The 54,411-nt window shown below is 61.2% G+C and carries 61 protein-coding genes, 1 tRNA gene and 1 pseudogene (1 of these 63 only partly in view); 31 read left to right on the forward strand and 32 right to left on the reverse strand.

The window, feature by feature from the left end:
• Positions 1–117 precede the first annotated feature (117 nt).
• The 3 genes from ACWTU7_RS19465 (at position 118) to ACWTU7_RS19475 (ending at position 1,483) form a co-directional block, all read left to right on the forward strand.
• Entirely contained in the window at positions 118–402 is a 285-nt protein-coding gene (locus ACWTU7_RS19465; RefSeq protein ID WP_029352425.1) for a hypothetical protein, read from the forward strand.
• Between the two features lie 521 nt (positions 403–923).
• Positions 924–1,109, forward strand: a complete 186-nt coding sequence (locus tag ACWTU7_RS19470) for a DUF3606 domain-containing protein (protein ID WP_455839833.1) — start codon at positions 924–926, stop codon at positions 1,107–1,109.
• Positions 1,106–1,483 (forward strand): hypothetical protein, encoded by a 378-nt coding sequence (locus ACWTU7_RS19475; RefSeq protein ID WP_455839832.1) that lies wholly within the window; start codon positions 1,106–1,108, stop codon positions 1,481–1,483. Before ACWTU7_RS19470 ends, ACWTU7_RS19475 begins: the two co-directional genes overlap by 4 nt.
• Before the next feature lie 905 nt (positions 1,484–2,388).
• Here the strand turns inward: ACWTU7_RS19475 and ACWTU7_RS19480 are convergent.
• A complete protein-coding gene (locus ACWTU7_RS19480; protein WP_029352431.1) occupies positions 2,389–2,568 on the reverse strand; it encodes a DUF3606 domain-containing protein in 180 nt (59 codons plus the stop codon).
• Positions 2,569–3,245: 677 nt separating this feature from the next.
• On the opposite strand from ACWTU7_RS19480, the gene ACWTU7_RS19485 reads away from it, so the two are divergent.
• Entirely contained in the window at positions 3,246–4,493 is a 1,248-nt protein-coding gene (locus ACWTU7_RS19485) for a hypothetical protein (RefSeq protein WP_455839831.1), read from the forward strand.
• On the opposite strand, the gene ACWTU7_RS19490 is transcribed toward ACWTU7_RS19485, so the two are convergent.
• The 6 genes from ACWTU7_RS19490 to ACWTU7_RS19515 form a co-directional block, all read right to left on the reverse strand.
• Positions 4,474–4,980 (reverse strand): hypothetical protein, encoded by a 507-nt coding sequence (locus ACWTU7_RS19490; protein ID WP_095520578.1) that lies wholly within the window; start codon positions 4,978–4,980, stop codon positions 4,474–4,476. The genes ACWTU7_RS19485 and ACWTU7_RS19490 overlap by 20 nt on opposite strands.
• Positions 4,981–5,009: 29 nt before the next feature.
• Positions 5,010–5,603, reverse strand: coding sequence for a hypothetical protein (locus ACWTU7_RS19495; protein WP_455839830.1), 594 nt, complete (start codon positions 5,601–5,603; stop codon positions 5,010–5,012).
• The gene (locus ACWTU7_RS19500; RefSeq protein ID WP_455839829.1) at positions 5,600–6,133 is read right to left on the reverse strand and encodes a hypothetical protein; all 534 of its coding nucleotides are present in this window, start codon (positions 6,131–6,133) and stop codon (positions 5,600–5,602) included. The genes ACWTU7_RS19495 and ACWTU7_RS19500 overlap by 4 nt, the downstream gene beginning before the upstream one ends.
• A 314-nt stretch (positions 6,134–6,447) precedes the next feature.
• Positions 6,448–6,804, reverse strand: a complete 357-nt coding sequence (locus ACWTU7_RS19505; protein WP_455839828.1) for a VOC family protein — start codon at positions 6,802–6,804, stop codon at positions 6,448–6,450.
• Between the two features lie 29 nt (positions 6,805–6,833).
• Positions 6,834–7,232 (reverse strand): SRPBCC family protein, encoded by a 399-nt coding sequence (locus tag ACWTU7_RS19510; protein WP_455839827.1) that lies wholly within the window; start codon positions 7,230–7,232, stop codon positions 6,834–6,836.
• Between the two features lie 68 nt (positions 7,233–7,300).
• Complete coding sequence (locus ACWTU7_RS19515; RefSeq protein ID WP_455839826.1) at positions 7,301–8,080, reverse strand: DUF6597 domain-containing transcriptional factor; 780 nt, start codon at positions 8,078–8,080, stop codon at positions 7,301–7,303.
• A 486-nt stretch (positions 8,081–8,566) separates the two neighbouring features.
• Here ACWTU7_RS19515 and ACWTU7_RS19520 point away from each other — a divergent pair, with 486 nt between their 5' ends.
• Entirely contained in the window at positions 8,567–9,253 is a 687-nt protein-coding gene (locus ACWTU7_RS19520) for a TerC family protein (RefSeq protein ID WP_029352456.1), read from the forward strand.
• Positions 9,254–9,438: 185 nt separating this feature from the next.
• On the forward strand, positions 9,439–10,752 hold the full coding sequence (gene rimO / locus ACWTU7_RS19525; protein ID WP_065010042.1) for a 30S ribosomal protein S12 methylthiotransferase RimO: 1,314 nt from the start codon (positions 9,439–9,441) through the stop codon (positions 10,750–10,752).
• A gap of 129 nt (positions 10,753–10,881) precedes the next feature.
• Here the strand turns inward: rimO and ACWTU7_RS19530 are convergent, their stop codons facing one another.
• Together ACWTU7_RS19530 and ACWTU7_RS19535 are read right to left on the reverse strand one after the other, a co-directional pair.
• Positions 10,882–11,613 carry a LysR substrate-binding domain-containing protein gene (locus ACWTU7_RS19530; RefSeq protein WP_455839846.1) on the reverse strand — a complete coding sequence of 244 codons (732 nt, stop codon included), beginning with the start codon at positions 11,611–11,613 and terminating at the stop codon, positions 10,882–10,884.
• Positions 11,614–11,652: 39 nt separating this feature from the next.
• Positions 11,653–11,790 (reverse strand): annotated as a pseudogene (locus ACWTU7_RS19535) (helix-turn-helix domain-containing protein); the annotation flags it as partial.
• A gap of 112 nt (positions 11,791–11,902) precedes the next feature.
• Between ACWTU7_RS19535 and ACWTU7_RS19540 the strand changes: the two are divergent.
• A complete protein-coding gene (locus ACWTU7_RS19540) occupies positions 11,903–13,207 on the forward strand; it encodes a beta-propeller fold lactonase family protein (RefSeq protein ID WP_455839825.1) in 1,305 nt (434 codons plus the stop codon).
• Between the two features lie 122 nt (positions 13,208–13,329).
• Here the strand turns inward: ACWTU7_RS19540 and ACWTU7_RS19545 are convergent, their stop codons facing one another.
• The 8 genes from ACWTU7_RS19545 to ACWTU7_RS19580 form a co-directional block, all read right to left on the reverse strand.
• Positions 13,330–14,397, reverse strand: a complete 1,068-nt coding sequence (locus ACWTU7_RS19545) for a BMP family ABC transporter substrate-binding protein (protein ID WP_127210089.1) — start codon at positions 14,395–14,397, stop codon at positions 13,330–13,332.
• A 47-nt stretch (positions 14,398–14,444) separates the two neighbouring features.
• The gene (locus ACWTU7_RS19550) at positions 14,445–15,365 is read right to left on the reverse strand and encodes an ABC transporter permease (protein ID WP_455839824.1); all 921 of its coding nucleotides are present in this window, start codon (positions 15,363–15,365) and stop codon (positions 14,445–14,447) included.
• A complete protein-coding gene (locus tag ACWTU7_RS19555; RefSeq protein WP_065010037.1) occupies positions 15,365–16,477 on the reverse strand; it encodes an ABC transporter permease in 1,113 nt (370 codons plus the stop codon). Before ACWTU7_RS19555 ends, ACWTU7_RS19550 begins: the two co-directional genes overlap by 1 nt.
• Positions 16,474–18,051: an ABC transporter ATP-binding protein gene (locus ACWTU7_RS19560; RefSeq protein WP_455839823.1), complete on the reverse strand. Its 1,578-nt coding sequence runs from the start codon at positions 18,049–18,051 to the stop codon at positions 16,474–16,476. Before ACWTU7_RS19560 ends, ACWTU7_RS19555 begins: the two co-directional genes overlap by 4 nt.
• 125 nt (positions 18,052–18,176) lie before the next feature.
• Positions 18,177–19,154, reverse strand: coding sequence for a quinone oxidoreductase family protein (locus tag ACWTU7_RS19565; protein ID WP_455839822.1), 978 nt, complete (start codon positions 19,152–19,154; stop codon positions 18,177–18,179).
• Positions 19,155–19,189: 35 nt separating this feature from the next.
• Entirely contained in the window at positions 19,190–19,957 is a 768-nt protein-coding gene (pcsA, locus tag ACWTU7_RS19570) for a phosphatidylcholine synthase (RefSeq protein ID WP_246684285.1), read from the reverse strand.
• A 35-nt stretch (positions 19,958–19,992) separates the two neighbouring features.
• Complete coding sequence (locus ACWTU7_RS19575; protein ID WP_455839821.1) at positions 19,993–20,607, reverse strand: DUF1326 domain-containing protein; 615 nt, start codon at positions 20,605–20,607, stop codon at positions 19,993–19,995.
• A 12-nt stretch (positions 20,608–20,619) separates the two neighbouring features.
• Positions 20,620–21,516 (reverse strand): DUF2182 domain-containing protein, encoded by an 897-nt coding sequence (locus ACWTU7_RS19580; protein ID WP_455839820.1) that lies wholly within the window; start codon positions 21,514–21,516, stop codon positions 20,620–20,622.
• Between the two features lie 104 nt (positions 21,517–21,620).
• Here ACWTU7_RS19580 and ACWTU7_RS19585 point away from each other — a divergent pair, with 104 nt between their 5' ends.
• Entirely contained in the window at positions 21,621–22,832 is a 1,212-nt protein-coding gene (locus tag ACWTU7_RS19585) for a UbiH/UbiF family hydroxylase (protein ID WP_455839819.1), read from the forward strand.
• Positions 22,833–23,025: 193 nt separating this feature from the next.
• Positions 23,026–23,349: a heat shock protein HspQ gene (hspQ, locus tag ACWTU7_RS19590; protein ID WP_029352484.1), complete on the forward strand. Its 324-nt coding sequence runs from the start codon at positions 23,026–23,028 to the stop codon at positions 23,347–23,349.
• A 102-nt stretch (positions 23,350–23,451) separates the two neighbouring features.
• On the opposite strand, the gene ACWTU7_RS19595 is transcribed toward hspQ, so the two are convergent.
• Positions 23,452–24,081: an invasion associated locus B family protein gene (locus ACWTU7_RS19595; RefSeq protein WP_029352485.1), complete on the reverse strand. Its 630-nt coding sequence runs from the start codon at positions 24,079–24,081 to the stop codon at positions 23,452–23,454.
• A gap of 232 nt (positions 24,082–24,313) precedes the next feature.
• On the opposite strand from ACWTU7_RS19595, the gene ACWTU7_RS19600 reads away from it, so the two are divergent.
• Together ACWTU7_RS19600 and ACWTU7_RS19605 are read left to right on the forward strand one after the other, a co-directional pair.
• A complete protein-coding gene (locus tag ACWTU7_RS19600; RefSeq protein WP_455839818.1) occupies positions 24,314–26,134 on the forward strand; it encodes an extracellular solute-binding protein in 1,821 nt (606 codons plus the stop codon).
• A gap of 23 nt (positions 26,135–26,157) precedes the next feature.
• Positions 26,158–26,838 carry a DsbA family oxidoreductase gene (locus ACWTU7_RS19605; protein WP_455839817.1) on the forward strand — a complete coding sequence of 227 codons (681 nt, stop codon included), beginning with the start codon at positions 26,158–26,160 and terminating at the stop codon, positions 26,836–26,838.
• A 200-nt stretch (positions 26,839–27,038) separates the two neighbouring features.
• Here the strand turns inward: ACWTU7_RS19605 and ACWTU7_RS19610 are convergent, their stop codons facing one another.
• Positions 27,039–27,434, reverse strand: coding sequence for a hypothetical protein (locus tag ACWTU7_RS19610; protein ID WP_455839816.1), 396 nt, complete (start codon positions 27,432–27,434; stop codon positions 27,039–27,041).
• Positions 27,435–27,497: 63 nt separating this feature from the next.
• Between ACWTU7_RS19610 and ACWTU7_RS19615 the strand changes: the two genes are divergently transcribed.
• Entirely contained in the window at positions 27,498–29,384 is a 1,887-nt protein-coding gene (locus ACWTU7_RS19615; protein WP_455839815.1) for an ABC transporter ATP-binding protein/permease, read from the forward strand.
• Between the two features lie 154 nt (positions 29,385–29,538).
• Here ACWTU7_RS19615 and gor read toward each other — a convergent pair whose 3' ends face one another.
• The 3 genes from gor to rpiA all read right to left on the reverse strand — a co-directional run bounded on the left by gor (position 29,539) and on the right by rpiA (position 32,368).
• Positions 29,539–30,927, reverse strand: a complete 1,389-nt coding sequence (gene gor, locus ACWTU7_RS19620; RefSeq protein WP_455839814.1) for a glutathione-disulfide reductase — start codon at positions 30,925–30,927, stop codon at positions 29,539–29,541.
• A 150-nt stretch (positions 30,928–31,077) separates the two neighbouring features.
• Positions 31,078–31,653 (reverse strand): DUF2059 domain-containing protein, encoded by a 576-nt coding sequence (locus ACWTU7_RS19625; protein WP_455839813.1) that lies wholly within the window; start codon positions 31,651–31,653, stop codon positions 31,078–31,080.
• Positions 31,640–32,368: a ribose-5-phosphate isomerase RpiA gene (rpiA, locus tag ACWTU7_RS19630; RefSeq protein WP_455839812.1), complete on the reverse strand. Its 729-nt coding sequence runs from the start codon at positions 32,366–32,368 to the stop codon at positions 31,640–31,642. Before rpiA ends, ACWTU7_RS19625 begins: the two co-directional genes overlap by 14 nt.
• Positions 32,369–32,518: 150 nt before the next feature.
• Here rpiA and ACWTU7_RS19635 point away from each other — a divergent pair, with 150 nt between their 5' ends.
• The 4 genes from ACWTU7_RS19635 to ACWTU7_RS19650 all read left to right on the forward strand — a co-directional run bounded on the left by ACWTU7_RS19635 (position 32,519) and on the right by ACWTU7_RS19650 (position 34,490).
• A complete protein-coding gene (locus tag ACWTU7_RS19635) occupies positions 32,519–33,202 on the forward strand; it encodes a phosphoglycolate phosphatase (RefSeq protein ID WP_029352490.1) in 684 nt (227 codons plus the stop codon).
• A gap of 124 nt (positions 33,203–33,326) precedes the next feature.
• A tRNA-Val gene (locus ACWTU7_RS19640) sits at positions 33,327–33,401 on the forward strand.
• Positions 33,402–33,551: 150 nt separating this feature from the next.
• On the forward strand, positions 33,552–33,809 hold the full coding sequence (locus tag ACWTU7_RS19645) for a PepSY domain-containing protein (RefSeq protein WP_065010026.1): 258 nt from the start codon (positions 33,552–33,554) through the stop codon (positions 33,807–33,809).
• 204 nt (positions 33,810–34,013) lie between these two features.
• A complete protein-coding gene (locus tag ACWTU7_RS19650; protein ID WP_455839811.1) occupies positions 34,014–34,490 on the forward strand; it encodes a hypothetical protein in 477 nt (158 codons plus the stop codon).
• A gap of 5 nt (positions 34,491–34,495) precedes the next feature.
• Here the strand turns inward: ACWTU7_RS19650 and ACWTU7_RS19655 are convergent, their stop codons facing one another.
• Both ACWTU7_RS19655 and ACWTU7_RS19660 read right to left on the reverse strand, forming a co-directional pair.
• A complete protein-coding gene (locus tag ACWTU7_RS19655; protein ID WP_455839810.1) occupies positions 34,496–36,376 on the reverse strand; it encodes a L,D-transpeptidase family protein in 1,881 nt (626 codons plus the stop codon).
• Positions 36,377–36,588: 212 nt separating this feature from the next.
• On the reverse strand, positions 36,589–37,335 hold the full coding sequence (locus ACWTU7_RS19660) for a 3-oxoacyl-ACP reductase family protein (RefSeq protein ID WP_455839809.1): 747 nt from the start codon (positions 37,333–37,335) through the stop codon (positions 36,589–36,591).
• 99 nt (positions 37,336–37,434) lie between these two features.
• On the opposite strand from ACWTU7_RS19660, the gene ACWTU7_RS19665 reads away from it, so the two are divergent.
• Positions 37,435–38,049, forward strand: a complete 615-nt coding sequence (locus tag ACWTU7_RS19665; protein WP_455839808.1) for a TetR/AcrR family transcriptional regulator — start codon at positions 37,435–37,437, stop codon at positions 38,047–38,049.
• Positions 38,050–38,101: 52 nt separating this feature from the next.
• Here the strand turns inward: ACWTU7_RS19665 and ACWTU7_RS19670 are convergent, their stop codons facing one another.
• Entirely contained in the window at positions 38,102–39,013 is a 912-nt protein-coding gene (locus ACWTU7_RS19670) for an alpha/beta hydrolase (RefSeq protein ID WP_095520679.1), read from the reverse strand.
• Positions 39,014–39,061: 48 nt separating this feature from the next.
• On the opposite strand from ACWTU7_RS19670, the gene ACWTU7_RS19675 reads away from it, so the two are divergent.
• Positions 39,062–39,514 (forward strand): MarR family winged helix-turn-helix transcriptional regulator, encoded by a 453-nt coding sequence (locus ACWTU7_RS19675; protein WP_029352506.1) that lies wholly within the window; start codon positions 39,062–39,064, stop codon positions 39,512–39,514.
• A 72-nt stretch (positions 39,515–39,586) separates the two neighbouring features.
• Here the strand turns inward: ACWTU7_RS19675 and ACWTU7_RS19680 are convergent, their stop codons facing one another.
• Both ACWTU7_RS19680 and ACWTU7_RS19685 read right to left on the reverse strand, forming a co-directional pair.
• Positions 39,587–40,198, reverse strand: coding sequence for a pyridoxamine 5'-phosphate oxidase family protein (locus ACWTU7_RS19680; RefSeq protein ID WP_455839807.1), 612 nt, complete (start codon positions 40,196–40,198; stop codon positions 39,587–39,589).
• Between the two features lie 70 nt (positions 40,199–40,268).
• Positions 40,269–40,622 carry a gamma-butyrobetaine hydroxylase-like domain-containing protein gene (locus tag ACWTU7_RS19685; RefSeq protein WP_095520681.1) on the reverse strand — a complete coding sequence of 118 codons (354 nt, stop codon included), beginning with the start codon at positions 40,620–40,622 and terminating at the stop codon, positions 40,269–40,271.
• Positions 40,623–40,821: 199 nt separating this feature from the next.
• Between ACWTU7_RS19685 and moaA the strand changes: the two genes are divergently transcribed.
• The 12 genes from moaA (at position 40,822) to ACWTU7_RS19745 (ending at position 49,975) form a co-directional block, all read left to right on the forward strand.
• On the forward strand, positions 40,822–41,817 hold the full coding sequence (moaA, locus tag ACWTU7_RS19690) for a GTP 3',8-cyclase MoaA (RefSeq protein WP_128340838.1): 996 nt from the start codon (positions 40,822–40,824) through the stop codon (positions 41,815–41,817).
• 118 nt (positions 41,818–41,935) lie between these two features.
• Positions 41,936–42,292, forward strand: a complete 357-nt coding sequence (locus ACWTU7_RS19695) for a hypothetical protein (RefSeq protein WP_455839806.1) — start codon at positions 41,936–41,938, stop codon at positions 42,290–42,292.
• Positions 42,293–42,416: 124 nt separating this feature from the next.
• A complete protein-coding gene (locus ACWTU7_RS19700; RefSeq protein ID WP_455839805.1) occupies positions 42,417–43,337 on the forward strand; it encodes a DMT family transporter in 921 nt (306 codons plus the stop codon).
• Between the two features lie 39 nt (positions 43,338–43,376).
• Entirely contained in the window at positions 43,377–44,009 is a 633-nt protein-coding gene (gene mobA, locus ACWTU7_RS19705; protein WP_455839804.1) for a molybdenum cofactor guanylyltransferase MobA, read from the forward strand.
• Entirely contained in the window at positions 44,006–44,515 is a 510-nt protein-coding gene (mobB, locus tag ACWTU7_RS19710) for a molybdopterin-guanine dinucleotide biosynthesis protein B (RefSeq protein ID WP_455839803.1), read from the forward strand. Before mobA ends, mobB begins: the two co-directional genes overlap by 4 nt.
• A gap of 215 nt (positions 44,516–44,730) precedes the next feature.
• Positions 44,731–45,513: an ABC transporter substrate-binding protein gene (locus tag ACWTU7_RS19715; RefSeq protein ID WP_029352520.1), complete on the forward strand. Its 783-nt coding sequence runs from the start codon at positions 44,731–44,733 to the stop codon at positions 45,511–45,513.
• Positions 45,514–45,629: 116 nt separating this feature from the next.
• Complete coding sequence (locus tag ACWTU7_RS19720; RefSeq protein WP_455839802.1) at positions 45,630–46,343, forward strand: ABC transporter permease; 714 nt, start codon at positions 45,630–45,632, stop codon at positions 46,341–46,343.
• Positions 46,340–47,173, forward strand: a complete 834-nt coding sequence (locus ACWTU7_RS19725; RefSeq protein ID WP_455839801.1) for an ABC transporter permease — start codon at positions 46,340–46,342, stop codon at positions 47,171–47,173. The genes ACWTU7_RS19720 and ACWTU7_RS19725 overlap by 4 nt, the downstream gene beginning before the upstream one ends.
• 64 nt (positions 47,174–47,237) lie before the next feature.
• Positions 47,238–48,107, forward strand: coding sequence for an NAD(P)-dependent oxidoreductase (locus tag ACWTU7_RS19730; protein ID WP_455839845.1), 870 nt, complete (start codon positions 47,238–47,240; stop codon positions 48,105–48,107).
• 8 nt (positions 48,108–48,115) lie between these two features.
• A complete protein-coding gene (locus tag ACWTU7_RS19735; protein ID WP_065010013.1) occupies positions 48,116–48,817 on the forward strand; it encodes a DNA alkylation repair protein in 702 nt (233 codons plus the stop codon).
• Entirely contained in the window at positions 48,780–49,358 is a 579-nt protein-coding gene (locus ACWTU7_RS19740; protein WP_455839800.1) for an N-acetyltransferase family protein, read from the forward strand. The genes ACWTU7_RS19735 and ACWTU7_RS19740 overlap by 38 nt, the downstream gene beginning before the upstream one ends.
• A 47-nt stretch (positions 49,359–49,405) precedes the next feature.
• Positions 49,406–49,975, forward strand: a complete 570-nt coding sequence (locus ACWTU7_RS19745) for a DUF3299 domain-containing protein (protein WP_455839844.1) — start codon at positions 49,406–49,408, stop codon at positions 49,973–49,975.
• 11 nt (positions 49,976–49,986) lie between these two features.
• Here ACWTU7_RS19745 and ACWTU7_RS19750 read toward each other — a convergent pair whose 3' ends face one another.
• From ACWTU7_RS19750 to ACWTU7_RS19765, 4 genes are all read right to left on the reverse strand, one after another.
• A complete protein-coding gene (locus tag ACWTU7_RS19750; protein ID WP_006333679.1) occupies positions 49,987–50,478 on the reverse strand; it encodes an Lrp/AsnC family transcriptional regulator in 492 nt (163 codons plus the stop codon).
• Positions 50,479–50,540: 62 nt separating this feature from the next.
• On the reverse strand, positions 50,541–51,215 hold the full coding sequence (locus ACWTU7_RS19755; protein WP_455839843.1) for a uracil-DNA glycosylase family protein: 675 nt from the start codon (positions 51,213–51,215) through the stop codon (positions 50,541–50,543).
• Positions 51,216–51,232: 17 nt separating this feature from the next.
• Positions 51,233–51,844: a glutathione S-transferase gene (locus ACWTU7_RS19760; protein ID WP_455839799.1), complete on the reverse strand. Its 612-nt coding sequence runs from the start codon at positions 51,842–51,844 to the stop codon at positions 51,233–51,235.
• Positions 51,845–51,944: 100 nt separating this feature from the next.
• Positions 51,945–52,568: a thermonuclease family protein gene (locus ACWTU7_RS19765; protein ID WP_455839798.1), complete on the reverse strand. Its 624-nt coding sequence runs from the start codon at positions 52,566–52,568 to the stop codon at positions 51,945–51,947.
• Between the two features lie 74 nt (positions 52,569–52,642).
• On the opposite strand from ACWTU7_RS19765, the gene ACWTU7_RS19770 reads away from it, so the two are divergent.
• Positions 52,643–54,163, forward strand: a complete 1,521-nt coding sequence (locus tag ACWTU7_RS19770) for a sensor histidine kinase (protein WP_455839797.1) — start codon at positions 52,643–52,645, stop codon at positions 54,161–54,163.
• Positions 54,164–54,167: 4 nt separating this feature from the next.
• Here the strand turns inward: ACWTU7_RS19770 and ACWTU7_RS19775 are convergent, their stop codons facing one another.
• A protein-coding gene (locus ACWTU7_RS19775; protein ID WP_455839796.1) for a nicotinate-nucleotide--dimethylbenzimidazole phosphoribosyltransferase crosses the window boundary here: on the reverse strand, positions 54,168–54,411 show its 3' portion. The gene runs 752 nt beyond the window's last position; the window shows 244 of its 996 coding nt (coding positions 753–996); the start codon falls outside the window, past its right edge; it ends in the stop codon at positions 54,168–54,170.

The following is a 54,411-nucleotide window of genomic DNA, read 5'->3' on the forward strand; positions in this document are numbered from 1 at the left end:
GCGACTCAAGCCGCAGGGCGGGCAATCGGTTCCGGAACATTTTAGCAAAATTGAATGTTTAGTAGCATGACGAAACTATCCGACGTGCACGATCGGCTGGAAATGGAGCCCTAGGCCATGGCGGTCAAGATCGGCGACGAAGTCACGCTCACCGTGACAATCCTGAAGGTGCTGGACAACGGCATGTCGAGCGTGAGCATACCCTCTTACAACTTTCCCTTTTCGATCGACACACCGAAGAGAACAAGGGCCGGCCAGAAGGTCGAGATCACCGGCTTTGTCACTCGGGTCGATGACGAGAACGGCAAGGTGACGGTCCGGATCGAAGGAGCCGGCCTAGTCACGGTAGATGTCGAAACAGTATCGCACGAGCCCGCGCCTAGGGTGCGTCAGTCTCGGTAATCATGGCCCCTGCCACGAAAATTGCGCGGTGCAAGGCTAATCGCAAGCCGTTGATCAACGAATTGTTTAGCGTGCTCCGCGATCCTGGTTGCCGAATGGAAGCTCTTGCTGAAATTGTCTCTTGCGGCGGACCCCAATCCGCTCGGCCGGTGTCTCTACCAGGCAATCTACCCCAACGCCCCCAAGGGACGCCGGCCACAAGCGTGTCCGTTCGGCACCTAGTGTCAACGCCGCGATTTCAACAGCCGGGCCTCACGCAACAATGAATTCCAATTGGTGCCGATCAGTTCGATCAACACCCGAGCATCAGACTCCGAGATGCCTGTTTGCCTGGCCAATTGCCGGGCCAAAGTCTCGACGGCAGACCCGCTATCCGGCCTTCGCTTACTATCATCCTCGCTCATAGGGCAGCTCCATAGAGCCGAACGCAGAGCGAGGCCGAATGTTTCTTTAAAGCACCCGAATTACGGGAACCTTCTGGCCAATTCCGCGGTTTCGCTTGGCCAACAGGAGGACGATCAATGGCCGACGACAAAACAAAGCGCGATTTCCTCGACCGCAATCGGGTTTCCGCCGACGAAGTCTACGAGGTCGATCATTTCGCCAAGTCGAACGGCATTACACCGGAGCAGGTCAGGGAATTGATCCGCCGCCACGGCAACGAACGGGCCACGCTGGAGCGTGAGGCCAAGAGAATGGAGTCATGAACGAGAGCTGTCCGACTATGACGAGGATGCCCGATCAAGACCGTGGTCAACTGTCGCCTGGGAATGATCTAGAAATTCACCGCTTCGCCAAGGAAAACGGCGTCCGGTCCGACCAAGTGCGCGAGCTGATCCGGCGGCATGGGGCCAGCCGTGCGGTGCTAACGGAGGTCATTGCGGCGCTTCGAAGACGAAGTCCGGCAGTGGCACTCTCGGATATTGACCTGCCGCCCGTAATCGGCAAGCGGCAGGGCAAATGCGAGGCGGATCATTTCAACCCCTGTCCGGTCTGTGGCCAAGTTTTCGACATGCGCGATCGGCGCCAGGCAGCGTGGCACGCGCAGCCGGAACATGAGCCACTGGATATGGACGGCTGAGATTGGTAGCTGGTGGACTAGGGGTTCTCGTCGGCGCGTCTATCCCTCGCCGCTCAAGCTCCTCCTGAAGCTCCACCGCCAACGCAAGAAGCCTCGGTGGCAAAGTCTGTTCGCCGTCCAATCTTAGCAGATCTCGAAGCTTGCGTCGGTAGTCTTCCGATCTGATCAACTCTCGGAAGGCACGGTCTTTGTCGTGAGTTGCCATAACGATCACCTTTGGTGCGCAACTCTTTGATTGCTGAAGAGTTCCGCAAAGGGACGAAATGTTTGCTGCAGCATCATTCGTGGAGGTCGAATGCTACCGCGCGTCCGAACGCCGGAGCTGCCGTCACGATAAGCTCGATCAGCGCCTGTCCGTGCATTCGAGATGAGGGCCATTTTGGCGAACCGGTGCTACAATGGCCTTGACAGAGACCGTGCCACCGTAGGCGATCTTGTGGATGGCCTGATGGACAAGGTCCACGGCTTCGCGCTCACAATTCGTCTTAGCATTCACCTGAGGCGCCCCCCGGCCATAAGCCACAAGCGCCCATTTGTTGGCACTTTGCGTGGGAGGATCAACAGGTTATTTGGGCCGCGCACAAATGGTAGCGGGGCGAGGATAACCGGCGCTCAAGCTAACGAACGGCTACTGCTCGCCCCCATCGGAAGCCACGGACAGCCTAGGGCAGTAGCTGCCTCTATAACAGCCTCATTAGCTCGTCGGTGGATGCGACCAGATCAGGCGCGGCGTGCCGAATATGATTCAACGTCGCTTTGATCGAAGCGGTGTCCCGACGGTCCGCCCGGTTAAGGATTCCCGCCACGAGCATGTCGAGTCAGCCGCGCTGGACTGGCTTGTGCGCAAGTAGGTCCCCAGTCAGGCGAGGCTACGCCTGAATCGCGCCGGCCGGAGATCGACCCGACTAGTCGTCATTCTTCAAATCTTCAGCTTCGTCCCTCAGCCGCTGCCAGTCCGCGCCGTGCTTGCGAAGCAATGCCCGCGCCTGTTTGGGCGTTACCTCTGTCACCTCCGCCAGGTGCTCAACTTCAAGTTCTGCACCCTTCTTAACTCGGCTCGTGTCGCTCGTCCTCTTGTCCGCCATCTGTTGCGTCCTCCTTGGCCCAAGGTCAGTGGCAACGAATGTTGAACGTTGTGGTTCCGCCCCTGTGGAGCTAACTGCCGGCCGTGTAGTTCTACCGCCGAAGGAGATCTCAAATGCTTCGATTCCTAATCGGTCTTGGCGCGCTGTATGCGGCATTTCAAATCGGCCGGGAGTTTGGCCGCACAGAGGCGGAGGTCATCCAGATTCCACCCGACGATCGGCGTCCGACGCCTGGAAACGGGGCAGAGTTCCGCGAGCGGACCTAGGGCCTGGTAGCGCCCTCAAGCTTGCGCTATCTACGCGACATTGGCGCGAGCAAACCAGTACTCCGCGTCCCCAAAATCCTACGAGGACGCTATCTGCCTCGGAACTAATGCCGGGGCGACGTGACTAGTAGGATGCGCTGAGGATGAGCTTGATCCGCCTAACCACGAAGAAGCGCCGGAGCCGGCAGTGCACGCCGGCTCCGCCAGTCGACCCAGGTCCGCAGATTGAACAGGTCAAATGAACAGCATCAGCCGAACACCCCAACTACGAAGGTGATCGCAGATCCGTGGAGAAGGTTGGATTTCAGGTCCTCTCCCTCCGCCAATGCAACCCCTCCTTTTGGATTTGGGGGATCGTCTGGCGAAACAATATCTTAAGTCCGGACCGGAGCACAAAAGTCACCCGACGCGATGACCACGACGATTGACGACATATACCGGCCTCTTGCAGTAACCACGCGGTTGCTTGTCCAGTGCTGGCCGCAGCTATTGCTGGTCGGCTGCCTCGGTGTGATCGCTCATGATCTGCTGCTACAGGGCGCCGTGACGATCGGCCTCCAATTCCCGCTGGGCGGAATGGTCATGCTGTCGCTGGTGATTCTCGCCAAGCTGACGGTGCTGGTCATGATGTTCGTGGTGCTCCGGCCGCATATGCCGGCGGTGGCGGCACTGAGGAAACAAGCAAAAAAGGGAGTGGACGAAACAAAACGCGAGCCGATCCTGGCGATTACCGCCGCTGCGATCCTGCCTTTCTTCGCCTATTACGCCGCCTGGGGCTTTCTTGGCGATACGGTTCGCGAATATTCGCGCATGGCGCTGGCCCAAGCCGAACTCGGCAAGAGCGTCGACATCTTCGCCATTCTTCAGTCAAGCGGCGTGGTACTGTCGATCGTCATTTGCTGGCTGGTGCGTTTTGCCGCCAAGCGACTGAATGCGCGCGCCTCTCACCCCTACTGGCGGCTGCTGATCGTGGCGACGGACGCAGCTTGGGTCTTCATCGGTCTCTACGCGCTCGGCGTATGGAAAGACCAGTTCATCCGCTGGCTTGGCGCAGGCGCGGCGCTGCAGCTCAGCCTCGATTTGTTTGCGCCGGTAACTTCGGCGGCTGCCGCCGGCCAGTTCGTCCCGGTGGAATTCCGGCCGCTTCCCTTCGGAGAGCAGCTTCAGAATCTTTTCTTTTTCGCGTTGCTGCCGATTGTCTGGCTGGTGATGGCGGCGATCATCAACGGCTATGAGCTTTCCGCGCCGGCCGCTCCCGGTCCTGCGCTATCGCGCACGACCTCATGGCAAAAGTGGCTGAAGGATTTCGCGACGCACTTCGTTGGCGGCTACCGCAGCCGCTATTCGCCGGTCTGGACTTGTCTCAAGCTGACGCTCAGTGCCGGCCTTGCGACGCTTGTCACCTTCGTCATCGCCTATCAGGCCATCTCCTGGATCGGCGCCTGGATGTGGTATGGCCTGACAAGACTGATCGGAGCGCATGATCTCGCAACTTGGCAGATCTTCGCCGACACCATCAGCCTGTTCATCGGCAGCCCAAGCGAACTCGACGGAGGAATCCTGCTCGACGCAGTCCGAGTCGCGCTGCTTGCAGCCGTGCTCGAGACTGCAGTCGTCATGGCTGGCGAAGCACGTGGCGTCAGGTCCGCGGCTCGCTGACGCTGAGATGATTCGGTAGCGCCGAGTAGAGGCCAATCGATAGCGTGAGGCTGCTCGCCGCAGGCGGAATCGAAAAGCTGGCAGCCATCCGTGCCGGCTTGCCGGGCTCGGCCGCCGCGAACGCCATGCCGCCACACAGGGACCGTTGCTGGGCCTCCGGATATTGCTTCCTGACCATCGGATCGGCAAATAGGGTTGGCTGCCATTCGCGACCGCTTCCGTCGGAAAGCCGCACCTTGCATGGAACGGCGCCGAGCGCCTTCGGGTCAGCTGCGAGAGCTTCGAATTCGGCGAGGACGACGGCGTTTCCCTCACTGCCTGCCAGTCTGGTGATGCGCGTCACGGTCCAGCTTGCGCCGGCATAGTCGATCGGTTGCCCCAAGGTCGCAGATAGCGGCTGGCGCAAAAATTGGGAGCGCCAGTCCTTGATGCTTCCCCACGTCTGCACGACTAGCGCGGCAGGCAGCGCAACCACCAGCGCCGTCATGCTCAGCCGATAACCTCGCCGCGTTGACATCACCTTTGCGGGAGAACTTTCCATGGCGGCCTTTCTTCGTTGCGGCGGATGGTAATTGCGGGCTCGATGTCTTTGCCGGAAACATCCGTGGTGATGCGGATCTCATCGTCGAGCGGCAGCAATTTTGTGCGTGCGACCACTACGGTCCCGCCGGCGACGGCTTCTTCCGGCACTTCGAACACCAGAAGGACGCGGCGTGGCAGGCCGGGCTGATAGGCATCGCCCGGCATCATTTCGATCGTCGCCGGCAGCCGGTCGGTCAGGACATAACGGATGCCGCTGCCGCTCAGCCACTCACCCGATGTGAGACGCAAGGTCTCGAATTTCGCCTCCGCCTCGCCTTCGACCACAACCCATACGCCGGAACTTGTGTAGGTCTTTGACTTCCCGAAGGTCTCGACGTTGAGGATACGCGCGACCCTGGCGCTGTCCAGCGAAAGCGCGAACGCGCTAGCCTGGACACGCTTGTTCATGCCGCCCGAAGAGACTATCGGCGATGTAATGTCGCTGTAGAGCGGACGCGAATGCTGCATGCCGTAGAGCACGGCGGCAGCGAACAGCAGCGCAAGCACCGAACGCACCATGCGCATCATAGCGCCTTTTCCACCGGCAGATCGACCGTCGCAACGGGATCTCGGTCGTACCACCCGCTTTCGCCGTAGAGATTGTCGCGCAGCTTGTAGATTTGGCCGGTAACGGTGATCGTCACCTTGTCCGGCACGGGCACATCGGCCGGCCACTCCCAGGCCATGGTCAGGCGTTCCGGCATGTTGGGATTGAAATATCCCGCCAGATACTTGTCGCGATCGAGATAAACCGTTGGCATCGGCAGCTTTTGCGCCGGCGCGCTGAGCGTCACGGTGCGATAGAGCACGTTGTTTGGAGTGGCGGAACGGTTCACCACGTCCAGATCCACCATCAGAAGCTGCACCGGCTGCGACGGAGGAACGCCTGTCGGCGGCACTGTTCCGACACGTGCCGTTCGCAAGGTTACGAACCAGCGACCGGTATCGATCTGCTGGCCTGCTTGCACGACGGGCACCTTTGGCGGATGGGCAGCTTCGTAGAGCGTCATCGAAAACGAGATTGCCGATGCGGCCAGCCCGCCCAGGCCTGCAATCAAAAAAGCATACAGCCTTTGCCGTACTGTCGTTCGTGTCGGTTCCGTCATGCTTCGTGCGGTATGCGATGGTCCTCAGGCCAGCCTTATACGATGCGAGCTACGCCATCGGACAATAATTTTGTTACAACAGCAGCGCTGGCATCTCTAAGGTGGTTCAGCACAGAGATACCAGCCGCGCAATCGAATCCTTGGTAGCTCGCCCAGTCAGTATTCAATATCCGCTCCTGGCGCCAAGAGCGGCATTAAGCCCCGACGGCCCGCCCAAAACCATTCGAAGAGGCGCCGGGCTCGGTTCGGCGCCCCCTTCCGCTATCTCACTTGCCCGACCACACGGCCAGCTCGTAGCCGTCCGGGTCGGAAAAGTGAAAGCGGCGGCCGCCGGGGAAGGAATAGGCGGGCTTGACGATCTTCCCACCGGCCTCCTCGACGTGGCGCTGGGTCTCGTCAAGGTCGTCGGCATAGAGGATCACCAGCGGCCCGCCTGCCGCCTTGCTCTGGCCACCGAGGGCGAAGCCGCCGGTCAGGCGGCCGTCGTTGAACTCGCAATAGCTCGGCCCGTAGTCCTTAAAGGACCAGCCGAAGGCCTTGCCATAGAAGTCGCGCGAGCGCGCGATGACACCGACGGAAAACTCGACATAGTCGATGCGCTTGTCGTTGCTGGATTTGGCCATGATCTTCTCCTTTCCTGATCTTGGGAAGCTCAGCGTTCGAGCATTGCCTTCAGGGTGTTGAGGTCGCGCTCTACCGCCGCGGCGTCGGCAGCGAAGATCTCCTCCGTCATGTCCGGCATCCTCAGGAGCACGAACATGACCTCCGCGCCGGTTCCGTTAGGAACCACGCGCACCGCATTGCGGGTTTCCTTGCCATCGGCAAAGACGATGTGATCGAGGACACCGAATTCATTGGGCCGGGAGAAACGGATGCGGATGGGCCGGCCGTCGGGGTCCTCCGCGGTCCATTCCTCGCCCGATCTTTCGAAGCGCCGGCCGAGGCCTGCCGCCCAGCGCTGGAAATTCTCCGGGGTGGAGGCGAAGTCGTAGACTTCGCGCCAGTCCCGGTCGATGGACACGGTGATGATGCGGGATTTGTAGATCGTCATATCTGCCTCCTTTCAACGAAGGCAGACTAGGGGGAGTTGGCGGTGGCGTATTGAACGAAACGGCCAGTTCAGGCGCCGAGCTGTCGCAGAACCGTTGCGGGCGAGAACCCCGACAGGCGCCGCACCTCGCGCGTGAGATGCGCCTGGTCCGAATAGCCCGCCTCGAACGCAAGATCGACAAGGCGCGGCTTGGCGGACTGCCGCGCCAGGTTCAAAAACCGCTGGAAGCGGAGAATGCGGTCGAGCGTCTTCGGACCATAGCCGAAAGCCTCCTGGCAGCGGCGGCGAAGGGTTCGCGGGCTGACGTCGAGTCGATCGAGGATCACCGCCATGCCCGGACCGGCGGATTCCGTTTTCAGCGAGTTGAAGGCAAATCCCATGTCCGGAGGCGGCGGCTTGACATCGGGCGCAAGCCTGGAGAGCGCCGCTTGCATCGCCCGCATCCGCTCCGCCGTGGAGGATGCATCGCCAATTCTCTGGGCGATTTCGCGCGCCGGCGCCCCCCAGAACTGGCTGAGCCCCACCCGGCCGCCGACGATCTCCGACATCGGCAGCCCGAGCCACCGGCTTGCCGCACCCGGTCGGAAGCGGGTGCCGATCACAGTAGAGCCGGGTGTCAGCGTAGAGAGGGCAACGGCCACGTCGGGGCCCGCTACGACCAGATCGCCGTCGATCCAGGTGATGTCGACGCAACCGTCGGGGACCACGGCCGATAAGCTCCCCGCGTCCGGGCGCAATGTATTGGACCAGACACACAGGAAATGCCTTTCGAGTGCGGCCGGAGGATCGAACTCGCGGTACTCCCCGATCGCCCCGGAAAGGACGGGTGTGTTGTCGTCAGACGTCACGAGCCTCTCCTGTGAGGAACACTTTCTAAGGCATCGTACTCTTCGGTCCCCGAAATCTATCGCGGTGGCGGCGTGCTTCAACCCGTGCTGTCGTTCTCGATCAAGCCCTGCATCGCATGGTTGCGACGCCAGGCGGAACTGGGCAATTGTCGAGGATTCCACCAATCGTGGAGCGGTCGTGAGCGGAGTCGCGACCTCGGTGCATGCGCCGCTCGCGCCATCCAGCCGACGTTCCGCACGATTGCCGCATGACATCATTTTTACTATCCCGATGCCTGCAGGGACTGCTTGGCATGAGCAGTTTCGACAGATTTCCTTGCAGGGGCGCCATTTGCGTTCTGGTTTCGGGGTCATCTTGATCACGGCAGATCAGGCGGTTTGCCGGCCTTGTTCTCAAGCCATCTCTTGACGCGCGGGAACCATACACGTTAGGCGTTCGGGCACCCCACGCGAACGATTGGCGACCAAGCAAGGAAATTCCAGCTGATGGAAATTTTTACCGCCTCTGGCCTCGCGGCTCTGCTCCAGGTCATCGCCATCGACCTTGTGCTTGCCGGCGACAATGCCATCGTCATCGGCCTTGCCGCGGCAGGCCTGCCGTCGGACCAGCGCAAGAAGGCGATTCTCGTCGGCATTGCGGCGGCCACCGTGCTTCGCATCTTCTTCGCACTAATCACCCAGTGGCTCCTCACAATTGGCCCCATTCTTCTCATAGCCGGCGGCCTGCTGCTGCTTTGGGTGTGCTGGAAGATGTGGCGCGAACTCCGTGTCAGCCACGAGCAGGAACATGACGCGACGGAATCGTTGTCGAATGTCGATTACGACAAGAGCGGGACGATCGGCGGCAAAGGGCCGCGCAAGACCTTTGCTCAGGCAGCCTGGCAGATCGTCATTGCCGACGTTTCGATGTCTCTCGATAACGTCCTTGCAGTCGCAGGCGCGGCAATGGACCATCCGACGGTCCTGATCATCGGCTTGGCGCTGTCGATTGCGCTGATGGGCTTCGCCGCTTCGTTTGTCGCACGCCTCCTGCATAAGTACCGCTGGATTGCTTATATCGGCCTCGTGATCATTCTCTACGTCGCCGTGAAGATGCTTCTGGATGGTGCCGTGCAGCAGTTCCCCGAACAGTTTGCGTTCCTGGCGCCGTGGTTCGGACCGGGCGGTCATTGAACATGACCCTTTAGCAGCGCAGGCCCGCCGAGCGGCGCCAAGCCATTCCCCGGTTTGCTTGATTGCGGAACTATGCTATTGCGCCGTGCAAATTGAGCTTCTGCGAAAGTTCTAAAGATCAACATGTATCGAGACTTCCGGGCCGGGCCTTAGGGTTTCCGGCCCGCGTCCATTGGAAACCGCACATGTCTGCCCCTCGCGTCAGTTTCGTAAGCCTTGGATGCCCGAAAGCCCTCGTGGACTCGGAGCGCATCATCACGCGCCTGCGCGCCGAAGGCTACGAGATTGCGCGCAAACATGACGGCGCCGATCTGGTCGTCGTCAACACCTGCGGCTTTCTCGATTCGGCTCGTGATGAATCGCTCAATGCCATCGGCTCCGCCCTTTCGGAGAACGGCAGGGTCATCGTCACCGGCTGTCTAGGCGCCGAACCTGACGTAATCCGCGAGAAACACCCCAACGTTCTCGCCATCACCGGTCCGCAGGCCTATGAGAGCGTGATGGCTGCGGTGCATGAGGCAGCACCCCCGAGCCACGATCCCTACATCGACCTTTTGCCGCCGCAAGGCGTCAAGCTCACGCCGCGCCACTATGCCTATCTCAAGATTTCGGAAGGCTGCAACAATCGCTGCACCTTCTGCATCATTCCGGCGCTGCGCGGCGACCTCGTCTCGCGACCGGCGGCCGACGTTCTGCGCGAAGCCGAGAAACTGGCCAAGGCCGGCGTTAAGGAGATACTGGTCATTTCGCAGGACACCAGTGCCTATGGCATCGACATCAAATACCAGACGAGCATGTTCGGCGATCGCGAAGTGCGGGCGAAATTCCTCGATCTGTCGGAGGAACTCGGCAAGCTCGGCGTTTGGGTACGCATGCACTATGTCTACCCCTACCCGCATGTCGCCGATGTCATCCCGCTGATGGCCGAAGGAAAGATCCTTCCCTACCTGGACATTCCGTTCCAGCACGCCTCGCCGCAGGTGCTGAAGAACATGCGCCGGCCTGCCCATGGCGAAAAGACTCTCGACCGCATTCGCGGCTGGCGCGAAATCTGTCCGGATCTGGCGATCCGCTCCACCTTCATCGTCGGCTTCCCCGGCGAGACCGACGACGATTTCGAAATGCTGCTCGACTGGCTGGACGAAGCGAAAATCGATCGCGCCGGCTGTTTCAAATACGAGCCTGTCAGGGGCGCCCGCTCCAATGATCTCGGCCTCGAACAGATACCGCGGGAGATCAAGGAAGCGCGTTGGCACCGCTTCATGCAGCGCCAGCAGAAGATCTCGGCGACGCAGCTCGCCAGGAAAGTCGGCAAACGCCTGCCTGTCCTGATCGACGAGGCGCATGGCACCTCGGCGAAGGGCCGCACCAAATACGACGCGCCCGAAATCGACGGCTCGGTGCATATCCAGTCGCGCCGCCCGTTGCGCGCCGGCGACATCGTCACCGTCAAGATCGACCGCGCCGACGCCTACGATCTCTACGGTTCGGCGGTCTGATCGCCGGCGGGGCGAAGACCCTTTCTGCTAGAGCATTTTGCAGCCAAACGTCTTCGTTTGGCGTCCGACAAAATGCTTTAAAATAGAGAGTTAGAGCGCGGTTTTGGTTCGACCAAAACGCAAAGCGCTCTAGGACGTGACTGTTTCGCTTGCACGGATAAGCATCCGCCTGAGCCAGGCGTGACCGGAGTCGCTGTCGTTCCTCCGATGCCATAGCAGAGTTTCCTGATAACCGAAGTAGTCGAAGGGCAGCGGAAAAGAGCGCACGCGCGGCCAATTCGTCAGCCGGATCACGTTTGCCGACAAGGTGCAGATCATGTCCGTCTGGGCGATGATCGCCGGCACGGCGAGCGCATAAGGCAGGCTCATTGCGACGGTCCGTTTCAGACCGCGGTCGTCCAGAAGGCGATCAATGTAGCCCTTCAGATCGCCGACATGAGTGACCAGCAAGTGCGGATACTTCAGAAAGAGTTCGAGCGTCATCGCGTCGCGGATCTCAGGATGCTCTGCCGAGACGATCGATAGCCAGTTCACGTGGAAGAGTGATGCACGTTTGATCGTTGTCGGCGCATCGGGCAGGATAGTGATCGCAAGGTCTATCGAGCCCTTCTCGAGACAATCGACGATTTCCTGTCGGTGTAGGCTGCGCAGGACGATCGAAATTCTCGGCGCCGCTGAACGGAGCACCGGCATCAGTCTGGGCATTAAAGTCGCCGCGATGTGATCGGTGGTCGCGATCCTGAAGATGCGACCCGATCGCTCCGGCGAGAACTGGCCGAACCCTCCCAGCGCATCCTGGATCTGCCGTAGCGCGGCCCGGATCGGATCGGCGAGGTCGAGCGCCTTTTCGGTCGGCCGCACGCCATCGGCATGACGGACGAAGAGATCATCGGCGAAGAGCCGACGCAGATGGGCGAGGCGCTTGCTCATCGCTGGCTGGCTGAGCCCGATACGGGCTGCTGCCGCGCTCACGCTGCCTTCACTGAGCAGAGCGTCGAAGGCGACAAGCAGGTTCAGATCGATCGAAGCCAGATTCATGCTGGACCTCCGAACTCTTATTACTGAGAGGAATATTGAGATGTCAAATATCGATTGACGACTGAAAGCGAACCCCGAAAATAGGCGCCTTCAATCGATATGGAGACAATCCATGCGACGCTGTTCTCTCGCTGCTATTCTTCTATTCCTGATGCCGAACCTCTCAAGCGCTCAGCCGGCCGAAAGTCGCGGAGGGATCGTCTTTGCGTTGTCGGATGTCGATATGGTGCCGACCGTCTACGAGACGGGCGAGCTCGGGCCTCCAGATCCTCACAATCGGGATACGCTGTCCATCATCACCTCGCCGACAGAGCGGTCTCGCCCTGTTGCGATGACGGAGGTTTCGAATTCGACCTATGGGCCGCCCGGAGCACTAGACGTCTCCCTGGATGGCCAGTTCGTTTTCGTCGCCGAAACCTTCCGTCAACGCTCCGAACGGGCGACCCGCCTCGACGAGTTGCAGCAAGGCGACACGATCCGATCGCTCCAGTTCGATGGCGGCCACTCGGCGGTGGTCGACAGCGTGAGGATCGGAATCCAGCCGCAGGCGATCCATCTCAATCCTGCTGGCGATCTCATCGCCGCAATTACTGCCGACGCCGAACACGAACTCACTTTCGTTCCGGTCAGAGAGGGTCGGTTCGGCCAAGCATCCAGCTTCGGTCTCGGTCTTGAGCCCTCAACGGGTTTCATTCCATTGAAAGCGACCTGGGTGCAGTGGCATCCAAGCGGCCGGTATGTCGGGGTCAATCTCGTCGACCGTGGTCAGGTTGCCTTCTACGAGGTGCTGCGCGGAGAGGACGGAGCAGTTTCTGCTATTCGTCCCTGGGGCAATCGCATCCAGACGAACAAGTTCCCGTTTGTCGGCAGCTTTTCGCCGGACGGCCGCTACTACATCACCTCCGATGTTCAATGGGGAATCGATACGGCTGGTTTCTATGGCGTTCAGGAGGGCATCCTCACCACAGTCCGGCTTGCCGATGTCGGGACGACGGGCGACGCAGCAAGGCACACCGTGCCTCACATCGCGCTTGGTGGCTGGGGCGCCGAGACGATCGCCTTCAGCCCCGACGGCCGCTTTCTTGTCACGTCCAATCTTCGCGGCACCGGTAAGCCAGATGGCTCGCGCGACTGGACGGAGCACGCGTCGCTCAGCCTCTATCAGCTGGACCCTGAAACAGGACGGCTATCGCCGCACGGCGAATGGCCGCTCGCAGGCGTGCTGCCGCAAGGACTCGCTTTTGATCGCACGGGACAAAAGCTCTTCGTTGGCGTGAACCGTTACCGCAATGAGGAAGCGCCGCTTGGCGGCGCCGTCGAGATATGGCAGATCACTACGGATGGGCGCCCGGCGCTCGCTCCCACATCGGATCGTATCAGGCTGCCTACGGGCGTTCACACGATAGTCGCCCGCTGAACTTTCGTGAGTGGGATTCGCAAGCCGGGCAGGTAAACCTTCGAAGCTCTGCAGATGAAAAGAGGGCGCCCAAAGGCGCCCTCTCCTGTTCCGGCGAAAGCCGGCCGAGCCAAGGCTTGCGCTTACTGCGGCAGCTTGTCGTCGACGCCCTTGACATAGAAGTTCATGCCGAGCAGCGTGGCGTCGTCGGCGACTTCGCCGTCCTTCAGCCACGGCGTTCCGTCCTGCTTGGCAATCGGCCCGGTGAAAGGATTCCATCCGTCGATAATCTTCTTCTCGGTGGCTTCCGCCATCGCCTTCACGTCGTCGGGCATGTTGGTGTAAGGGGCCATCTTAACGGCGCCGTCCTTGATGCCCAGCCAGACATTGCCGGGCTTCCAGGTGCCGTCGAGTGCAGCCTTCACCCGGCCGATATAATACGGCCCCCAATCGTCGACGATCGAGGTCAACTGTGCCTTGGGAGCGAACTTGATCATGTCCGAAGACTGGCCGAAGCCCTGTAGGCCGCGCTCTTCGGCGACTTGCAGGGGAGCGGTCGAGTCGGTGTGCTGGACGATGATGTCGGCGCCCTGGTCGAACAGAGCCTTGGCGGCATCGGCTTCCTTGCCCGGATCGAACCATGAATTTACCCAGACGATTTTCGCCTTGAAATCTGGCTTGATTGACTGGGCACCGAGCATGAAGGAATTAATGCCCATCACCACCTCAGGAATCGGGAACGAAACGATGTAGCCCGCGACGCCCGACTTCGATTGCTTGGCGGCGATCTGGCCGAGGATGTAGCGGCCTTCGTAGAAACGTGCGTTGTAGATGCCGAGGTTTTCGGCCGTCTTGTAGCCGGTCGCGTGTTCGAACATCACGTCGGGGAACTTCTTGGCGACCTTTACTTCGGGGTCCATGAAGCCGAAGGACGTGCCGAAAATGATCTTGCATCCTTCGCGCGCCAGGCGCTCGAAGGCACGATCGGCATCGGGACCCTCGGAGACGTTCTCCAGATATGCGGTCTCGACCTTGTCGCCGAGTGCCTTCTCTACGTCCAGGCGGCCCTGGTCATGCTGGTAGGAATAGCCGAAATCGCCGATCGGGCCGGTATAGACCCAACAGGCTTTCAGTTTTTCCTGCGCTTCGGCGGTCGCTGCCAGCGACAATGCTGCCGCCGCGGCCATCAGCGCAATAAGCAGTTTTTTCATCGTGTTACCTCTCTGAGTTAAGCCTTGGAGCTTCCCGTTTGTTATTGTCAACGATCTGGAACGAATGGCTGCCCCAAGGAAGCCGGTGTGTTCATCATCGTCAAACGCTTGTTGCGCGAGATTAGAACGAGAACCACGATGGTTGCCAGATAGGGCAACGAAGAAAGCAGTTGCGAGGGAACCGGAATGCCAAAAGCCTGTGCATGAAGCTGGCCGATCCATACCGCGCCGAAGATATAGGCGCCAGCCAGCACCCGCCATGGCCGCCATGATGCGAACACGACCAGCGCCAGTGCGATCCAGCCGCGCCCGGCGCTCATGTTCTCCACCCATTGCGGCGTATAGACCAGCGACAGGTGGCCCCCGGCAAGGCCTGCACAGGCGCCGCCGAAGATCACCGCCAGATAGCGGTAGCGGATGACCTGGATGCCAAGGGCATGGGCCGATGTGTGGCTGTCGCCGATCGAGCGCAGCGTGAGCCCGGTGCGGGTCTTGAACAGGAACCACATGACGGCGGCGGTCAATGCAATCGAGATGTAGAAGATCGGGTCCTGGCCGAACAACAACCTGCCGATGACGGGGATCGCTGTCAGGCCGGGAATGTCGAGGTTTGGCAGCCTCGCGCCGGGCTGGCCGACAAAGCTGGTGCCCATCATGCCGGAAAGCCCGAGGCCGAGCAATGTCAGCGACAGGCCGGTCGCCACCTGGTTTGTGGCCAGCGACAACGTCATGACAGCGAACAGCAGCGAAAACACCGCACCCAAGGCGATCGCCGCCAACAACCCGATCCACGGCGATCCGGTGAGATAGCCGGCGCCGAAACCGCCGACCGCCCCCATGATCATCATGCCTTCGACACCGAGATTGAGCACGCCGGAACGTTCGACCACCAGCTCGCCGATCGCCGCGATCAGCAACGGCGTCGCCGCGGTTGCGATGGTCAAAAGAATGTTGACGGTGATGTCCATCAGCGGGCCTCCTCCAGCTTCGGCGCGGATTCAAGCTTCGGCGCGGCAAAACCGATCAAGCGAATGCGGTAGTGAATGAGCGTGTCGCAGCCGAGCACGAAGAACAGGAGCATGCCCTGGAACACGCGCGCCACCTTGTCGGAGATGCCGAGCGCGCTTTGCACCGCCTCGCCGCCGAGATAGGTCAGTGCCAGCACCAGGCCAGCAGCGACGATGCCGAGCGGATTGAGCCGGCCGAGGAACGCCACGATGATGGCGGCAAAACCGTAGCCGGGCGAGATCACCGGCTGCAGCTGGCCGATGGCTCCGGAGACTTCCGAGATGCCGGCAAGCCCGGCCAGTGCACCCGACAGCATGAAGGCGAAGAACACCATCCGGTTGATACCGAAGCCGGCGAAGCGCCCTGCCCTGGGGCTTGAGCCGAGCACGCGAACCTCAAAGCCTTTCAGCATGCGGCTCATCAGGATCCAGACCAGCACCGCCGCGACCAGCGCGAACACGAAACCCCAATTGGCACGGCCGGAGGCCGGCATCAGTTCCGGCAATATGGCCGAGTCGTTGAACTGTATCGTCTGCGGGAAATTGAAACCCTTCGGATCACGCCACGGCCCACGCACCAGCCAGTCGAGGAACAGCTGCGCGACATAGACCAGCATCAGGCTGGTCAGGATCTCGTTGGTGTTGAAGCGCGTCTTGAGCAAGGCGGGAATGGCGGCGTAGGCGGCACCGCCAACCATGCCGAACAGCAGCATCAGCGGCAGCACCAGCGGGCCTTCAAACTGGGGAAACAGCACCGGAATGCTCGAGCCGACGATGCCGCCCAGGATGAATTGGCCTTCCGCGCCGATGTTCCAGATGTTGGCCCTGTAGCAAACCGACAGGCCGACCCCGATCAGGATGAGCGGTGCCGCCTTGATCGCCAGCTCATGCAGCTGCCAGACCTGACTGACCGGCTCGAGGAAGTAAATTTGGAACGCCTTCAAAGGATTGACGCCAAGCAGTGCGAACAGGATGGCGCCGGCGATGATTGTCAACACGAATGCAATGAAGGGCGACAGCGCCGAGAACAGCATCGAGCGCTGCGGCCGTTTGACGAGTTCGAGGCGCATCATGACGTCTCCAGAGTGTGTTCGGCGTGGCCTGGCTCGGCCCCGCCCATCAGCAGTCCGATCTTTTCGAACGTGGCCTCAGCGATCGGCAAAGGCTTCGACAATTCGCCATTGTGCATCACCGCGATCGCGTCGGATATCTCGAACAGTTCGTCGAGGTCCTGACTGATGACCAGCACTGCCGAGCCGCTGCGCGCCAATTCGATCAGCGTCTGGCGAATGTGGGCGGCGGCACCGGCGTCGACGCCCCATGTCGGCTGATTGACGACCATGACGCTTGGGCTGCGGTCGAGTTCGCGGCCGACGATGAATTTCTGCAGATTGCCGCCTGAAAGCGCTGCCGCCTCCGGATCCAGGGCGCTCTTGCGCACATCCATCGCCTTGATGATGCGCTGGGCAGCGGCATAGATCGCATCGCTTTTGACCATTCCGCCGGCGCCGACAAACACCTTGCCGTCGGTGGCATGGCGCGACAAAAGCAGGTTTTCCGAAAGCTTCATGCGGGGGGCTGTACCGTGGCCGAGCCGCTCTTCCGGCACGAAGGCAGCGCCCATCAGCCGCCTGCCGGTGATGCTGAGGCCGCCGGCATCCTTGCCGCGGATGCGCACCGAGGCGGCATCCTGCTGTGGCACCTCGCCGGAAACGGATTCGAAGAACTCGCCCTGGCCGTTGCCGGCAACGCCTGCAATGCCAATCACTTCGCCGGCGCGTACCGTCAGGTTGATGTTCCTGAGCGGGATCGAGAACGGCGTTGCCGGCCGGCGGCTGAGCGCACGAATTTCAAGCAGCGGCCGCGCCGTCTCGATACCCTGAACCGGCGCGCGCACCACGGCCTGCACGTCGTTGCCGACCATCATGCGGGCCAGCGATGCCGCGGTTTCCTTGCGCGGGTTGCAATGGCCAACCACCTTGCCGTGGCGCAGCACGGTGGCGCGGTCGCAGATGCGCTTGACCTCTTCAAGGCGGTGCGAAATGTAGAGGATGGACTTTCCTTCCGAGCGCAACCGTTCGAGCGTCTCGAACAGCTTGTCGGCTTCCTGCGGCGTCAGCACCGAAGTCGGCTCGTCGAGAATGATGAGCTGCGGCGTCTGCAGAAGGCAGCGGATAATCTCTATACGCTGGCGCTCACCGACCGACAGGTCGCCGACCAGCGATTGCGGGTCGAGCGGCAAGCCGTAGCTGTAGGAAAGCGCCCTCGCCTTCGCGGCAATCGTGCTGATCGGCGAACCGTCGTCCAGCGACAGCGCGATGTTCTCGGCCGCCGTCAGTGCCTCGAACAGCGAAAAATGCTGGAACACCATGCCGATGCCGAGCTTCTTCGCAAAGCCGGGATTGGTGATCGCGACCGCCTGACCGTTCCAGAAAATCTCGCCCGAATTGGGCTCCAGTGTTCCGAACAGCATTTTGACGAGCGTCGACTTGCCGGCGCCGTTCTCGCCGAGCAACGCGTGGATTTCGCCTTTTGCGACGTTGAGATCGATATGGTCACACGCGGTCAGCGTGCCGAACGTTTTGGTAAGGCCACGAACCTCAAGCAGGTCTGCGCCGTCCTGATTTGCACTCACAGTGCCTCCCATCTGGTTTGCCAGATATGTTCTGTGTTCCCGCAGGCATCGTATGCGCGGCCTGCTGTCATCGCAAAGCGGCACCCGTCTTGAAAGAGCTTCAAGAATTTCAGCGGAAACTCAAGGGATAGCAAGACTCAGGGGATAAGAATGGTTGTCCCGGTCGTCCTGCGGCCTTCAAGGTCGGAATGCGCCTTGCCGGCATCCTTGAGCGCGTAGCGCTGGTTGATCTTGATCTTGACCGCCCCGCTGAGCACGATTTCGAACAACGCGGCGGCGGACGCCTCCAGATCTTCGCGCTTGGCGTTGTAGACGAACAGCGTCGGACGGGTTGCGAACAGCGAACCTTTCTGCGCCAGCAACGACATGCTGAACGGCGGGACCGGCCCCGACGATTGACCGAAGCTGGCAAACATGCCGAGCGGCTTCAGGCAGTCGAGCGAGGCCGGAAAGGTGTCGTTGCCTACCGAATCATAGACGACGTCGCACTTCTTGCCGCCGGTGATGGCGAGAACGCCGGCGACGAAGTCCTGCTCGCGGTAGTTGATGACGTGGTCGAAGCCATGCGCCTTGGCGAGCTCCATCTTGTCGGCGGAGCTGGCGGTGCCGATCACGGTCGCGCCAAGATGCTTGGCCCATTGGCCGAGGATCAGCCCGACGCCGCCGGCCGCGGCGTGAAACAGAATCGTGTCGCCCGCCTTCACCTTGAAGGTACGGCGCAGCAGATATTCCGCCGTCATCCCTTTCAGCATCATGGCGGCCGCCTGTTCGTCGCTGATGCCGTCCGGCACCTTGACCACGCGGTCGGCGGCGATCACGCGCTGCTCGGCATAGGCGCCAGTCGTCACGGCATAGGCGATGCGATCGCCCGGCTTCAGCCAGTCGAGATCCGCGCCCAATTCCACCACCACCCCGGCCGCCTCGCTGCCGGGTATCAGCGGGAAACCGCCTGGCGGTGGATAAAGGCCGGAGCGATGATAGACGTCGATGAAATTGAGGCCGATCGCCGTGTGTCTGACCAGGATTTGTCCCGAGCCGGGTTGGCCCGGATCGGCGTCCTCATAGGTCAGAACCTCCGGACCGCCATTGGCGTGGATGCGTATTGCTTTGGACATTGATGAGGCTCTCTTGGGACCAAACTCTCTTGGGATCAGGTTTTCTTGGCGCCGAGCGTTGGAAAGAGCTGCATGATACCGCCGATGCATGCGAGGTAAAGTCCGGTGACCGTGATGCCGATCTTGGTGAAGACACTCACCTGCTCGCCCAAGACGCCGATCTGGTCGTAGAAGGCGGCAAGAGCTGCCTGCGCCAGCGCCAGCGCTCCAAAAGCGCACCATAGCAGCGTCATGCCAAGGTTGATTGGACGCAGCCGTACCACCCGCACCGGGTGGATGAAATTGATTGGCACAAAGGTCAGAATGCCGGCCACCACGACGACGGCGAAGGAAACCCATTGTCCCGGATCGATGACGAAAAGGGTGAACACCACCATGTTCCAGACTACCGGAAACCCCTTGAAAAAATTCTCCTTGGTCTTCATTCCGGTGTCGGCATAGTAGATCGCGCTCGACACGACGATGATCGCCGCCGACAGGAACGACAGGCCCTCACCCATGAAGCCGCGCTGGTAAAGCGCGAAGGCTGGTATCAGCACGTAAGTGACGTAGTCGATGATGTTGTCGAGGAGTTCGCCCGACCATGTCGGCAGGATTTCCTTGACCTCGAGTTTCCTGGCGATCGGCCCGTCGATGCCGTCGACGAACAGCGCCAGCCCCAGCCACCAGAACATCGCCGTCCAGCGCTGCTCGCTCGCTGCCACCAGTGACAGGAACGCCAGGAACGAGCCCGACGCGGTCAGCAGGTGGACCGAAAACGCGCGCGCCTGCGGCCACGTGACTTTCTTCTTTGGCCTCGGAATCCTGTCCGTGATTTTCCTGGCCGTTGTTTTTTTGCTCACGGGCCCCGCCAGTCCAGCTTGCAGATTTCGGCCGAGCGGCCGGCAAAATTCCAGTTGCGGCCGAAGGCCCGCATCTTGCTCTTGTCGGACCGGGCGACGATGATTTCCGGTGCGATCCAGTATTCCGAATTGCTGATCACCGTATCCCTGTCGCGGTCCTTGCCTGGGATCGGCGTCACCGCTCCGTCGATGATCTTCGGTATCTGGAAGATCCGCGTCCTGTCGCGCGTCTCATAGGTGATCGGCGCTTGCTCGACGCCGAGGAACTTTCCGACCAGGATGGAGAGCAGCGAGGTGGTTCCGCCAGCCTTGCCGGTGAAAATCCTGGTCAGCGCCTTTACCGCATGGACTGAGGCGCGCTTGTCGATGAACAGTCCGGCGGTCCAGTTGCCGCGGCTCATATAGCCGGGGATTTCCATGACCAGCCCAAGGTTGAGGCCGGACAGTTCGACCTCGCCGAAATGGCCGGCATCGATGCGGAACCCCGCCCAGGTCTGACAATAGCCCTCGGTCGGCGGATGACTGCCGAGAGACAGCACGCAAGGACAAAAAACTGTGCAATTGCAGGAGAGTACCAGCTCTCCTTTCATTGCCCAGCCTTGATCTGCCATCGAATTCACTCCCTATGCCGAGACTACTAGCAGGGCGGCTGCCCAGACAAGCAGTATCGCACCGGCGATCCGGGTTGGCAGCCTGCCCGCTGTCTGTTTTTCGATCAAGGTGAACAGGCCGATCAGCGCCATCCAAAACAAGTTCATCACGCCGACGGCGAACATCACCAGCATCAGCGCCCAGCAGCAGCCGAGACACCAGACGCCCTGCTCCATGCCGAGCCGGAAAATCCGGCCGGACCTCGCGCTCCAGTTCGAAAACAGGATCGAGAACGGGTTTTTGCACTTCGTCAGGCAGGCTTGCTTCAGACCGCTGAACTGGTAAAGACCGGCACCCAAAAGTGCAGCCGCTCCTGTCGCTCCGACCACCGGATCGAGCATCTGCACAGATGATGCGAAGGCGTGAACGATGAGCGTCAGCGCCGCAAACGCTGCCGACGCAGCCAACCACACGCTGAGGTAACCGGCGACCAGGACCAGCGGATGGACGACCGCTTCGCCCTTGATCCGCGCGGTATCGGCGATCTCGCAATAGGTGCGGATCATCGGCGCCGCCGAAGGCAGCATGGTGGCGACCGCCATCAGGAACCACATGACGACGAGCGCTCCGGCCTGCGCGCCGACGCCCCCATCGAGCGGCGCAGGTGCAAGACAAAGGGTGAAGAAGCGCTCAAGAAAATCCGGCAGCGGCAGCTGCGGAAGATATCTGATCAATGTGTCGCCGGGTGCATCGATGCCCGGAACCCGGCTTTCGGCGCCGCGAATCGCCATGGCGCCGAGAAGCAGCCAGGCCAGAAGGACGCTTGCGCCCAGAACGATGCTCACCGCCAGTCGAGGATTGCGCGAGATGCTCGCCGTGGCACGGCCGGCACGGTCGAGATGACTGAAATCATGGTCTTGGCCGATCATGGCAATCGAATGGGCCGAATCGCCGCGTTGATCAAGCCGTATGATCTGACCTATATGCTTATCAGGCCGGACCGACCGCCTCGCATCACAATCCGGAAGCGAACTTGGACCATCAGCAGACAGCACGGATACTGGTTGGCGGCAGTGGCCCGGCAGGGCTGATCGCAGCGCTTGGTTTTGCGGATGCCGGCTTTCCCGTGACGCTCGTCGGACCTGAGGCAAATGGCCAAGACGGCCGAACGACGGCCTTGATGAACCCAGCCCTGAATGTCCTCGAACGGTTGGGCGTCCTCGATGAGGTGAGGTCCAAAGCCGCACCGCTGAAGGTTATGCGCATCGTCGATGCAACCAGCCGGCTGATCCGCAGCCCGGTGGTCATTTTTCGTGCCAGCGAAATCGGCGAGGAGCAGTTCGGGCTGAACTTACCCAACAGCGCTCTCAATCCCGCGCTTGCCGGGGCTGTAGTCGCGCATTCCGGCATCGAATGGCGAAAATCGATGGTGGAGACCTGGCGCCTCGACGCCGATCATGCCCATGCGATCCTGTCTGACGGCAGCGAGGTTGCAGCATCGCTGGCGGTCGCTGCTGATGGCCGTCTGTCGCGGGCCCGCGAGGCTGCCGGCATCTCGACATCCGCGCGGTCCTATCCGCAGGCCGCACTGGTTCTCAATTTCGCTCATCGCAGCGACCACGCTTTCACCTCGACCGAATTCCACACCGAGACCGGTCCGTTCACCCAGGTTCCCCTGCCCGGCAACCGGTCCAGCCTCGTCTGGGTAGTAGAACCGGCAACGGCGAAAGAACTCGCCGCACTGGACGATGCTACGCTTTCGATGCGGATCGAACAGCGGATGCAATCGATGCTGGGCCGGGTTTCTGTCGAACCCGGCCGGCAGATCTACCCGCTTTCCGGCGTAACGCCCCGGTGCTTCGCGCATAACCGGGTGGCACTTGTCGGCGAAGCCGCCCATGTGTTTCCGCCGATCGGCGCGCAAGGTCTCAACCTTGGTATCAGGGATATCGATGATCTGATTGGAATTACTTGCGAAAACAGGGTTGACCCCGGCGCCGTCGAGGCACTCGCAGCCTATGATTTCAAGCGCCGGCCCGACATCCTGGCGCGCAGCAGTGCGGTCAACCTGCTCAACAAGTCGCTGCTCTCGGACATGCTGCCAGCACAGATGGCGCGCAGCGCTGGTCTCGGCGTGCTCGGCGGCTTCGCGCCGCTTCGCGCCTTTTTCATGCGCGAGGGGCTGCGGCCCGGCAGTGGTTTTGCGGCACTCGCCGGCGGCTTAAGGAAACAAGTCAGGCGGTAGCACGCCCTCGGGCTAGCCCGTAGTGACGGGGCGTCAAGCGCTGCGGCATTGAACGTCTGCGTCAAGTAGGGCCAGGTATCAGTCCTAAGTGGGGCTCGATTTTTTGAAGCGTAATGCGTAAATTCAAAGTCTTAGAGAGTCTTTGCGCATTCCAAGGACGCGGCGCTCCTAGGACTTAGTGGTGAGTACGATGATGAAGACAGCCAAATTCTCGATCGGGCAGGTGGTTCGGCACCGGCTGTTTCCGTTCCGCGGCATCATTTTCGATGTCGACCCGCAATTCGCCAACACCGACGAATGGTACGAGGCGATCCCAGCGGATGTGCGGCCGCGCAAGGACCAGCCCTTCTACCATTTGCTCGCCGAGAATTCGGAAACGGAATACATCGCCTATGTGTCTGAGCAGAACCTGCTCGAGGATCAGTCTGGCGAACCGGTGCGGCATCCGGAGATCGGTGAGATGTTCGACAAGAGGCCGGACGGGCGCTACGAGCCGAGACGCCAGTCAAGACATTGACGTGACGGGATTGCGGGCCGGGATCACGAAATGGCTGGCCGAAACGAAAAAAAAGCGGGGCATGATCCCGCTTTTTCCTTAGAAATTGCGCCTGAGGGGCGATCAGTTGGCGGTCTTCGCCTTGTCCTGCTCTTCCTTGAGCTTCTTGGCGAAGTCCTGATTGTTCTTGGCAACGAAATCCTGAAGCTTCTTCTGCCGATCCTCGATGTCCGACTGCTGCAGCGGCGGTCCGTCGAAGGCGCCGCTGAAGCCGGTCAGCGCGACCTTGATCGGGTTCGGCTGGTTCTGGAAATTGACCGAGGTGAGCGTCAGGTTCGAACCCTTCTTGAAGGAGGCGACGAGCTGGTCGGTCAGCGGCACTTCCGCCACGCACCGGTCAGGGAAGCAGATCACATAATCGAGCTTCTGCGCCTTCCCGGCATCGATCTGGAGGCCAATGCCGGGAGGAACCAGTCGGCCGGTCGGAACCGTCACCTGGAACACCTTGCGGTTCACCTTGCCCTTCAATTCGATCAGGCTGACGCCGGTGACGAGCTGGCCGTTGCCGGCAGTGGTGATGTTCTGGACATTGCAGATGTCGACGTCTTCCTGCTTGGTGCAGGCTTTGAACCAGCCCTGCGGAATCTGCTGTTGCTGCTGCGCAAGAGCAGTGGGAAGTTGTGCGCCCAGAAAGCCGACCACGCCAGCGGCCATGACCGACAGGCGGTACGCGTTGCTGTTCAGGCTCGTCATATCGTGCACTTCCTCTCAAATGATCCCAGGACCGGCTTCTTCGCGCCGTGTGGTCCAGCTACCTGTTGCCGAAATGAGGCAACAGAATGACTTCGGACGGCGTGTTACACTGCAAGCGGTGCCGAATCCAGCCCGATAGTCGCAATTCTTGAGCTCGCGATTGGCCGGGAGGCGGCCGGCTCATGTTAGGGTGCGCTCCGAATCATCAAGCCGACCCAGTAAGGAGACGGTCATGGGCCGCGTTCTTGTTTGGCTGATCGCCGCGATCTCGTCTGTCACCCTTTCGCTTCAGCCAGCTCTGTCGGAGCCGAAACACGCGATCGCCATGCAGGGCGAGCCGGCGCTGCCCGCCGATTATACGCATTTCAACTACGTCAATCCCGATGCGCCGAAGGGCGGCAGCATCACCTATTGCGTCGTTGGCAGCTTCGACAATCTCAACCCGTTCATCCTGAAAAGCCTGCGCACGACCGCACGCGGCATGATCGATAAGATCTTCGGCAATCTGGTCTTCGAGCCGTTGATGCAGCGCAATGACGATGAAGCCTTCAGTCTTTACGGCCTGCTTGCCGACACTGCCGATATGGATCCAGAGCGCAAGAGCATCGAATTCCACCTCGATCCGAGGGCCAGGTGGTCTGATGGCCAACCGGTGACTGCGGAAGACGTGCTGTTCACTTACGACGTCTTTACCGAGAAAGGCCGACCACCCTACAGCGCCCGTATGAGCATGGTCGCCAAACTCGAAAAAATCGGCGACCACAGCGTGCGCTTTATATTCAATGACAAGGCTAACCGCGAGACTCCGTTGGTTATCGCGATGACGCCAATCGTACCGAAGCACGCTTTCGACAAGGAGACCTTCGACAGGACCACGCTGAAACCGGTGATCGGCAGCGGCCCGTACACCGTGGCGCACGTCGCGCCTGGCCAGCGCATCGTATTCAAGCGCAACCCAAATTACTGGGGCAAGGACATCCCCGCCAAGCGCGGTTTCGACAATTACGACCAGATCACCATCGAATATTTCCTCAATGCCAACGCCAAGCTGGAAGCTTTCAAGAAAGGCATCTGCGCCATCGACGACGACAGCGATCCGGTCAAGCGAGAGCGCGATCTCGACTTCCCGGCCTTCCACAAGGGCGACGTGATCGCCGAAACGTTCGACACCGGCATCCCGCCAGTGGTGACCGGGTTCCTGTTCAACACAAGACTGGAGAAGTTTTCCAATCCGGTGGTTCGACGCGCGCTCGGCATGCTCTACGACTTCGAATGGGCCAACAAGAACTTGTTTGGCGGCAAGTACATGCGCACCATGAGCTATTGGCAGAATTCCGAGCTTTCCGCGCTCGGCCATCCGGCCGACGACAGGGAAAAGGCGCTTCTGGCACCTTACCCCGGCCGTGTGCCAGCCGATGTCATGGACGGCACCTGGCGGCCACCCGTCACCGACGGCTCGGGCCAGGACCGCAAGGTGCTCAAAGCTGCCTTCGACATATTGAGGGGCGCGGGCTATGCCTTGCAGGATGGAGTGATGCTCGATCCCGAGGGGAAACCCTTCGGCTTCGAGATCCTGACCGCCTCGCAGAACGAGGAGCGCCTTGCCGCCATCTACCAGCGCACGCTGGCGAAGATCGGCATCGCTGTCACCATCCGCAGCCTTGACGGCGACCAGATCCAGTCGCGCAAGCAACGTTTCGATTTCGATGTGCTGATCGGCACCAGCGGCTTCGAGAACTCGCTGTCGCCGGGTATCGAGCAGCTCGGGCGCTGGGGATCAGCTGCCGCCAATGCCGAAGGGTCATTCAACCTTGCCGGCGTCGCCGATCCGGCGATAGATGCCGCACTAGAGGCGATGCTCGACGCCCGCAGCCGCGAAGATTATGTTGCCGCCGTCCGCGTCCTCGACAGGTTGTTGATCTCCGGCAACTACATGGTTCCGATGCAGCACAACACGCAGCAATGGCTCGCCTACTGGAGCTATCTGGAACATCCGCAAAAGACGCCCATATCAGGTTATCGGCTGCCGACATGGTGGCGCAAGCCGAAGTGACCTCTTCGGAACAGGAGATCAAGATGAGCGACGAGAAGTCGATTACCGTCGATGTGGTCTCCGACGTCGTCTGCCCCTGGTGCTTCATCGGCCAGAAGCGGCTCGACAAGGCGATCGCCGCGGCAACCGATGTCGAGGTGCACATTCGCTGGCGGCCGTTCCAGCTCGACCCGACCATCCCGCCCGAAGGCAAAGATCGCCGCGAATACCTGGTGGCCAAATTCGGCAGTGACGAACGCATCCGCCAGATCCACGCCCGCATCGAGCCACTGGGAGAGGCCGAAGGGATCAACTTCGCCTTCGCCGCCATCAAGGTCGCGCCCAACACGCTTGACGCGCACCGCGTCATCCGCTGGGCTGGTGCCGCCGGCGAGGTCGTGCAGAACCGGCTGGTGCGACGTCTGTTCCAGTTGAATTTCGAGGAAGGCGCCAATCTCGGCGATCATGTGGTGCTGATCAACGCTGCCCGCGAGGCCGGCATGGATGCATCCGTGGTCGAGACGCTTTTGCCGACGGACGCCGATGTCGAGGCGGTGCGCACAGAAATCGCCACTGCTTCGCGCATGGGGATCACGGGCGTGCCGTGCTTCCTGCTTGAGGGCAGGTATGCGGTGATGGGCGCACAAGACGCCGACACGCTCACCGACGCCATTCGCCAGGTTGCGGCGGCCAAGGCGCGGGGCGAGTTGGAGAAAGCGAACTGAATAGGCGCTACTCCACCGTTACCTTGGCGCGGCTGACGAAAAATCAGTGCCCGTTGCTGCTGGTGCGGGTCAATCCCTGGTTGACGACTTCCCCTTGCTTGGCGGCTTGCGGCTTGCAAGAAAGCGACCCCTTGCTGCAGCTGTTCCATAGGCAAGCTTGGCGGCATCGATGCATTGCGCTGCAGCCAACGCGATTCCGGTTACATTCCGGGCGCCGCCAGGTCCGACATGGCCAACAAAGACCTGTCGAAGACGGCACTTTCTTGCGCGCATCCGTCTTCGCAGCATAAAGTCGGCTGATCGACCACGCTCTTGCCTTCACAAAACTGTGGAAAGAGCTTCCCTAAGGGAAGATGCCGGCCTTCACATGCGTGGATCAGCAACCCATTGAATTTACGCGAACAATATTCCTTTGGGAACGACAGGGCATGACATTGCAGTCCTGAATTCTGTTGCTTGATGGCAACGGCGAGCGGATCAATTCTCCGCAGGCAGAGAAAAGATAATGGAAAATGATCAATTGGTGTTACTCTCTGTAACAAAACTAAAAGAGGTTTGGGCGGATAGTGATTCGGGTCGGTAGACCAGAGCGACATTCAATATCGGAAAAATGGCTCCGCGGTGCCGCAAGGCCGCCGCTCCTGACACCGGTTTCCTCGATGCGCAGCTTCTGGGGACTGATGCGGGCCTACTGGTTTTCAGAACGCTGGGTGGAAGCCTGGACGCTGACCCTGGTGATTGCCCTGGTCACCGCGCTGTCCAGCAAAGCCGACGTCTGGTTTACAGTGGCTGCAGCAGAGCTGGCGACGTCGATCGCCTTTTTCCACAATGCCGCGAATACCACGCCAATCAAGACAGTGCTGACCAACGCCGGTTTGCTCGTGTTGCTGGTCGTGCTCAAGGACTTGGTTATTGCCGGCGTTCGCAACCTTGTTTCTAAAACATTGCATCGCAAATGGCGTGGCTGGTTGGACGGCCGCTTCAATGAGTCCCTGCTCGACACCAATCATACGCATTTCCATGCCCAGCATGGGTCTTCCGGGAATGCAGCTCCCGATAACATTGACCAGCGCGTGCAGGAATCCATCAAGGCCATGACCGGCGGAGCCATCGGGCTTGCTATGGGTGTGCTCGGCGTCTTCACTTCGCTCTACTTTGTCGGCGGAGAATTGCTGAGAAACTCCGTGGAGGTGAAAGGGCTGGAGTTTCTGGGTAACTACGGCAGCGCCGTCCTTGCTCTCTTGGCAATCGCTATCTACGTGCCGTTCAACACCTGGATCGCGGTGAAACTCGGCCGAATGCTGGAGTGGCTCAACGTCAGAATGCAGCAGGCTGAAGGCAACTACCGCGGCGAGTTGATCACGTTCCTGCGCCGCAGTTTTCACGTGGCCGCATCGCAAGGGGAGAATGTACAGAAGACTGTGCACAGCCAGCGCTATGCCGACATTGACCGTACCTGGGCAAGATTGAACGTCGTCAACACCGGCTACGCTTCGTTCGAGCTGATCTACAATTTCATCGGCGCCAAGATTGTCGCTTACGGCCCTGGACTAGTGCCCTTCATTTACAACGGCATCGACCTCAAGGGTTATTTAACAGCTTCCGAACAGGTCAATGCGCTGATTAGCAAGTGTTCATGGTTCATTCATGTGATGCCGGAGATCGCCACCTTGCGCGCCAACAGCCAGCGCGTCATCGAACTTGCGCAGGCAATCGAAAACGTCCAGCACCCGCAAGAATTCTACAGCCTGACCGGCCGCTCCGAGTTCCGCTACGACCGCCAGAACCCGGTGTTCGGCCTGACGATCCAGAAGTTGGAACTGGCGCATGGAGGCGAGGACGCAACGCCATTCCTGAGTGCTGCGAATTTGCGCTTCCGACGTGGCGAGTGGACGTTCCTGAAGGGCGAATCGGGCTGCGGCAAGACCTCGCTGATCAAGGCGATTAACGGTCTGTGGCCCTATGGCCGCGGTACCATCGTCTTCCCGGAAGGGGTTGAAAGTTTCTATGCCGCCCAGGAGGTCAAGCTGCAGCAGGTCTCGCTGAAGCAACTGGTCTGCCTGCCCGCCTCAGAGCACGACCACACCGACACGCAAGTTGCATCGGCTCTGCACAGAGCGGGCCTTGGCGATTTCATCGGACACATGGCCGATGAAAGCCGCGAGGGAATGAGCTGGGACCAGGTGCTTTCGGGCGGCCAGAAACAGAAGCTGGTTGTCGCTCGCATCGTGCTGCAGCAGCCGGGGCTGCTGTTTCTCGATGAAGCGACCGGCGCGCTCGACCCCGAAGGGAAGATCGCCTTCCATCAAGCGATCAAGGACAATTGTCCAGACGTCACGGTGATCTCGATCATGCACGAGGCCGTGCCGCCAAGGTCGCTTTCAGGCGCCGAATTCTATCACAGCATCGTTGCCATCGCCGATGGCGTCGCGACCAAAAAGCCGCTGGCGCCGAGCCTGCCGGTCGAGCTCACCACCATCCTCGAGCACCCAAGGCCGGTCGAGGAAAGATGGCTGCGCTTCCCTCGCCGCATGAGGCAGAAATAGCGGCGAAACAACATCGCTGCCCAGTGTCGCTGGTGATCCTGCCCTGCCCGCTGAAGCCGGCAGTGTCGGGGCGATCACCGGCTCGCCCCTGGTTAGCAGTGTTTCGAGGAGCTTAAGGACATCGGCGGCTGTTCCGTCCGGGCGAAATCAAACGTCAGACGCGCTCGCCGTCCTTCACCCGGTAGGTCGGCTTGTACATGGTGACGAGTTCTTCCGCCGCGGTCGGATGCACGGCCATCGTGCGATCGAAATCATCCTTGGTCAGCCCCGCCTTCAGCGGAATGCCGAGAAGCTGCGCCATCTCGCCGGCATCCGGCCCGAGGATATGGACACCGAGCACTTTTTTCGAGGTGCCGTCGACCACCAGCTTAATCAGCATCTTTTCGTCGCGGCCGGACATTGTGTGCCGCATCGGCCGGAAGGTGGCGCGGTAGATCTCAACGTCGGAAAAACGCTTTATCGCCTCATCTTCCGACAGGCCGACTGTGCCGATCTCGGGCTGCGAAAACACTGCGGTGGCGATCGTATCATGGTCGGGCGCGGTCGGGTTGCCCTTGAAGGCGGTCTCGACGAAACACATCGCCTCGTGGATCGCCACCGGCGTCAATTGCACGCGGTTGGTCACGTCGCCGATCGCCCAGATGTTGTCGATGTTGGTGCGCGAATATTGGTCGACATTGATAGCGCCGGTCTTGGTCATCTCGATGCCGACGCCCTCAAGAACCATGTTTTCGGTATTGGGGAGACGCCCGATGGCGAGCATGACCTGATCGACAGTCAGTATCTTGCCGCCAGTGATGACGGCGTCGAGGCGCCCGTCTGGGCGCTTCCTGATCCATTCGGATACGGCATGGCAGAGGATTTTTATCCCCTTCTTTTCCATCGTTTCGTGCAGCATATGCCGGAGATCCATGTCGAAGCGCGAGAGAATCTCCTTGCCGCGATAGACCAGCGTTGTGTCGGCGCCGAGGCCGTGAAAGATGTTGGCGAATTCGACGGCAATATAGCCGCCGCCCTCGATCATGATCGCCTTCGGTAATTCCTTGAGGTCGAAGGCCTCGTTGGAAAAGATGCAGTGTTCGTGGCCGGGCAAAGCCGGGTGCGGCGCTGGGCGGCCGCCGGTGGCGATGAGAATCTGGTCGGCAGTGACGGTGCGGTCGTTGCCGAGAAGATGCACCACATGCGGATCGACCAGCATGGCGCGCGACTGGAACGTCTCGCCGCCGGCGCCTTGGACGTTCTTCCTGTAGATGGCTTCCAGCCGGCTGATCTCGCGATCCTTGTTGGCAACCAATGTCTGCCAGTCGAAGCTCGCCTGCGGCACGGTCCAGCCATAACCTGCGGCGTCGGCAAAATGTTCGGGAAATTGCGACGCATAGACATAGAGCTTCTTCGGCACGCAGCCGCGAATGACGCAGGTGCCGCCATAGCGGTATTCCTCGGCAATGCCGACGCGCTTGCCGAGTGTCGCCGCCATGCGCGCCGCCCTCACCCCGCCGGAGCCGCCGCCGATGACGAAAAGATCGTAGTCATAGACGGCCATGGTGCGGCTCCTTGCCCTTCAAATGTCTGAGACAGGTAGGCTGCAAACCGCCAAAAGAAAAGCCCGGACCATCACGCCGCGCACGCTGTCGGACGCGCAATGGAGGCCGGGCTTTCCGGTCCGCAGCGATAACGCCGCCGGACAATATTCTCAGTTCTTCGGTGCTTCCGGTTCCGTACCAGCCGCAGGAGCCGCGGCATTCGCCGGTGCCGCCGGCGCTGTAGCCTTCGCTGCCGCGGCCAGCGTTTCGCCGACCTGTTGTGCGAGATCGCGAGCGACGCCGTTCTGCCAGATGTCGGCGGCCTTGAGCAGGTCACGCGTCACGGCCGGGCCGCTGTCGAGCAGCTTCTTGCCGGAATCGGAATTGTAGAAAGCGGCGATTTCGGTAAGCTCTTTTTCGGAAAATACCTTGGCATAGGCTAAGGCCGCTTCCTTCTCGAGATCGGCGCGGCGCGAGGCCAGCGCCAGAGCCTTTTCGCTAACCGTTCTGCCGATCAGCTCCTGCATGTCCGGGTTCTTTTGGATAAGCTGCTGCTGAAGCGCGGCGGCGGCCTGCGGCAGGATGTTGTCGAACGGGTCCGTTGCATGGATCGCCGCGACCGCGGCGCGGGCCGCCTTCATATGCCCGTCGGTGACGTCCTGCGAGAACGCCGGCGATGAAAACGCAAAGACGGCTGCAGCTGCCAGAACGGCAGAAAAACGGCGAACCCGGTTATGCAACGTCATGATCGGTAGAACTCCCTGGTTTTCGGGCGGCATGGACGGTTTGGACGCCGTCGCCGGCTATGATGGCCGCTGATGCCAGCCCGATGAAAAGACCATGCTCGACCACGCCCGGAATGGCATGGAGAGCATTCGAAAGCGCTCTTGTATCCGGAATGCGGCCAAAAGATGCATCGAGGATAAAATGGCCGCCGTCTGTAACAAAAGGCTGGCCCCCCGTCATCCTCAATGTGACGGGACCGGAAAGACCGAGCCTTCCGGCCGCCGCGGCGACGGCGATTTCCGTGGCACGCAGACCGAACGGGTTGACCTCGATGGGCAGTGGAAAACGGCCGAGCGTCTCGACCATCTTCGAACGGTCGGCAATGACGATCATGCGGGCGGAAGCCGCCGCCACGATCTTTTCGCGCAGCAGCGCGCCGCCGCCGCCCTTGATCAATGTCAGCGCCGGATCGATCTCGTCGGCGCCGTCGACGGTAAGGTCGAGTTCCGGCGTTTCCTCCAGCGTCGACAGCGGCACGCCAAGCTCGCCGCAAAGGATGGCGGTGCGCTCCGAGGTCGGCACGCCGATAATGGTGAGGCCGTTGGCGACCTTCTCGGCAAGCAGCCGAACGAACTCCTCGGCCGTCGAGCCGGTGCCGATGCCGAGCCGCATGCTATCAGTCACATGGGCAAGTGCCGCCCGTGCGGCTTCGACCTTCAGTTGCCTCGCATCCATGCCTGCCCCGGATTTCGCTTGTTTCGGCGCTCCTAGCATCTTTGCCCGTCCGGTCAAAGGCTTTGCCCTGTGGATTGACCAAGCACCGCTTGCCTGGATGGGCTGCAGCGGCTATCGCCTGCCGGCAGCGTAATCGTCACAGGACAGGCCATGACCCGACCGATCATCGTGTTCGACCTCGACGGGACGCTGATCGATACAGCGCCGGACCTGCTCGACAGCCTCAACCACAGCCTTGCCGCCAGCGAACTCGCAGCCGTCGATGAGGCCGGCTTCAAGCGCTTCGTCGGCCATGGTGGACGGGTGATGATCGAGCGCGCGCATGCCGCGCAGCAGAGATCGCTGGAAAGCCAGGAGCATGATCGCTTGCTGAAACTGTTTCTCGATCATTACACCGACAACATCCCGGGTAAATCGCGCCCCTACCCCGGCGTCGTCGAGACGATCGCCCGATTCGAAGCAGCCGGTTATCTCCTGGCCGTCTGCACGAACAAATACGCAGCCAACTCGGTGGCGCTGATCGAGGCGCTCGGCCTGGCGAAGCATTTCGCGGCGATTTGCGGCCAGGACACGTTTGCGTTCCGCAAGCCCGATCCGCGCCATCTGACCCAAACCATCGTGCTGGCCGGCGGCGATCCGCACCGCGCGCTGATGGTCGGTGATTCGCAGACCGACATCGATACGGCGAAAGCCGCCGGCATTCCCGTGGTCGCGGTCGATTTCGGTTACACCGACCGCCATGTGCGCGAATTCGAACCGTCGGCGGTGATCTCGCATTTCGACGCACTGACGCTTGGTCTGGCCGAACGCCTGATCGCCGCTGCGGGGCGCTGAGCGAGGCGACCGGGTCGCTCCCGGCGGGATTGCATTCGGTCTTCGTCGGAACGCCAGGGCATCGCCTTGACTTCCCCGGCCGGCCTCCCTTATATCGCGGCGCGCTTGGCCTTCGGGCAAGAGCGGGCGATTAGCTCAGCGGGAGAGCACACCCTTCACACGGGTGGGGTCGCAGGTTCAATCCCTGCATCGCCCACCAACCCCACAGCTTTCGAGGCTGCATCCGATTCCGTTCAGGGGACAACAATGCGGCGCGTCGGCACGGCGCTAGATTGTCACGCCCCTTGCCCAATCCGGAACAAACCTGCATGGCCGCGAGTTTCTACTCCTCGAAGAGTGAGGGAAAGCCATGTCCAGACTTGTTTTGGCGACAGGTGTCGCAGTCCTCCTTCTCGGCGGACCGGCCTTTGCCGCAGACGGCAGCCCGTTGCCGCCGCAGAATGCCAGGAAACTGTCGGAAATAATCGCCAAGGTCGAGCAGCGCGACGACTTTCGCTACGTCGACGAGGTCGGCTGGGACAGCGGCGCCTACACCGTCACCTATTACACGACCGATAAGGCGAAGGTCGAAATCACCTACGATCCGGTGACAGCCGAGCCGAAATAGATCGCGGCCACCCTTCCTCCAGGCGATACGTGCGGCCGGAACAATTCCGGCAACCAGGTTACAGCGCGGCCTGGCGACGACCCCTCGGAAGCGGGCGGCGTGGCTTCACCAACAGCGGGGCCTGCACCTTTTCGGCATCCCCTTGCGCCGATGCGGCTTTGATGGCTGACTGCGGCGTGATCATTGAGCCGCACGGGGGTGGGCATGGCGATGGCAAAGCATGTGGCGAAACGCGTTCTGATGATGCTCGCCGGCTATTTCGTTGCGGTGCTGGTTGGACTGATTGCAGTAGTAACGATCTATGGTGCATTGAGTTCGCTACCTGATGCACCGGCGTATTTCGATTTCATGGGGCTCTCCCCCATCGCGGCGCTGGTCGTGCCACGGCTCGGCATGTTCATCTATTTCCTGACTATCGTACTAACCGGCCTGCAGACGCTGATCTTCGCGCTGATCGCCGAATTGTTTTCGCTGCGCAGTTTTTGGCTGCATATGGCCTTCGGCGCCGCAGCAGCGGCTGCCGGCTTCGTCCTGATCTGGCCGAGCGCGCCGGAAGACCTGAGCCCGGAGCGCTGGGCCGATATCGGCATCATCGCCGCCGCCGGCCTTGCCGCCGGTCTGGTCTACTGGCTGATCGCCGGGCGCGAAGCCGGGTTCCGGCGCCCGCTCTCCCTGCATTAGCGTCCTCAGCTCGCCGGCGAGCGCACCGCTTCCGTGCTGTCGAGTGCCTGCTGCAGCCGCGTGTCGCGGTCGTAGACGTCGCTGAAATATTCGACTTTGCCGGACATGTCCGGCCAGGCGGTGAAATAAGCGACATAGACCTGGATCGTGCGCGTGACCTTTTCGGTCGAATGGCCGTGCTTCAGCTTCTCCGCGACATAGTCGACCGAGGTGCCGAGCACGGCCGCCGCCATGCCGCGCGGATCCTGCAGACGAACGCAGCCATGGCTGAGCGCGCGCATGTCACGCTGGAAAAACGACTTTTGCGGCGTATCGTGCATGTAGATTGCGTGCTTGTTGGGGAACAGGATCTTCAGTTCGCCCAGCGCATTGGCCTCGCTCGGCAGCTGGCGCACGCCATAAGGTATTTTCGCGCCATAGGCGCCCCAGTTGACCGAGGAGGAGGGAATGCGTTTGCCGCGCGCGTTGACCACTTCGTAGCCGGCGCGGTCGAGATAGCCGGGATCCCTGCGCAGCCGGGGCAGCATCTCGTTGACGAGGATCGACTGCGGCACACCCCAATAGGGATGGAAGTCGACCTGCTCAACCTGGTCGTAGAAGAAGGAAGTCTGGTTCGTGGTCTTGCCGATGACGGCGCGGGTCTTCAGCTTCTCCTCGCCATTTTCGATATAGCTCGCCGTAAAGGCCGGCTGGTTGATGAAGACGCGCGGACTGCCGAGATCGGATGGCAACCAGCGCAACTCTTCCAGCGCGACCTGCACCTTTTGAATCTTGTCGGCCTTGGAAATCCCGACCAGCGCTGCGACGGTGCGCGGACCGATGACGCCGTCGCCCTTCATGCCAGCCTTTTTCTGCACCGCCTTGATAACCGGCACCAGTTCCGGATCATAGACCTCGCTGGTGGCGAGCCTGGCCAATGTCTCGCCATAGGCGCCGCCAATCTCGTCGTCGAGATTGCGCGCGATCTTCGCCAGAAGCTTCGGCAGTTCGGGGCTGGTCTGCCCCGGTTTCAGCAACAGCTTGGGGTCAACGACGATCTCGTCTTCGGCGCTGGCCTGAAGTGATTCCAGTTCGACGCGGAGCGCCTGATATTCGGCGTTCTGCGGATGCCGTGATTCGAGATAGGTGCGCACTTGCTGAGTGCGCGCCAGCGTTTTCAGCACGCCTTCCATGTCGAGCGGCTTGGCCGGGAAATCATAGTAGCCGGTGATGCGATTGGGATCGACGCGGCCGCTTTGCGCGTCGTGGACATAGCGCAAGACGCGCGCCGACAGTGCCATCTCAAAGCGGACGAACCCCTTCAGCCGCGCATCGGCGCCGCCGGTCGATGCGCCGGCGGCAGGCACTTCAACCGAATAGTCGGCCGGCGTGAGGCCATAGCTCGTCGCCTCGCCAAGCACCCGCACCGCATCCTGCGCGCGACCGTTTGGGCCGGTCCCGGTCACCCAGATGAAATCCGGATTGGCCGAGTAATAAGCGATCAACGCCTTGGCAATGTCAGGTTCGGCATAGATCTCGTAGTCGCCGAGCCCGGCAATCGCTTCGCGGAAGGCGTCGCTGGTGAGCGACGGTACAAAGGCAGCGTCCTGTGGTGCCACCGGCTGTGGTGCTGCCATCAGTGTCGCAAAATCGACACGCACCAGCCGGTCGGCCTTATAAGTGTAGTAGGACGGGCTGTTGATCCTGGTGCCACCACCAGCGAATTCTTTCGGCTTCGGTCTGTGCTTCGGCGGCGGGGGGAAATCACCTTGGGGCGCGCGCCTGATACCACCGCCGAAAAGCCTCTCGAAAAGCCCTTGCGCGTCCGCCTGCGGCACGCCGAAGGTCAGCATTACCGTTACAACCGCAAGCGGCATCACGGTTGCTTTGTTTCCGAGGAATTTCATGGATCACCCGCTCCGGCTGCAACCGGCTCCCGTTCCGCATCGCTTGACGGTCTCGCCCACCGCACGGCGGGATGTAAGACGCGACCACATCGATTCATACCGATTTCGTTAAGCTTCCATAAATTTCGGCTCTCCTGTTGCAGAACAGTTTCACAACCGTGACAACTAAAGCGAATTGGGTCCGCTCCGGTTCCAGGGAAATAGTGCACGGGTCAGGCGTTGGCGCCGCCGTCGATAGTCAGTGCGGCGCCTGTCACGAAGCGCCCTTCGGGACCTGCCAGCCAGGCGACCATGCCGGCGATTTCTTCAGCCTTGCCGAAGCGGGGCGTCGCCATCTTCTGTCGCTGGTGCTCGGCGTGCGGGCCACTGGCGGGGTTCATATCGGTATCGGTCGAGCCAGGATGAACGACGTTGGCGGTGATGCCGCGCGAACCGAGGTCGCGCGCCAATGCCTTGGTCAAGCCGACCAACGCCGCCTTGCTGGCCGAGTAGGCGCTGAGGCTGGTGTCGGTGACACGCTCCGCCAGATTGCTGCCGATCGAGATGATCCTGCCACCCTCGCCCATGTGCACGGCTGCCGCCTTCGAGGCCACGAACGGGGCTCTGACATTGACCTCCATAGTTTCATCAAAGTCGGCGAGCGCCAATGTGTCGATCGGCGCGACGCGCCAGATACCGGCGCTGTTGACGAGGATGTCGAGCCGCCCGAAAACTCTCACTGCCTCGCTGACCGCCTCTTGGATTGCGGCGGCGTCGCGATTGTCGGCCTTGAGGGCAATGGCGCGACCGCCGGCTGCCTGAATATCCTCGACGACAGCACGGGCCTGCTCCTGACCGGTCACGTAAGTGAGTGCGACGCTGGCGCCGTCGGCCGCGAGCCTTCGCGCAATCGCTGCGCCGATGCCGCGGCTGCCACCGGTGACGAGCGCGACCTTGCCGTTCAACTGTTGCGATGACATTTGTTTCTCCTTTTTTGTAATGGTCGATACATAAATGTCTGCCAGCCTTGCCCGAGCGCGTCAACAGATTTATGTATCAATCAACACAGAAAGGATGCCATGCCCGAACGAGGCCGCCCCCGCACCTTCGATCGAACCGCTGCCTTGCGGCGTGCAATGGAGGTGTTTTGGGCAAAGGGTTACGAGGGCGCATCGATGAGCGAGCTGACCGCTGCGATGGGCATCAACTCGCCCAGCCTCTACGCCGCCTTCGGCAGCAAGGAAGCGCTCTTCCTCGAAGCGGTCGAGCTCTACACGCAGGTCGAAGGCACCGATATCTGGTCCGCACTGGAAAAAGCGCCGACAGCGCGCGAGGCGGTCGAGCGCTTCCTGCGCCAGACGGCCAAGGCCTATTCGCAGACCGATCGTCCGCAAGGCTGCCTGATCGCACTCGGCGCGCTGCACCAGGATTCAAGCCGCGGCGCCATTTGCCATGACCTGCGCCGCCGTCGCGCTGAAAGCCGCGCAGCTTTGCTGAGACGGCTGGAACGTGGCGTGGCGGAAGGCGAATTGCCGGAAAATTTCGACTGCCCCACTGCCGCGACCTTCTATGCGACGGTGCAGCACGGCATGTCGATCCAGGCGCGCGACGGCGCATCGCGCGCCGCCCTTCTTGCGACGGTGACCGGGGCCATGGCGGCGTGGAAGGTCCTGGCTGGCACCGACACGGTGTGACAAATGATGGCGGCCGAACTCGCGTCGGACAGGAAGAAACAAGATATTCAGGTCAATGCAGCAGCGACGGTTCCCGGTGTTCGGCAACGAAACCGATCGCACGCTCGACCACGCCCCTATCGGCGAGAATGCGCCGATGGCCGAGCCCATCGGCCCAGTAAAGCCGCACATGGTCGCCGGCGCCAGCATAGAGCCTTGCATGGTCGGCGGACACTTCGCGGTCGTCCGGCGCATGGATGACCAGCGTTGGCACCGGCGTGCTGGCAAGCTGGCGGTCGCCGACGAATTCGTGCAGCGGCCGGCCAGCGATACGTTCGACCCGGTCGGCCATGGCGGCCTGCGAGCGTCGGCCGACACTGAGCATGCGGCTGAAATCATCGAAGATCGCCGGCAGGGAACTCGGCGCCGCGATCAACACCAGCCGCTCGGCCGCCAGCGGCGGAATGTTCTTGACCGAACCGACGACGGCATTGGCGGCGACGGCACCCCCGAAGGAATGGCCGACGACCGCCACGAACGGGCCGAACCATTCGCCGGTGAGGCGTGCAGCTTCGACAGCGCTGACCAATGTGAGCCGGCGGCCCTGCGATTGGCCATGGCCCGGCAAGTCGAGCGAGACAACCTTGTAACCGGCGTCGCGATACCCTTCGATCAGCGTGCGCATATATTCGGTGCGCGAACGCCAGCCATGGATGACGAGCACCGTGCCGGCGGCCCGCCTGCCCGGCTCGGGCCTGAATTCATGCACCATGACGCACCCGTTTTTGGCCTTCAGCCGATGATGGCGCGCCTCGGCCATGAAGCCGGCGGCACGGTCGACGGCGCGCCGCTCGCCGTCGCTGAGAACCTTGGCGTTCGGCGTGCGGCAGAACAGTTCGAATGCCGCGCGCCCGGTGAGGCGGGGAGCCACGTGTTCGGCAGCGGCAAACACGCCCCGGATGACCTTCAAGCCAAATGATGCCATAGTGGCGATCCATTCCATTCGTTCAAGCATGAACATAATAGTTCAAACATGAACATTAAACAAGAGCTGCCCTGGGACAACCCGCGTTTTCGCAACTGGGTCGCGGTGGCGCGCGCTTGCCATGTGCTGGAGCGCACGCTGGCGGCGAAGCTCGCGCCGCTGGACCTGAAGCCGGCGCAGCTCGACGTGCTGATGAACCTTTACCGCCATCCCGGCATGTCGCAGCACGATCTCGCCCGCCGGCTGCTGGTCGGCCGCTCCAACATCACCATGCTGCTGCCGCAACTCGAGACACGCGGCCTGCTGCGCCGCGAAGGCGATCAGAAAGACAAGCGGGTGCTGCGGCTGACCTTGACCGAAGCCGGCACGGAATTGCTGATGCAGGCGCTGAAGGTCCATATGGCGCTGATCGAGAAAGCGATGAGCCAGTCGACGCCGGAGCAATGCGACATGATCGGCGAGCAGATGCGCAAGATTGCCGACGTCCTCAAGGAAGCGTGACTGGAGCATCGGGCCCAAAAGTGGAAAAATACGATGCTCAAACAAAAGGACGGAGCTCGCGGAACGATCCGCTCACCACATAGACTTTTTCGCGCGCTCCGGCCATTCCTTGTCGTAAGCCTCGCCGTCGATGCCTTTCCGGCTGGTGATTTCCAGGATCTTTCCGGGTGTCGGCAGTGATTTTGGGTCGACATGCCTCGCCGGGTTCCACAGTTCCGACCGAACAATGGCGCGAGCGCACTGGAAATAGACCGAATCGACCTTGATGACCATGACCGAGCGCGCCGGCTTGCCGTCGACGCTGAACGAGGCACAGAGCGCGGCATCCGTGGTGATGTGGGCGCGGCCGTTGACGCGCAGCGTCGTGCCGGAGCCTGGGACCAGGAACAACAGGCCGACGCGCGGATCGCGAATGATGTTTTTTAGCGAATCGGCACGGTTGTTGCCGCGCCGGTCCGGCATCATCAGGGTTTTCGGATCATGGATGCGAACGAAGCCGGCGAGATCGCCGCGCGGCGAGCAATCCAGCCCTTCCGGCCCGCTGGTCGCGAGCGCGGCAAAAGGCGAGGCCTCGATGAAGGCGGCGTACTCGGGAATCACATGGTCGAGTTCCTTGACCAGCGAGGTCTCGCCGGGCAGGCCATAGAGCGCTTCGAGCTGTTCGACCGTGGTTATGATGGACATTCTTGCCTCCGGATAGTCCAGCCGCCGTTACTCCCGATCCATGATGTTCTGACGACAGGATGGCCGCCAGCTAACGATCGCGGCTGAGGCCCTTTTCCGCCAGCTCGGCTAAGTAGGCATTCCAGCGGGCCTCCTGCTCATGACCCAGCGTATGCAGGTAATTCCAGGTGAAGATGCCGGTATCGTGGAAATCGTCGAAGGTGATGCGGACGGCATAGTTGCCGACTGGTTCGATCTTCAGGATCGCAACGTTGCGCTTGCCGGGAACGGTCACACGCTGTTCGGGCGAATGGCCCTGCACTTCGGCCGATGGCGAGGCAACGCGCAGAAACTCCGCCGGCAACTCAAACGGCTGATGGTCAGGGAACGTCACGGTAAGCAGCCTGCGGTCCTTCGAGACCCTCAGTTCCTTCGGCGCCGTCATGGTGATAGGTCCCGCATCATCTGTCCTTTCCCTACGCCGCTTCGCGCAGCGGGAAAAGGCCGCTTCGAAACTTCCGACACAATCTGTCGGTGGCGCGATGTGACCTAGGATCGAAACTTCTTATCTTGAATGGCAGGTTGGATCGTATCACATAGCCATATATAACGATGCCGTTCGCAGCCACGGGAAACGCACTAGCATGGACATGATCGATCCTTTTGGTCGCACGATCAGCTATCTCAGGGTGTCGGTCACCGACCGCTGCGACTTCCGCTGCACCTATTGCATGGCCGAGGACATGGCGTTCCTTCCAAAGAAGGATCTGCTGTCGCTGGAAGAGCTCGACCGGCTGTGCACGGTTTTCATCGAAAAGGGTGTCAGGAAACTGCGTCTTACCGGCGGCGAGCCGCTGGTGCGCAAGAACATCATGCATCTGGTGCGTCAGATTTCGCGTCATCTCGAAAGCGGCGCTCTGGAAGAACTGACGCTGACCACCAACGGCTCGCAGCTTTCGCGCTTTGCCGCTGAACTCGCCGATTGCGGGGTCAAGCGGATCAACGTCTCACTGGACACGCTGGACCCGGAAAAATTCCGCCAGATTACCCGCTGGGGCAATCTCGACAAGGTCATGGAGGGCATCGACGCTGCGCAGGCAGCGGGGCTGAAGGTAAAGCTCAATGCGGTGGCGCTGAAGGATTTCAACGACGCCGAGCTGCCGGAGATGCTGCGCTGGGCGCATGGCCGCGGCATGGAGTTGACGGTCATCGAAACCATGCCAATGGGCGAGATCGACGCCGACCGTACCGACCAGTATCTGCCGCTGTCGCTGCTGCGTGCAGCGCTGGAGCGGCAGTTCACGCTGTCCGACATCCCCTACAAGACCGGTGGTCCGGCCCGCTACGTCCATGTCGCCGAGACCGGTGGCAGGCTCGGCTTCATCACGCCGATGACGCATAATTTCTGCGAAAGCTGCAACCGCGTCCGGCTGACCTGCACCGGCACGCTCTATATGTGCCTCGGCCAGGAGGACGCCGCCGATCTGCGTGCACCTTTGCGTGCATCCGAAGGCAATGAACTGGTCGCCGACGCCATCGATGAAGCTATTGGCCGCAAGCCGAAGGGCCATGATTTCATCATCGACCGCCGGACCAACCGCCCGTCGGTGTCGCGGCACATGAGCGTCACCGGCGGCTGATCTTCTCGATCACACCCAGAAAAAGTCTGGTCCGCAACCGGTTGCCGATTTACTGGCGAAACGTTCCAGCCTAGCCTCCTGCTCGGGAGCGGATCCTCGCTCGGTGGGGGAGTACAACATGCGCAAATTCAGTCTTTTTCTTGCATTGCTTGGGCTCGCGGCCGTGCCCGCGGCCGCCCAGTCGATCGGCGGCACCTATACCGTCGCCGGCACCAATTTTGACGGATCGTCCTATGGCGGCGAGGCAACCATCACGCTGACCAGCGAGACGACCTGCGAAATCCACTGGGAGACAGGCGGCTCGTCCTCGGACGGCATCTGCATGCGAAACGACGATGCCTTCTCGGCAGGCTATGTCATGGGCAAGGCGGTCGGCCTTGTCGTCTATAAGGTACAGGAGGACGGCTCGCTGCATGGCCTGTGGACGATTGCCGGCAAGGAAGGCAATGGCACCGAAATGCTGACGCCAAACTAAGTTCTGCTGTCCTGGAACATCAGACATCGCTGGCCACGCGAAAGGCTGTGGCCCAGCCTTTTGACGTTGCTGTCTTATGACCGGCTGCTAAAGGCTTGATGCAAAAGCGCAACCGGTAAAGCCTTTGCTTCTTTCCCCAAATCTTCGCGGCGCGCTGTTCATGGTGGTGGCCATGATCGGTTTCACCCTCAACGACGCGATCACCAAAGTCTCGTCGGAATCCATGAACATGGCGCAGGTCATGCTGATCCGCGGCGCCTTCGCTTCGCTTTTCGTAGGCCTGCTTGCCTGGCAACGCGGTGCGCTTGCCCTGCCCGGCTCGATGCTGCAGCCGATGGTTGCGGTGCGCGTCGCCGGCGAAGCCGGCGCTACTGTGTCGTTCCTGGTTGCTTTGGCGCATCTGCCGATCGCCAACGTCTCGGCCGTGCTGCAGGCGCTGCCGCTGGCGGTGACGATGGGCGCAGCACTTGTGTTCAACGAAGGCGTCGGCTGGCGGCGCTGGCTGGCCATCGCCATCGGCTTTGCCGGGGTGCTGATTATCGTGCGGCCCGGCTTCGAGGGATTCAGTGTCTATTCGCTGCTGGCGCTGGCCTGTGTCGCCTGTTGTGCGGTGCGTGACCTCGCCACCAAGCGGATACCGCAAGCCATTCCGACATTGCTGGTGTCGACCGCCACGGCACTTGCCATGACAGTGCTCGGCGCGGCGCTGCTTTCGCCAATGGGTGGGTGGACACCGATGACGGGAGAAAGCACGGCGTTGCTGGCATTGGCGGCAGTGCTCGTGGTCATCGGTTACCAGTTCATCATCATGGCGATGCGGGAGGGCGACATCTCGTTCATCGCGCCATTCCGCTACACAGCCCTGCTCTGGTCGATCCTGCTTGGCCTGTTCATCTTCGGCGACGTCCCCGACCTGCCGATGATCTTCGGCGCCGGCGTCATTGTCGGTTCCGGCCTCTACGCTCTCTACCGCGAACGGATCGTCGGCCGGCGAAAGACAGCCGCCGAAAGCGCTGGACCCGACATGGCGCCTGACGGCATATAGCTTGCCGATCGCGGCGAGTGACCGCATGGACGAAAGACGATGACTAAAGACATTGCCGGCGTCATTCTGGCCGGTGGTCAGTCGCGGCGGATGGGCGGCGGCGACAAGGGCCTGCTTGCGCTCGGCGGCGGCAGCCTGCTGGACCATGTCGTTGCGCGCTTTGCTGCGCAGGTCGGTCCGCTGGGGCTCAGCGCCAATGGCGACCCGGCACGGTTTGCCGGGGTTGCGCTTCCGGTGGTTGCCGATACGGTGAAAGGGTTCGCCGGACCGCTCGCCGGGATCCTGACCGGCCTCGAATGGGCTGCCGCGAACACGGCCTGTGAGGCAGTTGTCACGGCTGCGGGCGATACACCGTTCCTGCCCGAAAATCTGGTCGAGCGGCTGGCCGCGGCAGTCGACGAACGTCCCGGCGCGATCGCCGTCGCCTGTTCCGGCGGCAAACGGCATCCGACATTCGTGCTCTGGCCGCTGGCGCTCCACGACGCCTTGAGGCGTTTTCCGGTCGATGAAGATGTCAGGCGGGTTTCCGCTTCCATCGACCGGCATGACTTTGTCGATGTGGAATTCCCGATGCTGATCTCGGGAGGCCATCTGCACGACCCTTTCTTCAACATCAACACGTCAGACGACCTTGCCCGGGCCGAACGTCTGTTGCAGAGCATGAAGCCATGATGAGACGCGTCTTCGGTATCACCGGCTGGAAGAATTCCGGCAAGACGACACTGACCGAAAAGCTGGTCGCCGAACTCGTTCGGCGTGGCTGGAAAGTCTCGACGGTGAAACACGCCCATCATGATTTCGACATCGATAGACCGGGGGCGGACAGTTTTCGCCACCGGCAGGCCGGAGCCACTGAAGTCGCCATCGTGTCTGACAGGCGCTGGGCGCTGATGCACGAATTGCGCGGCGAGGACGAGCCGACGCTTGAGGCGATCCTGTCGCGGCTCGGCACCTCCGACATCGTTCTGGTCGAAGGCTACAAGCGCGAGGCGCACAGCAAGATCGAAACGCGGCGGCTGGAGACTAAGGACCGGGCACCGCTTTCGGCACATGATCCGCATATCATCGCCATCGCAGCCGACTTCGCCATAGCGCACGAAAGCGTGCCTGTCTTCGATCTCGACGACACGAAATCGATAGCCGACTTCATCGAGCGCGCGACAGGTTTGACGCGCTGAGGGTCTGCCGAAGGAGCATTCGGCCGCCCCCTATTTCCTCGTTGGTATGCCTGCCCCAACGTCAGCATTGTCTGGGAATGCGAAACCCCGCAAGCAACGGTTTTACAGTTGCTTTTTCTTGGGAAAGAATGGGAGTATCGCGTCAGCGGGCGGTCAAAAGAACCGCCCACAGAGCCGTTTGGAACGACGGCCGGGAACATACAGAGAGGACCATCATGCGTACTGCACTGCGAATAGCGCTCGCCGCATCGGCCGCGCTGCTGACATTGGGCGTTGCCCAGGCTCAGGAGAAAACTTTGAGGATCGGCACCGAGGGCGCCTATCCGCCGTTCAACAACCTGACCGCTGATGGCCAGCTCGTGGGCTTCGATATCGATATCGCCAAGGCACTTTGCGACGAGATGAAGGTGAAGTGCACTTTCGTCGCGCAGGACTGGGACGGCATCATCCCGGCGCTTCAGGCCGGCAAGTTCGACGCCATCGTCGCCTCGATGTCGATCACGCCGGAGCGTGCCGAGAAGGTCGACTTCACCAACAAATACTACAACACGCCGCCGGCGATCGCCGCGCCCAAGGACAGCGACATCAAGGGCGTGACTAAGGAGGACCTGGCCGGCAAGACGATCGGCGTGCAGGCGTCCACCACCCACTTCAATTATTCAACCAAGGTTTATACCGATAGTACAATCAAGCCGTACCCGACCGCGCAGGAATACCAGCTCGATCTCGCTAATGGCCGCGTTGATGCGGTCAACGACGATATCACTGTTCTCGAAGGCTGGCTTGCCACGCCGGACGGCGCCTGCTGCAAGCTGATCGGTGCGATCACGCCCGATATCGAGATCCATGGTCCGGGCGCCGGCATCGCGGTACGCAAGGGCGATACCGAGTTGGTCAATCAGTTCAATAAGGCGATCGACGCCATCCGCGCCAACGGAAAGTACAAGGAAATCAACGACAAGTACTTCAAGTACGATGTCTACGGCGGCGAGTCCTAATCCTTCCGGATTGACAGCGAACGGCGGGACATTCCCGCCGTTCGCACAAGGAGCGGCGCAGGAGGAGTGACGCCGCGCTGCTCTCAAAGAACCGATAGAGGAGAACAGGCAGGCGGATGCAAAGCGTTTGGACGCTGCTCAGTTGGGGACCCGAGGGCTGGCTCGACGATATTGCCTACGGCATTTTCATCACCGTTTCGCTTGCTGCCGCGACCCTGCCTGTCGGTCTGATGATCGGCTTTCTGGTCGCACTGGCCAAGCAATCCAATGAGCCGTCGCTGCGGCTGGCCGGCAATATCTACACCACGATCTTTCGTGGATTGCCCGAGCTGCTGACCTTGTTCATGATCTTTTACGGCGCGCAAATCGGCATCCAGCAGTTGATGCGCCTGTATAACCCGACCGCTGCGGTCGAAGTGAACGCATTTGTTTCCGGCATGATCGCGCTCGGCGTCGTCTTCTCGTCCTACGCCAGCGAGGTCTTCCTCTCCGCGTTCCGCGCCATCCCGAAGGGACAGTATGAGGGCGGCTATTCGGTTGGCCTGTCGGGCTGGCAGACGATGCGACTGGTGGTGCTGCCGCAGCTTATTCGTATTGCCCTGCCGGGCCTTGCCAATCTGTGGCTCATCCTGCTCAAGGATACAGCGCTGGTTTCCGCCATCGGTCTTGCCGACATATTGCGGCAAGCCGGCGTCGCCGCCCGCGTCACCAAGCACGCATTCCTCTTTTTTGGGGTCGCTGCTCTTATCTATCTGCTCCTCGCCATCATCTCGTCCTTCGGCATCAATGCCATTGAACGCAGGGTTGGTCGACAACAGGTGCAGCGATGAGCGCGGCAGCAACCGACGTGGCGACCAAGGTCGAAAAACCGCCAGCAATACCGCGCGGCTGGTCCCGGCAACGTGTATTGGGATATGCGTTGGTCGGTCTCTGGATCGTGCTCGGCATCGGCATGATTGTATACTTGGTCGAGGCTTGGAATTCCGAACTCTTCCAAAAATACGCCCCGGGCTACATCTCTGGCCTGGGCGTGACTCTCACGCTTGTCGCTGTGTCGATCGTGTTGGGAGCCGTCCTTTCAGTTCCTGTCGCCTACGCGCGGATGTCCAGGAACCGGATCCTGTCCAGCTTTGCCTACGCTTATGTCTACTTCTTCCGCGGCACTCCGCTTTTGACCCAAGTTTTTCTTATCTACTATGGAGTGGGTTCGTTTCGACCGGCACTTGAAGCTGTAGGCTTGTGGGGCTTCTTTCGCGAAGCCTGGTACTGCGCCATTTTCTCGTTCACCCTCAATACGGCAGCCTATCAGGCTGAGATCCTGCGCGGCGCAATCGAGAGCGTCCCCAGGGGTCAGTGGGAAGGCGCTGCCTCGCTTGGCCTGCACAAACTGCAAACACTGCGCAAGATCATCCTGCCACAGGCGCTGATCGTGGCGCTGCGTCCCTATGGCAATGAGATCATCCTGATGATCAAAGGCTCCGCCATCGTGGCCCTCATCACCGTCTATGATCTGATGGGCATTACGAAGCTCACCTATTCGCGCACTTTCGACTTCCAGTCCTATCTCTGGGCGGCGATCATCTATCTGATCATTGTCGAGATACTCCGCCACGCGGTCGAGTGGGTAGAACGGCGTATTACCATACATCTGCACCGCTGACTCCCATAGCTTTGCCTGATCCGCTAAGAAGGCCGGAAAACACGGCTTGAAGGGATTCGAAAATATGGCATCGGTGGCATTTCTCGGGCTTGGCGTCATGGGCTATCCAATGGCCGGACATCTCAGGAACAAGGGCGGCCACGACGTCACCGTCTACAACCGCACCAAGGCAAAGGCCGAGCAATGGGTTGCCAAGCATGGCGGGAGTGCCGCCAACACGCCGGCAGAAGCGGCCGACGGCAAGGACTTTGTCTTTTCCTGTGTTGGCAATGACGACGATCTGCGCGCTGTGACGATTGGAGCCGAGGGTGCATTCCAGACGATGGAGAAGGGAGCCATCTTCATCGACAACACCACGGCCTCCGCTGAAGTCGCGCGCGAACTGGCCGAGAAGGCGGTATTGGGCGGTTTCTCGTTCCTCGACGCACCAGTCTCCGGCGGTCAGGCCGGCGCCGAAAATGGCGTGCTGACGGTCATGGTGGGCGGCGAACAGAAAGCTTTCGAACAGGCGAAGCTTGTCATCGATGCCTATGCCCGTATGGTCGGGCTGATGGGCCCGGCCGGCTCGGGCCAGCTCACCAAGATGATCAACCAAATCTGCATCGCCGGTCTTGTCCAAGGGCTGGCCGAAGGCATCCATTTCGGCAAGAAGGCCGGGCTCGACATCGAGAAAGTCATCGAGGTGATCTCGAAGGGAGCGGCCGGCTCATGGCAGATGGAGAACCGCCACAAGACGATGAATGCCGGCAAATATGATTTCGGCTTCGCTGTCGACTGGATGCGCAAGGACCTCGGCATCTGCCTGGCGGAGGCCGACCGCAATGGCGCCAAGCTGCCGGTGACGGCACTTGTCGACCAATTCTACAAGGATGTGCAGGGGATGGGCGGCAAACGCTGGGACACGTCCTCTTTGCTGGCGCGATTGGAAAAGTAGGTATTGTCGTGGCCGAGCTGTCGCCTCAAGCCAGCGCCGAGGAAATTGTCGACCACCTGCGCTCGGTCGGCTCGGAGGAGAACCGCCTTGGCATGCTGCGCTACGGCATCAAGATCGAACGTGCGCTCGGTATCTCGCATGGCGTGCAGCGGCAGATTGCCAAGAAAATCAAGCGCAACCATGAGCGTGCCTTCGAGCTATGGCAGACAGGCATCGTGGAAGCGCAGTTCATCGCTTCCGTCACGGCCGATCCGAAGCGGTTCACTGCCGCGGATGCAAGACGATGGGCGGCGACTTTCGACTCATGGGATATCGTCGACGGCGTCTCCGATCTCTTTGTCGATACTGATTGCTGGAGGGAACTGATCGCCGAATTCGCAGTCGACGAACGGGAATTCGTTCGACGCACGGCTTTTGCCATGATGGCCTGGTCGGTGGTCCACCGGAAGAATGAACCAGAGGCGACCTTTCTCGACTTCCTGTCGATCATCGAAGTGCACGCCACCGACGGCCGCAATTTTGTGAAGAAGGCGGTGAACTGGGCGCTTCGTTCGATCGGCAAGCGATCGATGAATTTGCACGGCGCTGCCCTTGCCCTGGCACAAAAGCTGGCTGTTTCGACCGACAAGACGGCGCGCTGGATCGGCAAGGATGCTGCAAGGGAACTTTCCGATGCCAAAACGCTCGAGCGGCTCGCCAGGAAAGGCTGATTGGGGCGAAATCCACTTTACTGAGGTGACGCGATCGACGCGCGCCGATTTCGAAAATCTGTTCGAACAGGCGGGCGGCCCGAAATATTGCTGGTGCATGGCCTGGCGCAATCTCGATAACCGTGAGCACCTGGGCAACGATGAGAGGAAACGCGCCATGATGGCGCTCATCGCGGCCGGCACACCGGTCGGCATTGTCGCTCATGCGGAAGGCAAGACAATAGGCTGGTGCTCGGTGGCGCCGCGCGAGACCTACCGCAAGGTGTCGCCGCAACAGGACGACAGCGAGGCGGGCGTCTGGTCGATCGTCTGCTTCTATGTGCCGAGGGCATTGCGCAGCCGCGGGCTGGCAACCGCACTGCTCGACGCGGCCATCGATCACGCCTTCGCCAAAGGCGCCAGGACGATCGAGGCCTATCCGGTCGACCAGGCATCGCCGAGTTACCGTTTCATGGGCTTCCGAAACATGTTCGTGGCCCGCGGATTCCACGAGATCGGCATGGCCGGCTCGCGCCGGCATGTGATGCGGCTCGAACGTTGACGCTGTCGGCGACGGCAGCTTTACTCCTGTCAAATGGAGAGCACACGATGAGCAATCGTCTCAAATCGACAGCGGCGCTGGCGGCCGTGCTGATTTCCATCGCGGCGGGCAGCGCTTCCGCCGAAACCGCGCGGATATTCTGGAAGGATCTGCGTCCGGCGACCCAGCCCGCTGCCGAAAGTGTCGGTTTGCCGATGATCGCGGCAAAAATGCCTGATCATGGCGAGACGCTGTCTCTCAATCTGCGGGACAAGACCGTCCAACTGGCGGGGTACGCGCTGCCGGTCGATCGCGAGGGCGATCTCGTCTACCAGTTCCTGCTGGTACCGTGGACGGGTGCGTGCAGCCACATGCCGACGCCGCCGCCCAATCAGATCGTCCTCGTCACGCCTGCGCATCCCTACAGGATGTCGGAGGCTTACCAGCCGGTTTCCGTGACCGGTGCCCTGAAGCCGGGCATGGAGAAAAGTCAGCTCTTCATTCTCGACGGCGCGAGCGTCATCCAGTCGGGCTACGCGCTGCGCAAGGCGGAAGTGGTGGATATCGATGTGGTGCCGGACACCATCACGCAGCCGGCAAACTCGCCGTGGCATTTTCTCAACAAAAAGAAGAACTAAGCAAAAAATCCTCAGGCAGCGTTGGCGCCCGATTCCTTGTCCAGCACCATGTAGTCCAGCGGCATTTCGGTCGTGTACTTGATCTGCTCCATGGCAAACGACGACGAGACATCACGGATCTCGATCTTGGCGATCAGCCGCTTGTAGAAGGCGTCGTAAGCAGCGATGTCGGGCACCACCACGCGCAAGAGATAGTCGACGTCGCCGCTCATGCGGTAGAACTCGACCACTTCCGGAAATTCCTGGATGACCTCCGAAAAGCGCCGCAGCCATTCATGGCTGTGCGAATTGGTGCGGATCGACACGAATACGGTGACGCGCACATTGACCTTTTCATGATCGAGGATGGCGACGCGCCGCTTGATGACGCCCTCCTCCTCGAGCTTCTGGATGCGACGCCAGCACGGCGTGGTCGACAGGCCGACTTTCTTGGCGACATCGGCGACCGCGAGCGTCGCGTCCTCCTGCAAGAGACGGAGGATTTTTCTATCAAGGCGGTCCATTTGGTGCTCCCACGGGGATAGACTAGGAATAGATTGGCTATAGTCCTTCTTATTATGGCCATTCACAAGAAAGAATTTCTGCCAAATGGCACAAAAGCAAGTGATTTCTTGCTCACACCTCGGCCGAGGCGATAGCGGATTTCCGATCTCAGAAACGGCAGCAAATCCATTTCAAACCACGGATTGCGCTTCAACCAGCCGGTGTTGCGCCACGACGGATGCGGCAGCGGCAGCACTTTCGGGTTGCTGGGCGCACTCCAGATGGTGCGCCAATCCATCACCGTCTCCGTCAGCGAGGGCCGGCGCGCGGCGCCCATGTGCCAGGATTGCGCATAGCTGCCAATCGTCAGCACCAGGTCGATGCGCGGCATCAGTGCCATCAGCGGCGTACGCCAGGCCGGTGCACATTCGCGGCGCGGCGGCAGGTCGCCGCCCTTGGCATCCTGACCGGGAAAGCAAAAGCCCATCGGCACGATGGCGAATTTTGTCGTGTCGTAGAATTCTTCGTTGCTGACGCCCAGCCAGTTCCGCAACCGATCGCCGGAGGCGTCGGTGAACGGCATGCCTGACACATGCACCTTGGTGCCCGGTGCCTGGCTGGCAATCAGGATACGGGCGCTCGACGACGGCCGGAGCACCGGGCGCGGCTCGTGCTGCAACGGCCGGCCGATCGGATTTTCGACGCAGATGCGGCAGGCGCGAACCCTCGCCGTGAAGCACTCCAGATCATCGCGCATCAAATCCACGACCGATTCTAGGCCGCCGCGCTCGGCCGGCTTGAGATCGCCTGATGCCATCTCAGCACGTTGCCGCAGTCTTCCGGCACCTTGATGCGCGCCGGCTTCATGAAGTCGATGGCGATCAGCCCGGTGATGTCGGCAATGGAGTAGGCATCGCCGGCGACGAATTCCCGTTGCGCCAGTTCGCCGTCGAGCAGCCTCAGGAACTCGACAGCCTTAGGTTTGTTGGCCTCGCCCCATTCGGGAATTTGCGGAACCTCCCATTCCCTCATTGCTGGATGGATGTGCCGGAACGCCGCGGCGACGCAACTGAGCAGGTTGAGCTCCATGCGTCTTTGCCACATCTCGACTAGCGCCTTGCCGAGCGCGCCGCGGCCGAACAACGCCGGTTCCGGGTGCAGCTCCTCGAAATAGCGGCAGATGGCGACGGATTCGGTGATGACGGTGCCGTCGTCGAGTTCGAGCACCGGCAGGCGCTGCAGCGGGTTGCGGGAACTGACCGGCTGCTTTCTGTGCTCCAGCGCGCCCATATCGACGGGCACCAGAGGAACCTCAAGCCCCTTTTCGGCAAGGAAGACGCGAACCCGCCGTGGATTGGGCGCCCGGCCGCCGTCGAAGAGTTTCATTCCATTTCTCCTATCGGATCGGCCCAAAAACGGGATCGATTTCCGGAAAGCACGATGCGAATCTGATCAGGTCTGATGCGACAAACTATAGGGTTGACCATCACCGGAAGCGAAAAATTTCTCGCAAGGCATCGCCAATCGAAGCCAAACGACCGTGCTTTCTTTCGACCACTTCGTGATCGCGGCTCTCGCGCCAATCGTGCGGCTCGTCGAAAGTACCGGCCCAGATGCCGGCCTTGCCGGAGCGGGCAGCGGCTTCCTCAGTTTCGAAATCCCCATAGGCAACCGCCCAGCCGGCCTCGACCTGGGCGCGGTTGAGATCCTTGCCGCCGGCGTTGCAGTCGCCGAGCAGCCGGCCGTAGCGGTCGCGCTGCCAGCCGGTGCAGGAGACGGATTTGTCTGATATCAGGTGTACCAGCGACTGCCGCGCCAGCTTGCCACAGGGATAGTCGGCGCCGTCCTTGCGGCAGATTTGCGAATATTCGGGCGCATCAATGCCGCGCATGCGGATGCGCTCGGTGCCGAGCGTGATCGTATCGCCGTCATTGACGACGGCGGCCCCCTCGGTCTTGCGGGTCTCGATCCGATCAAGCCGCGCCGCCAGCAGGATCAGCAGACCGAGGACAAGCACGGCCAGTGCGTAGTCCGCCAGCCGGCGCCAAAGGCTTCGCGGCCGCGGCGGGACGTATCGCTGTCCCGGCCGCCGCGACCACGAACGGCTCATATGGCAAACCGTTGGTTAATCATTCGAACGTAGCTTAACAATTGAAACCGCTGCCCGCATAAATTGAAGTCTCCATGCCCTTGCAACGCTCGACCACAGCGGACAAGTTTATTGTGGACCGCCGGAAACCCCATCGCAACAGCGATGTGGCGCGTGCGGTGCGCAAGACGCGCGACCGTCTTTCGCAGCAGGTCGGAAATCCTGATTTCGACCGCGAGCTTTTGAAACTCCACGCCCGTTCGATGTTAGGCGGCGCGATCATCGTTCCGCTTCTCGTCCTGGCGGCCGCCGCGACGGGTCTGTTTGCTGGAGTGGGTAAGGAAATTGGCGTCTGGGCCCTTTTTACACTCATCTGCTACACGATCGTCGTGTTCATGGCGAGGCGCGTCGACCGAACGGAAGCTGCCGAACTCAACCCGCTGCAAACGCACGGTGATTTCCTGATAGGCCATTTCCTTTGCGGCCTGGGCTGGGCCTGGTTCGCCTGGCTCGGTTGCGATGCTTGCCAGGTCGAGCAGTTTCAGCTGATCAAGGCGGTGGTGCTGCTGCTGGCCATGGCGGCGACCGCGATCACGGCGTCATCGCTGCGCGGTGCGTTGCTGGCGACCTTCGCCGTTCCGGTGGCAGCCTATGCCTATGCCGGCGCTAGCCAGTGGATGCCGGCAGAACTGATCATGGCCGGGTTGCTGATCGTCTCGCTGCCCTTCTTCGCCTATGTGGCGCGCCAGCTCAATCGCTCGTCCTTGATGTTGCTCTCGTTCCGCTCCGAAAAGGATGCGCTGATCGCCGAATTGGACACCGCGAAATCGATGTCGGACGAAGCGCGGCGACGGGCGGAGGACGCCAATCTGGCAAAGTCGCGGTTTTTGGCCTCGATGAGCCACGAGTTGCGGACGCCGCTCAACGCCATTCTCGGGTTCTCCGAGGTGATGGCGAACGAGGTGCTCGGCCCGATGAGCAACCCGACCTATCGCGACTATGCTCGCGACGTCCACGACTCTGGCCAGCATCTGCTCGACCTGATCAACGAAATCCTCGACCTGTCGCGCATCGAAGCCGGCCGCTATCAGCTCAATGAAGAGCCGATGATGCTGCTTTCCGTCGTGGAGGATTGCTGTCACATGATGGAGCTGAAGGCGCGCAACAAGGACATCCGTATCGTCCAGGATTTCGAAAGCGCCTTGCCGCGCCTGTTCGCCGACGAACGCGCGGTGCGACAAATCGCGCTCAATCTTCTGTCGAACGCCATCAAGTTCACCGGGACTGGCGGCGAGATCCGCGTGCGCGTCGGCTGGACGGCGGGCGGCGGCCAATACCTTTCCGTCAAAGACAATGGGCCTGGCATACCGGAAGACGAGATTCCGGTCGTGCTGTCCGCCTTCGGTCAGGGCTCCATCGCTATCAAGAGCGCCGAACAAGGCACCGGGCTTGGCCTGCCGATCGTCCAAAGCCTGCTCGCCATGCATGGCGGCGAGTTCGAACTCCATTCCAAACTGCGCGAAGGCACCGAGGCGATCGCCATCTTCCCGTTGAGCCGGGTTATGGAGGAATTGCCGGCGCTGCCGACCAAAGCCGTTGCTGCGCGCCGGCGATAGACGCTTAGCGAACCGCCGCCGCCATGCCCGAACTGGTGAGCGCAGCGGCTTTGACCAGGCCCGCAGCAAGTGCCGCCCCTGCCCCCTCGCCGTGGCTCACGCCGAGATCAAGCAGCGGGCGCAAGCCGAGTCGCTCGGCGGCCCGAGCATGCGCAGGCTCTGGCGACAGGCTGGCAAGAAGGCAATGGTCGAGCGCCGCGGGGTTGGCAGCATGCAGCGTCGCGGCGGCGGCGGTCGCCACCAATCCA

This window comes from Mesorhizobium sp. BHscii, from assembly GCF_053848065.1.

Coding starts and splice junctions, on each gene's coding strand:
- ACWTU7_RS19495 (WP_455839830.1), bottom strand. CDS start 5,603: ATGATGCGCATGGTGCGTTCGGTGCTTGCGCTGCTGTTCGCTGCCGCC.
- ACWTU7_RS19770 (WP_455839797.1), top strand. CDS start 52,643: ATGCCCTTGCAACGCTCGACCACAGCGGACAAGTTTATTGTGGACCGC.
- gor (WP_455839814.1), bottom strand. CDS start 30,927: ATGGCCGTCTATGACTACGATCTTTTCGTCATCGGCGGCGGCTCCGGC.
- ACWTU7_RS19560 (WP_455839823.1), bottom strand. CDS start 18,051: ATGGGAGGCACTGTGAGTGCAAATCAGGACGGCGCAGACCTGCTTGAG.
- ACWTU7_RS19505 (WP_455839828.1), bottom strand. CDS start 6,804: ATGGCCAAATCCAGCAACGACAAGCGCATCGACTATGTCGAGTTTTCC.
- ACWTU7_RS19545 (WP_127210089.1), bottom strand. CDS start 14,397: ATGAAAAAACTGCTTATTGCGCTGATGGCCGCGGCGGCAGCATTGTCG.
- ACWTU7_RS19580 (WP_455839820.1), bottom strand. CDS start 21,516: ATGATCGGCCAAGACCATGATTTCAGTCATCTCGACCGTGCCGGCCGT.
- ACWTU7_RS19550 (WP_455839824.1), bottom strand. CDS start 15,365: ATGGACATCACCGTCAACATTCTTTTGACCATCGCAACCGCGGCGACG.
- ACWTU7_RS19575 (WP_455839821.1), bottom strand. CDS start 20,607: ATGGCAGATCAAGGCTGGGCAATGAAAGGAGAGCTGGTACTCTCCTGC.
- ACWTU7_RS19680 (WP_455839807.1), bottom strand. CDS start 40,198: ATGTCCATCATAACCACGGTCGAACAGCTCGAAGCGCTCTATGGCCTG.
- ACWTU7_RS19655 (WP_455839810.1), bottom strand. CDS start 36,376: ATGAAATTCCTCGGAAACAAAGCAACCGTGATGCCGCTTGCGGTTGTA.
- ACWTU7_RS19675 (WP_029352506.1), top strand. CDS start 39,062: ATGAACATTAAACAAGAGCTGCCCTGGGACAACCCGCGTTTTCGCAAC.
- ACWTU7_RS19470 (WP_455839833.1), top strand. CDS start 924: ATGGCCGACGACAAAACAAAGCGCGATTTCCTCGACCGCAATCGGGTT.
- moaA (WP_128340838.1), top strand. CDS start 40,822: ATGGACATGATCGATCCTTTTGGTCGCACGATCAGCTATCTCAGGGTG.
- hspQ (WP_029352484.1), top strand. CDS start 23,026: ATGAAGACAGCCAAATTCTCGATCGGGCAGGTGGTTCGGCACCGGCTG.
- ACWTU7_RS19695 (WP_455839806.1), top strand. CDS start 41,936: ATGCGCAAATTCAGTCTTTTTCTTGCATTGCTTGGGCTCGCGGCCGTG.
- ACWTU7_RS19650 (WP_455839811.1), top strand. CDS start 34,014: ATGGCGATGGCAAAGCATGTGGCGAAACGCGTTCTGATGATGCTCGCC.
- ACWTU7_RS19685 (WP_095520681.1), bottom strand. CDS start 40,622: ATGACGGCGCCGAAGGAACTGAGGGTCTCGAAGGACCGCAGGCTGCTT.
- ACWTU7_RS19595 (WP_029352485.1), bottom strand. CDS start 24,081: ATGACGAGCCTGAACAGCAACGCGTACCGCCTGTCGGTCATGGCCGCT.
- ACWTU7_RS19520 (WP_029352456.1), top strand. CDS start 8,567: ATGGAAATTTTTACCGCCTCTGGCCTCGCGGCTCTGCTCCAGGTCATC.
- ACWTU7_RS19645 (WP_065010026.1), top strand. CDS start 33,552: ATGTCCAGACTTGTTTTGGCGACAGGTGTCGCAGTCCTCCTTCTCGGC.
- ACWTU7_RS19750 (WP_006333679.1), bottom strand. CDS start 50,478: ATGGACCGCCTTGATAGAAAAATCCTCCGTCTCTTGCAGGAGGACGCG.
- ACWTU7_RS19475 (WP_455839832.1), top strand. CDS start 1,106: ATGAACGAGAGCTGTCCGACTATGACGAGGATGCCCGATCAAGACCGT.
- ACWTU7_RS19755 (WP_455839843.1), bottom strand. CDS start 51,215: ATGCGCGATGATCTGGAGTGCTTCACGGCGAGGGTTCGCGCCTGCCGC.
- ACWTU7_RS19740 (WP_455839800.1), top strand. CDS start 48,780: ATGCCAAAACGCTCGAGCGGCTCGCCAGGAAAGGCTGATTGGGGCGAA.
- mobB (WP_455839803.1), top strand. CDS start 44,006: ATGATGAGACGCGTCTTCGGTATCACCGGCTGGAAGAATTCCGGCAAG.
- ACWTU7_RS19490 (WP_095520578.1), bottom strand. CDS start 4,980: ATGACGGCGCTGGTGGTTGCGCTGCCTGCCGCGCTAGTCGTGCAGACG.
- ACWTU7_RS19665 (WP_455839808.1), top strand. CDS start 37,435: ATGCCCGAACGAGGCCGCCCCCGCACCTTCGATCGAACCGCTGCCTTG.
- ACWTU7_RS19540 (WP_455839825.1), top strand. CDS start 11,903: ATGCGACGCTGTTCTCTCGCTGCTATTCTTCTATTCCTGATGCCGAAC.
- ACWTU7_RS19615 (WP_455839815.1), top strand. CDS start 27,498: ATGCGCAGCTTCTGGGGACTGATGCGGGCCTACTGGTTTTCAGAACGC.
- rpiA (WP_455839812.1), bottom strand. CDS start 32,368: ATGGATGCGAGGCAACTGAAGGTCGAAGCCGCACGGGCGGCACTTGCC.
- ACWTU7_RS19480 (WP_029352431.1), bottom strand. CDS start 2,568: ATGGCGGACAAGAGGACGAGCGACACGAGCCGAGTTAAGAAGGGTGCA.
- mobA (WP_455839804.1), top strand. CDS start 43,377: ATGACTAAAGACATTGCCGGCGTCATTCTGGCCGGTGGTCAGTCGCGG.
- ACWTU7_RS19670 (WP_095520679.1), bottom strand. CDS start 39,013: ATGGCATCATTTGGCTTGAAGGTCATCCGGGGCGTGTTTGCCGCTGCC.
- ACWTU7_RS19610 (WP_455839816.1), bottom strand. CDS start 27,434: ATGTCGCTCTGGTCTACCGACCCGAATCACTATCCGCCCAAACCTCTT.
- ACWTU7_RS19760 (WP_455839799.1), bottom strand. CDS start 51,844: ATGAAACTCTTCGACGGCGGCCGGGCGCCCAATCCACGGCGGGTTCGC.
- ACWTU7_RS19660 (WP_455839809.1), bottom strand. CDS start 37,335: ATGTCATCGCAACAGTTGAACGGCAAGGTCGCGCTCGTCACCGGTGGC.
- ACWTU7_RS19725 (WP_455839801.1), top strand. CDS start 46,340: ATGAGCGCGGCAGCAACCGACGTGGCGACCAAGGTCGAAAAACCGCCA.
- ACWTU7_RS19720 (WP_455839802.1), top strand. CDS start 45,630: ATGCAAAGCGTTTGGACGCTGCTCAGTTGGGGACCCGAGGGCTGGCTC.
- ACWTU7_RS19625 (WP_455839813.1), bottom strand. CDS start 31,653: ATGACGTTGCATAACCGGGTTCGCCGTTTTTCTGCCGTTCTGGCAGCT.
- ACWTU7_RS19465 (WP_029352425.1), top strand. CDS start 118: ATGGCGGTCAAGATCGGCGACGAAGTCACGCTCACCGTGACAATCCTG.
- ACWTU7_RS19635 (WP_029352490.1), top strand. CDS start 32,519: ATGACCCGACCGATCATCGTGTTCGACCTCGACGGGACGCTGATCGAT.
- ACWTU7_RS19765 (WP_455839798.1), bottom strand. CDS start 52,568: ATGAGCCGTTCGTGGTCGCGGCGGCCGGGACAGCGATACGTCCCGCCG.
- rimO (WP_065010042.1), top strand. CDS start 9,439: ATGTCTGCCCCTCGCGTCAGTTTCGTAAGCCTTGGATGCCCGAAAGCC.
- ACWTU7_RS19605 (WP_455839817.1), top strand. CDS start 26,158: ATGAGCGACGAGAAGTCGATTACCGTCGATGTGGTCTCCGACGTCGTC.
- ACWTU7_RS19715 (WP_029352520.1), top strand. CDS start 44,731: ATGCGTACTGCACTGCGAATAGCGCTCGCCGCATCGGCCGCGCTGCTG.
- ACWTU7_RS19485 (WP_455839831.1), top strand. CDS start 3,246: ATGACCACGACGATTGACGACATATACCGGCCTCTTGCAGTAACCACG.
- ACWTU7_RS19730 (WP_455839845.1), top strand. CDS start 47,238: ATGGCATCGGTGGCATTTCTCGGGCTTGGCGTCATGGGCTATCCAATG.
- ACWTU7_RS19510 (WP_455839827.1), bottom strand. CDS start 7,232: ATGACGATCTACAAATCCCGCATCATCACCGTGTCCATCGACCGGGAC.
- ACWTU7_RS19555 (WP_065010037.1), bottom strand. CDS start 16,477: ATGATGCGCCTCGAACTCGTCAAACGGCCGCAGCGCTCGATGCTGTTC.
- ACWTU7_RS19745 (WP_455839844.1), top strand. CDS start 49,406: ATGAGCAATCGTCTCAAATCGACAGCGGCGCTGGCGGCCGTGCTGATT.
- ACWTU7_RS19565 (WP_455839822.1), bottom strand. CDS start 19,154: ATGTCCAAAGCAATACGCATCCACGCCAATGGCGGTCCGGAGGTTCTG.
- ACWTU7_RS19600 (WP_455839818.1), top strand. CDS start 24,314: ATGGGCCGCGTTCTTGTTTGGCTGATCGCCGCGATCTCGTCTGTCACC.